48 protein-coding genes (1 of these 48 only partly in view) are annotated in these 56,856 nt (G+C 66.6%); 20 read left to right on the forward strand and 28 right to left on the reverse strand.

Annotation, left to right across the window (positions count from 1 at the left end; genetic code table 11):
• Positions 1-402 precede the first annotated feature (402 nt).
• Together AC5P9L_RS12915 and moeB are read right to left on the reverse strand one after the other, a co-directional pair.
• Entirely contained in the window at positions 403-2,235 is a 1,833-nt protein-coding gene (locus AC5P9L_RS12915) for a monovalent cation:proton antiporter-2 (CPA2) family protein (RefSeq protein WP_005413113.1), read from the reverse strand.
• A 249-nt stretch (positions 2,236-2,484) separates the two neighbouring features.
• Positions 2,485-3,621 (reverse strand): molybdopterin-synthase adenylyltransferase MoeB, encoded by a 1,137-nt coding sequence (gene moeB / locus AC5P9L_RS12920; RefSeq protein WP_164173210.1) that lies wholly within the window; start codon positions 3,619-3,621, stop codon positions 2,485-2,487.
• An 88-nt stretch (positions 3,622-3,709) separates the two neighbouring features.
• Between moeB and AC5P9L_RS12925 the strand changes: the two genes are divergently transcribed.
• The 3 genes from AC5P9L_RS12925 to AC5P9L_RS12935 all read left to right on the forward strand — a co-directional run bounded on the left by AC5P9L_RS12925 (position 3,710) and on the right by AC5P9L_RS12935 (position 5,923).
• A complete protein-coding gene (locus AC5P9L_RS12925) occupies positions 3,710-4,525 on the forward strand; it encodes a helix-turn-helix domain-containing protein (RefSeq protein WP_049407049.1) in 816 nt (271 codons plus the stop codon).
• Between the two features lie 74 nt (positions 4,526-4,599).
• A complete protein-coding gene (locus AC5P9L_RS12930) occupies positions 4,600-5,235 on the forward strand; it encodes a LysE family translocator (protein ID WP_049397574.1) in 636 nt (211 codons plus the stop codon).
• Between the two features lie 94 nt (positions 5,236-5,329).
• Positions 5,330-5,923, forward strand: coding sequence for a lysine transporter LysE (locus AC5P9L_RS12935; RefSeq protein ID WP_495230636.1), 594 nt, complete (start codon positions 5,330-5,332; stop codon positions 5,921-5,923).
• A 138-nt stretch (positions 5,924-6,061) separates the two neighbouring features.
• Here AC5P9L_RS12935 and der read toward each other — a convergent pair whose 3' ends face one another.
• The 7 genes from der to ndk form a co-directional block, all read right to left on the reverse strand.
• Positions 6,062-7,459, reverse strand: a complete 1,398-nt coding sequence (der, locus tag AC5P9L_RS12940; protein ID WP_012479950.1) for a ribosome biogenesis GTPase Der — start codon at positions 7,457-7,459, stop codon at positions 6,062-6,064.
• Positions 7,460-7,476: 17 nt separating this feature from the next.
• On the reverse strand, positions 7,477-8,685 hold the full coding sequence (gene bamB / locus AC5P9L_RS12945; protein WP_005409300.1) for an outer membrane protein assembly factor BamB: 1,209 nt from the start codon (positions 8,683-8,685) through the stop codon (positions 7,477-7,479).
• On the reverse strand, positions 8,685-9,323 hold the full coding sequence (locus AC5P9L_RS12950) for a YfgM family protein (RefSeq protein ID WP_005409299.1): 639 nt from the start codon (positions 9,321-9,323) through the stop codon (positions 8,685-8,687). Before AC5P9L_RS12950 ends, bamB begins: the two co-directional genes overlap by 1 nt.
• A gap of 65 nt (positions 9,324-9,388) precedes the next feature.
• The gene (locus tag AC5P9L_RS12955; RefSeq protein ID WP_099524645.1) at positions 9,389-10,261 is read right to left on the reverse strand and encodes a RodZ domain-containing protein; all 873 of its coding nucleotides are present in this window, start codon (positions 10,259-10,261) and stop codon (positions 9,389-9,391) included.
• An 18-nt stretch (positions 10,262-10,279) separates the two neighbouring features.
• Positions 10,280-11,065, reverse strand: coding sequence for a tetratricopeptide repeat protein (locus tag AC5P9L_RS12960; RefSeq protein WP_005409297.1), 786 nt, complete (start codon positions 11,063-11,065; stop codon positions 10,280-10,282).
• The gene (gene rlmN / locus AC5P9L_RS12965) at positions 11,052-12,257 is read right to left on the reverse strand and encodes a dual-specificity RNA methyltransferase RlmN (protein WP_005409296.1); all 1,206 of its coding nucleotides are present in this window, start codon (positions 12,255-12,257) and stop codon (positions 11,052-11,054) included. The genes AC5P9L_RS12960 and rlmN overlap by 14 nt, the downstream gene beginning before the upstream one ends.
• 10 nt (positions 12,258-12,267) lie before the next feature.
• Positions 12,268-12,693: a nucleoside-diphosphate kinase gene (gene ndk / locus AC5P9L_RS12970; RefSeq protein ID WP_005409295.1), complete on the reverse strand. Its 426-nt coding sequence runs from the start codon at positions 12,691-12,693 to the stop codon at positions 12,268-12,270.
• A gap of 313 nt (positions 12,694-13,006) precedes the next feature.
• On the opposite strand from ndk, the gene AC5P9L_RS12975 reads away from it, so the two are divergent.
• The 3 genes from AC5P9L_RS12975 (at position 13,007) to AC5P9L_RS12985 (ending at position 17,379) form a co-directional block, all read left to right on the forward strand.
• A complete protein-coding gene (locus AC5P9L_RS12975) occupies positions 13,007-13,672 on the forward strand; it encodes a TetR/AcrR family transcriptional regulator (protein WP_005413120.1) in 666 nt (221 codons plus the stop codon).
• Positions 13,673-13,698: 26 nt separating this feature from the next.
• Entirely contained in the window at positions 13,699-16,071 is a 2,373-nt protein-coding gene (locus tag AC5P9L_RS12980) for a 3-hydroxyacyl-CoA dehydrogenase/enoyl-CoA hydratase family protein (protein ID WP_010484579.1), read from the forward strand.
• 99 nt (positions 16,072-16,170) lie between these two features.
• Positions 16,171-17,379 (forward strand): acetyl-CoA C-acyltransferase, encoded by a 1,209-nt coding sequence (locus tag AC5P9L_RS12985; RefSeq protein ID WP_005409292.1) that lies wholly within the window; start codon positions 16,171-16,173, stop codon positions 17,377-17,379.
• A 638-nt stretch (positions 17,380-18,017) separates the two neighbouring features.
• Here the strand turns inward: AC5P9L_RS12985 and galU are convergent.
• From galU to cmk, 8 genes are all read right to left on the reverse strand, one after another.
• Positions 18,018-18,896 carry a UTP--glucose-1-phosphate uridylyltransferase GalU gene (galU, locus tag AC5P9L_RS12990; protein WP_005409291.1) on the reverse strand — a complete coding sequence of 293 codons (879 nt, stop codon included), beginning with the start codon at positions 18,894-18,896 and terminating at the stop codon, positions 18,018-18,020.
• Entirely contained in the window at positions 18,893-20,806 is a 1,914-nt protein-coding gene (locus AC5P9L_RS12995) for a polysaccharide biosynthesis protein (protein ID WP_005413043.1), read from the reverse strand. The genes galU and AC5P9L_RS12995 overlap by 4 nt, the downstream gene beginning before the upstream one ends.
• 3 nt (positions 20,807-20,809) lie before the next feature.
• The gene (locus AC5P9L_RS13000) at positions 20,810-21,799 is read right to left on the reverse strand and encodes an MraY family glycosyltransferase (protein WP_049397758.1); all 990 of its coding nucleotides are present in this window, start codon (positions 21,797-21,799) and stop codon (positions 20,810-20,812) included.
• Between the two features lie 3 nt (positions 21,800-21,802).
• Positions 21,803-22,981: a lipopolysaccharide assembly protein LapB gene (gene lapB, locus AC5P9L_RS13005; RefSeq protein WP_005409288.1), complete on the reverse strand. Its 1,179-nt coding sequence runs from the start codon at positions 22,979-22,981 to the stop codon at positions 21,803-21,805.
• Between the two features lie 6 nt (positions 22,982-22,987).
• Positions 22,988-23,272, reverse strand: coding sequence for a lipopolysaccharide assembly protein LapA domain-containing protein (locus tag AC5P9L_RS13010; protein WP_005409287.1), 285 nt, complete (start codon positions 23,270-23,272; stop codon positions 22,988-22,990).
• A 75-nt stretch (positions 23,273-23,347) separates the two neighbouring features.
• Positions 23,348-23,653, reverse strand: coding sequence for an integration host factor subunit beta (locus tag AC5P9L_RS13015; RefSeq protein ID WP_049397760.1), 306 nt, complete (start codon positions 23,651-23,653; stop codon positions 23,348-23,350).
• Between the two features lie 88 nt (positions 23,654-23,741).
• Positions 23,742-25,427: a 30S ribosomal protein S1 gene (gene rpsA / locus AC5P9L_RS13020; RefSeq protein ID WP_005409285.1), complete on the reverse strand. Its 1,686-nt coding sequence runs from the start codon at positions 25,425-25,427 to the stop codon at positions 23,742-23,744.
• Between the two features lie 198 nt (positions 25,428-25,625).
• Entirely contained in the window at positions 25,626-26,303 is a 678-nt protein-coding gene (cmk, locus tag AC5P9L_RS13025; protein ID WP_005409284.1) for a (d)CMP kinase, read from the reverse strand.
• A gap of 197 nt (positions 26,304-26,500) precedes the next feature.
• Between cmk and ykgO the strand changes: the two genes are divergently transcribed.
• From ykgO to AC5P9L_RS13055, 6 genes are all read left to right on the forward strand, one after another.
• Positions 26,501-26,626 (forward strand): type B 50S ribosomal protein L36, encoded by a 126-nt coding sequence (gene ykgO, locus AC5P9L_RS13030; RefSeq protein WP_005409283.1) that lies wholly within the window; start codon positions 26,501-26,503, stop codon positions 26,624-26,626.
• Between the two features lie 176 nt (positions 26,627-26,802).
• Positions 26,803-27,102: a hypothetical protein gene (locus tag AC5P9L_RS13035; RefSeq protein ID WP_227837998.1), complete on the forward strand. Its 300-nt coding sequence runs from the start codon at positions 26,803-26,805 to the stop codon at positions 27,100-27,102.
• Positions 27,103-27,141: 39 nt separating this feature from the next.
• Positions 27,142-28,179 carry an agmatine deiminase family protein gene (locus AC5P9L_RS13040; RefSeq protein WP_033834906.1) on the forward strand — a complete coding sequence of 346 codons (1,038 nt, stop codon included), beginning with the start codon at positions 27,142-27,144 and terminating at the stop codon, positions 28,177-28,179.
• 161 nt (positions 28,180-28,340) lie between these two features.
• Positions 28,341-29,228 (forward strand): carbon-nitrogen hydrolase, encoded by an 888-nt coding sequence (locus tag AC5P9L_RS13045; RefSeq protein ID WP_005409280.1) that lies wholly within the window; start codon positions 28,341-28,343, stop codon positions 29,226-29,228.
• 14 nt (positions 29,229-29,242) lie between these two features.
• Positions 29,243-29,773 carry a GNAT family N-acetyltransferase gene (locus tag AC5P9L_RS13050; protein WP_005409279.1) on the forward strand — a complete coding sequence of 177 codons (531 nt, stop codon included), beginning with the start codon at positions 29,243-29,245 and terminating at the stop codon, positions 29,771-29,773.
• A 4-nt stretch (positions 29,774-29,777) separates the two neighbouring features.
• Positions 29,778-30,998 carry a TraB/GumN family protein gene (locus AC5P9L_RS13055; RefSeq protein ID WP_005409278.1) on the forward strand — a complete coding sequence of 407 codons (1,221 nt, stop codon included), beginning with the start codon at positions 29,778-29,780 and terminating at the stop codon, positions 30,996-30,998.
• A gap of 140 nt (positions 30,999-31,138) precedes the next feature.
• Here the strand turns inward: AC5P9L_RS13055 and AC5P9L_RS13060 are convergent, their stop codons facing one another.
• Genes AC5P9L_RS13060 through AC5P9L_RS13070 form a run of 3 tightly spaced genes read right to left on the reverse strand, consistent with a single transcriptional unit; the run spans position 31,139 to position 38,891 of the window.
• Positions 31,139-34,225, reverse strand: coding sequence for an efflux RND transporter permease subunit (locus AC5P9L_RS13060; protein WP_262101650.1), 3,087 nt, complete (start codon positions 34,223-34,225; stop codon positions 31,139-31,141).
• On the reverse strand, positions 34,222-37,743 hold the full coding sequence (locus AC5P9L_RS13065) for an efflux RND transporter permease subunit (protein ID WP_423160138.1): 3,522 nt from the start codon (positions 37,741-37,743) through the stop codon (positions 34,222-34,224). The genes AC5P9L_RS13060 and AC5P9L_RS13065 overlap by 4 nt, the downstream gene beginning before the upstream one ends.
• On the reverse strand, positions 37,740-38,891 hold the full coding sequence (locus AC5P9L_RS13070; RefSeq protein WP_005413036.1) for an efflux RND transporter periplasmic adaptor subunit: 1,152 nt from the start codon (positions 38,889-38,891) through the stop codon (positions 37,740-37,742). The genes AC5P9L_RS13065 and AC5P9L_RS13070 overlap by 4 nt, the downstream gene beginning before the upstream one ends.
• A 205-nt stretch (positions 38,892-39,096) precedes the next feature.
• Here AC5P9L_RS13070 and AC5P9L_RS13075 point away from each other — a divergent pair, with 205 nt between their 5' ends.
• Both AC5P9L_RS13075 and AC5P9L_RS13080 read left to right on the forward strand, forming a co-directional pair.
• The gene (locus AC5P9L_RS13075; RefSeq protein WP_005413034.1) at positions 39,097-39,486 is read left to right on the forward strand and encodes a c-type cytochrome; all 390 of its coding nucleotides are present in this window, start codon (positions 39,097-39,099) and stop codon (positions 39,484-39,486) included.
• A 9-nt stretch (positions 39,487-39,495) separates the two neighbouring features.
• The gene (locus AC5P9L_RS13080; protein WP_012479939.1) at positions 39,496-39,957 is read left to right on the forward strand and encodes a c-type cytochrome; all 462 of its coding nucleotides are present in this window, start codon (positions 39,496-39,498) and stop codon (positions 39,955-39,957) included.
• A 139-nt stretch (positions 39,958-40,096) separates the two neighbouring features.
• On the opposite strand, the gene AC5P9L_RS13085 is transcribed toward AC5P9L_RS13080, so the two are convergent.
• Both AC5P9L_RS13085 and AC5P9L_RS13090 read right to left on the reverse strand, forming a co-directional pair.
• Positions 40,097-41,980, reverse strand: coding sequence for an ATP-binding cassette domain-containing protein (locus tag AC5P9L_RS13085; RefSeq protein WP_005409272.1), 1,884 nt, complete (start codon positions 41,978-41,980; stop codon positions 40,097-40,099).
• A 150-nt stretch (positions 41,981-42,130) separates the two neighbouring features.
• Complete coding sequence (locus AC5P9L_RS13090) at positions 42,131-43,006, reverse strand: LysR family transcriptional regulator (protein WP_049452625.1); 876 nt, start codon at positions 43,004-43,006, stop codon at positions 42,131-42,133.
• 102 nt (positions 43,007-43,108) lie between these two features.
• Between AC5P9L_RS13090 and AC5P9L_RS13095 the strand changes: the two genes are divergently transcribed.
• Positions 43,109-44,188 carry a YeiH family protein gene (locus AC5P9L_RS13095; protein WP_262101649.1) on the forward strand — a complete coding sequence of 360 codons (1,080 nt, stop codon included), beginning with the start codon at positions 43,109-43,111 and terminating at the stop codon, positions 44,186-44,188.
• A gap of 152 nt (positions 44,189-44,340) precedes the next feature.
• Entirely contained in the window at positions 44,341-45,717 is a 1,377-nt protein-coding gene (gene dbpA / locus AC5P9L_RS13100) for an ATP-dependent RNA helicase DbpA (RefSeq protein ID WP_005409269.1), read from the forward strand.
• 174 nt (positions 45,718-45,891) lie between these two features.
• Here the strand turns inward: dbpA and AC5P9L_RS13105 are convergent, their stop codons facing one another.
• The 4 genes from AC5P9L_RS13105 to AC5P9L_RS13120 all read right to left on the reverse strand — a co-directional run bounded on the left by AC5P9L_RS13105 (position 45,892) and on the right by AC5P9L_RS13120 (position 49,822).
• A complete protein-coding gene (locus AC5P9L_RS13105) occupies positions 45,892-46,428 on the reverse strand; it encodes an adenine phosphoribosyltransferase (RefSeq protein WP_032964924.1) in 537 nt (178 codons plus the stop codon).
• 713 nt (positions 46,429-47,141) lie between these two features.
• The gene (locus tag AC5P9L_RS13110; RefSeq protein WP_100438415.1) at positions 47,142-48,707 is read right to left on the reverse strand and encodes a protein adenylyltransferase SelO; all 1,566 of its coding nucleotides are present in this window, start codon (positions 48,705-48,707) and stop codon (positions 47,142-47,144) included.
• A 32-nt stretch (positions 48,708-48,739) separates the two neighbouring features.
• A complete protein-coding gene (locus AC5P9L_RS13115; protein WP_005409266.1) occupies positions 48,740-49,429 on the reverse strand; it encodes a glutathione S-transferase family protein in 690 nt (229 codons plus the stop codon).
• A 183-nt stretch (positions 49,430-49,612) separates the two neighbouring features.
• The gene (locus tag AC5P9L_RS13120) at positions 49,613-49,822 is read right to left on the reverse strand and encodes a cold-shock protein (protein WP_004153307.1); all 210 of its coding nucleotides are present in this window, start codon (positions 49,820-49,822) and stop codon (positions 49,613-49,615) included.
• A gap of 301 nt (positions 49,823-50,123) precedes the next feature.
• On the opposite strand from AC5P9L_RS13120, the gene AC5P9L_RS13125 reads away from it, so the two are divergent.
• A complete protein-coding gene (locus tag AC5P9L_RS13125; RefSeq protein WP_005409265.1) occupies positions 50,124-50,612 on the forward strand; it encodes a YaiI/YqxD family protein in 489 nt (162 codons plus the stop codon).
• Between the two features lie 6 nt (positions 50,613-50,618).
• Here the strand turns inward: AC5P9L_RS13125 and AC5P9L_RS13130 are convergent, their stop codons facing one another.
• Positions 50,619-51,497: a pseudouridine synthase gene (locus AC5P9L_RS13130; protein ID WP_262101648.1), complete on the reverse strand. Its 879-nt coding sequence runs from the start codon at positions 51,495-51,497 to the stop codon at positions 50,619-50,621.
• Between the two features lie 125 nt (positions 51,498-51,622).
• Between AC5P9L_RS13130 and AC5P9L_RS13135 the strand changes: the two genes are divergently transcribed.
• The 3 genes from AC5P9L_RS13135 (at position 51,623) to AC5P9L_RS13145 (ending at position 55,513) form a co-directional block, all read left to right on the forward strand.
• Positions 51,623-52,171: a YaeQ family protein gene (locus AC5P9L_RS13135; RefSeq protein ID WP_111204438.1), complete on the forward strand. Its 549-nt coding sequence runs from the start codon at positions 51,623-51,625 to the stop codon at positions 52,169-52,171.
• Positions 52,168-53,352, forward strand: a complete 1,185-nt coding sequence (locus AC5P9L_RS13140; protein ID WP_262101647.1) for a BaiN/RdsA family NAD(P)/FAD-dependent oxidoreductase — start codon at positions 52,168-52,170, stop codon at positions 53,350-53,352. The genes AC5P9L_RS13135 and AC5P9L_RS13140 overlap by 4 nt, the downstream gene beginning before the upstream one ends.
• Before the next feature lie 91 nt (positions 53,353-53,443).
• Entirely contained in the window at positions 53,444-55,513 is a 2,070-nt protein-coding gene (locus AC5P9L_RS13145; RefSeq protein WP_154329364.1) for an EAL domain-containing response regulator, read from the forward strand.
• 107 nt (positions 55,514-55,620) lie between these two features.
• Here the strand turns inward: AC5P9L_RS13145 and fabV are convergent, their stop codons facing one another.
• On the reverse strand, positions 55,621-56,856 hold the 3' portion of the coding sequence (gene fabV / locus AC5P9L_RS13150; RefSeq protein WP_012479931.1) for an enoyl-ACP reductase FabV. 24 nt of this gene lie beyond the right edge of the window; only the last 1,236 of its 1,260 coding nucleotides appear in the window; its start codon lies beyond the right edge, outside the window — the gene reads right to left on this strand; its stop codon occupies positions 55,621-55,623.

A 56,856-nucleotide genomic window follows, 5' to 3' on the forward strand; every position in this document is an offset into this window, starting at 1 on the left:
CACGGGTAGTGCCGGCCGCTGGCCGGCAACCCCACGACGTCGGAACGTTTCCGTATCTGCCGGCCAGCGGCCGGCACTACCAACCACCGGCTTCGGCAATTCCCGACCCGGGTAGTGCCGGCCGCTGGCCGGCAACCCCATGACGTCGGAACGTTTCCGTATCTGCCGGCCAGCGGCCGGCACTACCAACCACCGGCTTCGGCAATTCCCCACACGGTAGTGCCGGCCGCTGGCCGGCAACCCCATGACGTCGGAACGTTTCCGTATCTGCCGGCCAGCGGCCGGCACTACCAACCGCCGGCTCCGGCAATTCCCCTCACGGTAGTGCCGGCCGCTGGCCGGCAACCTCATGACGTCGGAACGATTCCGTATCTGCCGGCCAGCGGCCGGCACGACCGGGCTTTACTCTTCCTCTTCCGGCACGTCCTGCGGGTTCAACGTCTTGCTTGCCCGCTTCGGCGCGGTGAACGGCGTCGGCGTCGGTACGCCCTGGCCGGAGTTGCCAAACACCATCTTGGCGCCGGCATTCAGACCACCACCGGCAATCTCCAGTTCGAAGCGCTCGGCGTCGCGGCGGCGGATCTGCTCGGCAATCTCCACCGCATCGTCTTCATCCGCACCCAGCTCCACCAGCGCGGCCTGACCGAACAGCACTGCCGATTCAAACGTCTCGCGGATCTGGAAATCGACACCGGCATGGATCAGCCGCAGCGAATGTTCGCGGTCGAACGAGCGCACCATCAGCTTGGCCTGGGGGAACTCGTGTGCCACCAGTTCAACGATGCGGTCGGCGGCCTCGGCCTTGTCCACGCAGACCGCAATCGCACGTGCAGTCGCCGCGCCCGAGGCATGCAGCACGTCCAGTCGCGTACCGTCGCCGTAGTAGATCTTGAAACCGAAGCGCGCCGCGCTCTGGATCATCTCCACATCGTTGTCGATGATGGTCACGTCCACGTCGCGCGCCAGCAGCGACTGGCTGGCGACCTGGCCGAAGCGGCCGAAGCCGATCAGCAGCACACTGCCGGACAGGCCCTCGGCCTCGTCCACGCCGTCCATGTTCACCGTCGGCTTCGGCGCGATGCGCTTGTAGACCAGCACCACCAGCGGGGTCAGCGCCATCGACAGCACCACCACGGCGGTGAAGTTGGCATTGATCTCCAGGTTGATCACGCCGGCCGATGCGGCGGCAGAGAACAGCACGAAGGCGAACTCGCCGCCCTGCGCCATCAGCACGCCACGATCCAGCGCCTGCGCGTGGTCGCTGCCCATGATGCGCGCGACTACGTAGATGCACAGCGCCTTGGCTGCCATCAGCGCCAGCACCAGGCCGAGGATCAGCTGCCAGTTGCCGGCCACCACGCCCAGGTCCAGCGCCATGCCCACGCTGAGGAAGAACAGGCCCAGCAGGATGCCGCGGAACGGTTCGATATCCGCTTCGATCTGGTGGCGGAAGGTCGATTCGCTCAGCAGCACGCCGGCCAGGAACGCGCCCATCGCCATCGACAGGCCGGACAGCTGCATCAGCAGCGCCGCACCCAGCACCACCAGCAGCGCGGCGGCGGTCATCACCTCGCGCGCCTTCGACTCGGCCAGCACGCGGAACAGTGGGTTGAGCAGGAAGCGGCCGACCAGCACCAGGCCGACGATGGCACCCACACCGATCGCCACCGACAGCCAACGCGAACCCTCGCCATCGGCGCTGCCCGCGCTCGGGCCCATCCAGGCCACCAGCGCCAGCAACGGCACGATCAGCAGGTCTTCGAACAGCAGGATGGAGACGATCTTCTGCCCCGACGGCAGCGCGATGTCACCGCGCTCGGCCAGCAGCTGCATCACCACCGCAGTGGAGGTGAGCACGAAGCCGGTGGCGCCGATGAAGGCCACCTGCCACGGCAGGCCGAACAGTTTGGCGATGCTGGTCAGCACCAGCGCACAGGTGACGATCTGCAGCGTGCCCAGCCCGAAGATTTCCTTGCGGAGGCTCCACAGGTGCGAGGGCCGCATTTCCAGGCCGATCACGAACAGGAACATCACCACGCCGAGCTCGGCGGTATGCAGGATCGCCTGCGGGTCTGAGAACCAGCCCAGCCCGAACGGTCCGATCGCCAGGCCAGCGGCGAAGTAGCCCAGCACCGAGCCCAGGCCGGCCCGGCGGAACAAAGGCACCATCACCACCGCCGCGCCCAACAGGGCCACGACCTTGACCAGCTCGCTGGTCGCTGCTTCTACCGCCATGCGGTGTGTTCCCCAAGATCCAGAATCGGGTTCAACAATAGAGCAATGCCGATGACGGCAATAGCACGCATGTTGCGTCGGATTGTCTTGGAGGTGGAACGATGTAGGGAACTACCCCCAGCATCATCCCGAAACCATGCATCCGCGTCGGTGGGTGCCACCATGCACCCGCTTCGGTAGGTGCCAACCTTGGTTGGCACGAAAACGCCGACCAAGGTCGGCATCTACCAAGGCATTCGCCGGCCAGCCTCACCCACCCCAGCAGAACGCGGCGTAATCGATATACCCCGGGAATGGCACGTCCGGCGCGCACACCGGGCAGTGCGGGTCCGGCCGGATGCCGGTCTCGCGGAAGCGCATGCCCAGCGCGTCGAAGCGCAGTAGGCGGCCGACCAGCGGCTCGCCGATGCCCAGCAGCAGCTTCAGCACTTCGGTGGCCTGCAGCACACCAGCCAATCCCGGCAGCACGCCCAGCACACCGGCCTCGGAACAGTTCGGCGCGAACTCCGGCGGCGGTGGCTCCGGGAACAGGCAGCGGTAGCACGGCGCCACGCCGCGCTGGCGGCCGGCGTCAAACACGCTTACCTGGCCATCGAAGCGCTCGATGGCGGCGTACACCATCGGTATCGCGTGCTTGATGCAGGCGTCGTTGAGCAGGTAGCGCAGCGGGAAGTTGTCCGAGCCGTCCAGGACCACGTCCACGCCGTCCAGCAATGCATCCACGTTCTCGGAGGTGACCCGCTCCGGCACCGCCTCGACCTCGATCGAGGGGTTGAGCGCCAGCAGCCGCTCACGCGCCGAATCGACCTTGAGCTGGCCGACGCTGGCTTCGGTATGCACGATCTGCCGGTGCAGGTTGCTGCGCTCCACGCGATCGTGGTCGGCGAAGCGCAGGTGCCCCACCCCGGCGGCAGCCAGGTAGAACCCCGCCGGTGCGCCCAGCCCACCCGCGCCCAGCACCAACACGCGCGACTGCTGCAGCCGGCGCTGGCCGGCCTCGCCCACCTGCGGCAGCAGCAGGTGCCGCGAATAGCGGTCGTAGAAGTCGCGGTCGGCGGCGCTGGCCAGCGGCTGCACCAGCGGCAGCGACTGCTCGCGCCAGGCCACGGTGCCGCCCGTCACGGAAGCGACGTTTGTGTAGCCGGCCTGCAGCAGGAACTGCGCGGCGTCGGCCGAGCGCTTGCCGCTCTGGCAGATCAGCAGGATCTCCTGGTCGTGCCGCGGCAGGTGTGCGGCCGGGTCGGCCTGCAGCTCGCCCTTGGCCACGCCGCGCGCGCCCTCGGCCATCCCGCCGGCCCGCTCGTGCGCCTCGCGCACATCGATCAGCACCGCGCCATGGGCCAGGCGCTCGCGTGCCTGCGCGGGGGAAAGCTCTTGGATGCTCATGGCGGCATTATCGCGCAGACATCCTCGGCGCGCCCTGTCCCGAACATGGCACCATGCGGGCGTTGCCCCTGCATCCCGGAACCGCTGCATGCGCTCTGCCACCGAATTCTGGCGTGACCCGCGCATGCCCTTCGTCGAAAGCCGACGGGCATGCGACAGCCGCGCCTGCCATCGCCCGCACAGCCATGACACCTTCTCGATCGGCGCTGTCGACGCCGGCAGCAGCCTGTTCACCGGCGCCACGGAAGGACCGCGCCTGCTGCAGCCCGGCAGTCTGGTCGGCGTGCCCGCAGGCCGCGTGCACGCCTGCAACCCCCTGCCCGGCCAGGTCTGGAGCTACCAGATGCTGCATCTGGACCCGCGCTGGATGGCCGAGGTCCGCGCCGAGTATGACGACCTGCCCGAACCCGACTGGCAGCAGGAACCGATTCGGATTTCCAACCATCGCCCGCGCTACCAGCAGTACTGCCAGCTCAACGAGACGCTGTTCTCCGACGATCCGGTCAGCGTCAAGGAAGCGGCCCTGATCGCGTTCGTCGGCGATCTGGATGAACACGATGGTGTTGCCGTCGCCGGCCCGGTTGAAGATGCCGCGTTACAGCAGCGCTTGCAGCCGGTGATGGACGTCCTGCGCCAGCGGCTCGAACACACCCCGGCCCTGCAGGAGCTGGCATCGCTGGCAGGCATGAGCCGCTACCAGCTGATCCGCGCCTTCCGACGGGCCACGGGCCTGACCCCGCACGCCTGGCAGATCGACCAGCGCATCCAGGAGGCCCGCCGGCGGCTGTGCGAAGGGCAGGCACTGGCCGTGGTCGCGCATGCGCTGGGTTTTGCCGACCAGAGCCATTTCCAGCGGGTCTTCAAGGCCCACGCCGGTGCGACCCCGGGCCAATACCGGCGCTGAGCCTGCAATAACGTTCAATACCATCGCGCGGGGCATCCGCAGACTGGCGCCCCAGCCAGCCGCCGCCGGACCCGATGGAACAGTTCCTGGTCATCGCCACCGTACATTTTCTCGCCCTGCTCTCACCCGGCCCCGACTTCTTCCTCGTTGCACGCACCGCGATCACCTCGGGCTGGCGCACCGCCAGTGGTGCCTGCGCAGGCATCGCCGTCGGCAATGGCGTCTTCATCGTGGCCGCTTTCACCGGAACGGCCATGCTGCGCCCAGGCAGCGCAGGGTTCATTGCGGTGCAGTTGGCGGGCTGCGGGTTCCTGCTGTACCTCGGCACGCTGTTCCTGCGCCATGCGGGTTCGACGACGTTGCAGGCACCTGAAGCTGCCGCCGGATCGCCAGCGGGTGGGGCCCAGGGATGGTGGAGGGCGGCAGCGCTGGGTGCCCTGTCTGCGCTGCTGAACCCGAAGAATGCGCTGTTCTACGCAACGCTGGCGGCAATGCTCAACGGTCCGCAGCCCAGCGCCGCAACGAAGTTCTTCTATGGCGCGTGGATGTTCGGCATCGTCCTGCTATGGGATCTGCTGGTTGCCGCGCTGGTTGGCCACCCGTGGGTGCTGGGTCGATTCGCGCGTGCCCTGCCCTGGCTGGAACGGGCCGCAGGGCTCCTGATGATTGCGCTGGCGCTATGGATCGCCGTGTCGCTGTGGCTGGGCTGATGCCGGTAATTCGCGCCTGTCGCAATAGCGTTCAATACGGCGCGTCCAGCGCAGCCCACACTCGGCACTTTCTGTAGTTTGGTGGCAGGTTTTCGTGCAGCAGTTCGTTGCGGCGGGCATGCTGGGAAACCGCGGCCTGTGGACGCTGGCGATGCAGTGCGCGGGCTGCCTGCTGCTGCTGCGCCTGGCGGGCATGTGCCTGCGCGACGCCGGGCTGACCTCCCTCTCTCCGCTTTCCCTGCAGATGCCCCGGGGCCTGAAGGCCCGCTCCCGTTGGCCGCACGCCGAGGCTGGATGCCTGTTGGCGCTCGCCAGCATCAACAACTGGACGCTGCAGTTCGCGGTTGCAGCCCTGGTCAGCGGCCTCGTTGCCGACATGGATACAAAGGCCGCTTACGTGGCCTGCCTGGGCGCCGTCGCGCTGTCGCTCGGCCTGCTGATCGCGTGGCTCGGCAGCCATCCGCGCTGGGCACAGCGGTGTTGCCGATTGCTTCCGTGGCTGGAGCATGCTGCGGGCCTGGTGATCGGCGCGGTGTCGGTGGCGTACCTGGCAGGGGTACTGGGTACCACCCTGGTCTGGGCAAGCCTCACGGGGCAGGCGCAGCTGCCCGAATCGATGATGGCCGCGCCCCGCAGCGCCCCATGCGCATTGCCGCATTGCCGCGCTCGTCGCAACAGTTCGCCATGATCGAGGACTGTAGACGTAGGGGTAGTACCGGCCGCTGGCCGGCAACCTCGTGAACACGCCAGGCATCATCGGGTTGCCGGCCAGCGGCCGGCACTACCACAGACAAGAAAGGCGGCCCTGCGGCCGCCTTCCCGTGAATCACTTGCCCTTGACGTGCTTCATCAAGCGCCGCTTGGCCTTGACCTGCCGCTCGGTGAGGACGTTCTTCTTGCCCTCGTACGGGTTGGTGCCCTCGCGGAAGATGAAGCTCACCGGCGTACCGATCAGCTTGAAGCGCTTGCGGAAGAAGTTCTCCAGGTAGCGCTTGTACGACTCCTGCAGTTCCTTCAGGCGCGTACCGTGCACGATGAAGGTCGGCGGGTTTGCGCCGGCCGGGTGCACGTAGCGCAGCTTGGAGACGTGGCCGCGGATGGTCGGCGGCGGATTGGTCTCGTACGCCACTTCCAGCGCCTTGTTCACTTCGCTGGTGGTGAAGGTCTTGTTCGCCGATTCGTGCGCGCGGTGCACCGCACGGAACAGCTCGCGCAGGCCCGAGCCGTGCTTGGCCGAAATGCGCACCGATTCGGCCCACGGCACGAAGCCCAGCTTCAGCGACAGCATGGTTTCAGCCTGTTCGCGCTGGTACTCGGTCAGGCCATCCCACTTGTTGATGGCGATCACCAGCGCGCGGCCGGCGTCGAGCACGGCACCGAGCACGGTGGCGTCCTGGTCGGTCACGCCTTCGGTGGCGTCCAGCATCAGCACGGCGACCTGGCACTGCTCGATCGACTGCATGGTCTTGACCACCGAGAACTTCTCGACGACCTCGTCCACGCGCGAACGGCGGCGCAGGCCGGCGGTGTCGATCAGGCGGTACTCACGGCCGTCGCGCTCCAGGTCCACCGCGATCGAGTCGCGGGTGGTGCCCGGCACGTCGGAGGCGATCATGCGCTCCTCGCCGAGGATGCGGTTGACCAGGGTCGACTTGCCCACGTTCGGACGTCCGACGAAGGCGATGCGGATACGGTTCGGATCGTTGTCCAGTTCTTCGCCGCTGCCTTCTTCCGGCAGGCGCTGGATCACTTCGTCCAGCAGGTCGTCCAGGCCCTGGCGATGCGCGGCCGAAACGGTCAGCATCTCGCCGAAGCCGTAACGGGCGAATTCCGAACGCACGCTGTCCTCGTCGGTGCCGTCGATCTTGTTGATCAGCAGCAGCGTCGGGCGCGACAGCTTGCGCAGCCAGGCCAGGATCTCGTCGTCCAGCGCCGAGGTGCCCTCGCGGGCGTCGACGACGAACAGGATCAGATCGGCTTCGGCCGCCGCAGCCCGGGCCTGGCGCGTGGTGGCACCCGCCAGGCCTTCGTCTTCCCCGGCAATACCGCCGGTATCCACGACGAGGAAATGGTTGTCCTCGTCGAGGCGGCAGACGCCGTAGTTGCGGTCACGGGTGACGCCAGGCTGGTCATGGACCAGCGCGTCGCGGGTGCGCGTAAGCGCATTGAAAATAGTCGACTTGCCGACATTCGGCCGTCCAACCAGGGCGACCAAAGGCAGCATCGCGATTACTCCAATTTTTAATTTGCCAACCGGAAGGCGGTCAGCTTGCCATCCACGTTCTGCACCAGCAGCACCCCGTCGACGACGACCGGCTGGGCCAGCAGGGCGTCACCGCCGCTCTTCGCCCGTGCCGCCATCGCACCATCGGAGGTCTTCAACCAGTGCACGTATCCCTTGTAGTCGCCGACGACCACGTAATCACCGTGCAGCGCCGGGCCGGTCAGCGAACGACGCGCCAGCTCGGTCTGCGACCACATGGCAGCGCCGGTCGCCTTGTCCAGGCCGAACACGCCACCCTTGTTGTCGGTGACGAACACATTGCCCGACGACACCGCCACGCCACCTGCACCGCCATGGTCGCGCGCCCACAGCGGGCGACCGGTCGGGCCTTCGATGGCCATGGTCTGGTTCTTGAAGCTGCTCACGAAGAGGGTGTTGCCCTCCAGCACCGGAGCACCGTCGACATCGGCCATGCGGTCCAGTTCGGTACGGCCTTCGCCGTTGCCAAGGTTCTGTTCCCACAGGGTACGCCCATCCTGCATGGCCAGCGCGGCAACCGCGCCTTCGTCCTTGCCGATGAACAACACGCCCGGACCGGTGACCACCGGCGCGTTGCCGCGCACGGTCAGCGCCGGCAGTTCGCTCGGGTTGAACCACTTCTGCGTGCCGTTGCCGGCATCGAACGCGGTGACGCGGCCGTCGTTGCTGCGCACGAACACCAGGCCCTGGGCCACGGCCGGCGCGGCAATGACCTCACCCGGAACACGGGCGCGCCACTTCTCGCTGCCGTCATTGATGTCCAGGGCGATGACCTGGCCATCGAGCGTGCCGATCACGACCAGGTTCTCACCGACACCCGGGCCGCCGGACAGGCGCAGCTTCGGCTTCTTCTTTTCCTTCTGCGGCTCCCAGGTCCAGACCTTCTTGCCGGTCTGCAGGTCGATGGCGTGCACGCCGCCAGTGATCGCCGCAGCGAACACGTGGCCATTGGCAACGGCCGGGCCCTGGCGCACGCCGATGCGGCGCTCGCCCTTGCCGAGGTTGACTGACCAGGCCTTGTTGACCTTGACGCTCGGCTCGAACTTGACCAGCTCAGCCGGCTCCTGGGCCTTCTTCGCTGCCGCGTCCTTGCCGGCGAACCAGCCCTTCATGGTGCTGCAGCCGGTCAGGGCCATGCCCATCAGGAGCACGGTGGCGACGCGGGTGATCATGACCTTCTGACTCATCAAACCGACTCCGCAGGGGCGGCGACCGTGCCGCCGGCATCCATAACCTTGGTTTCCAGCAGGCGCCGCTGCGGCGCTGCCACGTCCAGCGACTTCAGCGCCTTCTCGTACTGTGCGCGGGCGTCATCGCGCTTGCCCTGCGCCATCAGCGCATCGCCATGGATTTCCAGGCTGCTGCTGTCGGTGGCGCTGCCCAGCAGCTTGATCGCCTCGTCGCTCTTGCCGGTGGCCACCAGCAGGCGGGCCACACGCTGGTCGACCACGCGCTGCAGGTCGCTTTCGACCTTCACGGCGCGCAGGGTGGCCAGCGCTTCTTCGTTCTTGCCGGCGTCGACCTGGGCCTTGGCCAGCTGCAGCGCCGCGAGGTCGCCATAGATGCTGGACGGGCCCGCTTCGAGCGCCTTCACTGCCTTGGCAGCGTCGTCGAGCTTGTTCTGCTGAAGACCGACCAGGGCCTTCTGGTATTCCACGTTGGCCGAGGCCAGCTTGCCGCCCTGATCCTTCTGGTACCACTGCCAGCCGGCAATGGCACCGATCGCGATGGCTACGCCACCGAGGATGCTGGCGCCATTCTTCCGCAGCCAGCTGCGGACGCGTTCACTTTGTTCGTGCTCGTCGAGCAGATCGTCGATCGCCATGCGTACTCTCGCCCCGCCCATCGGGAGGGACCATTGGGTTTAATCGAAGGTGGTGAAACCGCGCCTCAGTGCGAAACCGGGACTACGGAGCCTTCAGAGGATACCTGAAAGCGTGCCACGTTGGCTCGCTGGTAGGGGGTCAGATCGACGATAGCGCCGTTCTGCTGAACCTGGACCGCCGAGGCGTTGCCCAGGGTCACCCGGGTCACCTGGCCCGGCGTGAAGCTGCGGCTCTCGCCGGACTTGATCAGCGCCTTTTCGACCGTGGCGCCGTCCGGACCACCGATATCGACCCAGCTGTCGCCGTTGAACTGCATCTCCAGCGTATTGGCGGCTGCGGGCGCAGCGGGTGCCGAACGCGGCACCGGGGACAGCGAAGCGACATACGGGGTTGCGGCCGGCTTGCTGGCCGGGGCACTCGCGACTTCAGCCGGGGCTGCCGGCTCGACACCCGCAGCGGACGGGGCCACCGGCACAGCGGCCGGGATCGCGTCCAGCGAGGCCGTGTTCGGCGACGGCGTGGCGCTGCCATCGAAATGGCCACGGGTGGCGAACCACACCGGCACGGCCAGCACGGCGGTGATGCCGACGTACAGCACGCGCCGGCCGAGATTCTCGGCAATGCGGCGCGCACGCGGGGTATGGGTATGGCTGACCAGGGTGGGCGGCACGACAGGACCCACCTGGGCCTGCTCCAGCAGCTGGCTCACATCGACGTCGAGCAGGCGCGCGTAGCTGCGCAACTGGCCGCGCACGAAGACGGGCGCGCCCAGCTTCTGCCACTGCTCTTCCTCCAGCGACCTGACCACCTGGACCGGCATGCGCAGGCGCGAGCCGACATCCTCAAGGGTCAGTCCGGCCGCTTCACGGGCCTGGCGCAGGCGGGTGCCGCAGCCGGCCGCAGTCTCGAGAGCGCTCACAGTCTGGTCATCAATCACAATGCATCAACCCTGGAGTTAGGAGCCCGCTTCCTGCGGAAATTCCTGTCGAATGCGCTGAAGATAGCGGTCAGATGCCGCCCGATCACCCAGCCGCGCTTCGATTTGAGACGCAAGTTGTAACACGGAACGCGTTGCGGGTGCAGCCGCAATCCTACGTTCGGCGAAGGCCCGGGCCTCCATGTAGCGACCCTGGCGGAAGCTGAGCTGGGCCATGGCCTCCAGCGCGACCGGGTTTCCCGGCAGCGCCGACAGCGCCGCGCGCAGGTCGCGCTCGGCACGCTCGAACTGGCCTGCATCCAGCGCACAGCTGCCGGCATTGGACTGCGCTTCGGCGACGGCGGGATTGCCCGGCGCCCGCTGGGCACGATCGAACCACACCAGCGATTCGGCCGCCTGGCCCTGCTGGCACAGCCAGGCACCATAGTTGTTGAGCACGTCGCCACGTTGCGGCGCCAGCTCGGCAGCCTTTCGGAAGTTCTCGCCGGCCTGCTGGCTGCGGCCGCGACGCTCGTCGATGCCCGCAAGCAGGACCAGGCCGTCGGGGGCCGTCGGCACCAGCTTCTGGGCTTCGCGCGCCTTGCGCTCGGCAGCATCGAGATTGCCGCCCTGGATGTCGCGGCCGGCCAGGGTCAGCAACTCCTGCCAGCGCACCTGCTGCCGCACCCCTTCCGGATCACGGACGGAGTAGACCGGCGCCTCGCTCGGGCCAAGCTTGGCCTTGGGATGGGATTTGCAGCCGCCGACCGCGAGGGCCAGCGTGCCTGCGAGCAGAACCAGCCAGAGGCGGTCAGGCCGCGGCATCGCTCCCCTTCCCCGCCTGCAGCGTCTTGTTGAACTCCGCCTGGCGGCGGGTGCGGTCCATCACCTGGCCCTTGAGCTGGCCACAGGCGGCGTCGATGTCGTCGCCACGGGTACGCCGGACCATGGTCAGCACGTTGCTGTCGAGCAGGATCTTCTGGAAGGCGCGGATGTGCGCCTCTTCCGAACGCTCGTAGCGGGTACCCGGGAACGGGTTGAAGGGGATCAGGTTGACCTTGCCCGAATCCTTGGCCTGCACCGCGTTGTCGAACTGGCGCATCAGGCGGGCCAGCTCGCGGGCATGCTCGGGCTTGTCGTTGATGCCCTTCATCAGGGTGTATTCGAAGGTGACCGATTCGCGGCGCTTGTTGGCGCGCAGGTAGCGTGCGCACGAGGCCATCAGCTCGGCGATCGGGTACTTCTTGTTGAGCGGCACCAGGGTCTCGCGCAGCGCGTCGTTCGGCGCATGCAGCGACACCGCCAGCGACACGTCGCTTTCGGCAGACAGGCGGTCGATCTGCGGCACCAGGCCGGAGGTCGACAGGGTCACGCGCTTGTTGGCCAGGCCGTAGCCAAGGTCGTCGCGCATCACGCTCATGGCGCGCACGACGTTGTCGAAATTCATCAGCGGCTCGCCCATGCCCATCATCACCACGTTGGTGAGGCGGCGCATCTGGTGCGGGACGTTGCCCAGGTGGCGCGCGGCAACCCACACCTGGCCGATGATCTCGGCGGTGGTCAGGTTGCGGTTGAAGCCCTGGGTAGCAGTGGAGCAGAACGTGCAGTTCAGGCCGCAACCGACCTGCGAGGACACGCACAGCGTGCCGCGGGTCTTGTCCGGGATGTACACGGTCTCGATGGCGTTCTTGCCATCCACGCCCATCGCCAGCAGCCACTTGTGGGTGCCGTCGGCGGAGGGCTTGTCGAACACGATGTTGGGAACCAGCACCTCGGCATGGGCCTGCAGCTTGGCGCGCAGGACCTTGCCGAGGTCGGTCATTTCATCGAAGTCGGTGACGTAGCGATGGTGGATCCACTTCATCACCTGATGGGCACGGAACTTCTTTTCGCCGAGAACCTCGACGAAGAACTTCTCCAGGCCCGCGCGATCGAGGTCGAGCAGGTTCTGCTTGCCAGCCGTGGGTGCCGACTTCGGCAGCGGCTGGATGGCGGGGGACTGTACGACCTCGTTCACGGCATTACTCTCAGCGCGAAACGACTTCGGTGGCGGCGAAGAAGTAGGCGATTTCAATCGCGGCATTCTCGACCGAGTCCGAGCCGTGGGCGGCGTTGGCATCGATGGATTCGGCGAAGTCGGCGCGGATGGTGCCCGGCGCGGCTTCCTTCGGGTTGGTGGCGCCCAGCAGGTCGCGGTGGGCCAGGACGGCGTTCTCGCCTTCCAGGGCCTGGATCATCACCGGGCCGGAGATCATGAACTCGACCAGCGCGTTGAAGAACGGACGCTCGCGGTGCACGGCGTAGAAGCCTTCGGCTTCACGACGCGACAGCTGCTTGTACTTGGCGGCCACGACCTTCAGGCCGGCCTTCTCGAAGCGGGCGTAGATTTCGCCGATGACGTTCTTGGCAACGGCGTCCGGCTTGATGATCGAAAGGGTGCGCTCCAGCGCCATGGGATGTCTCCAATGGAATCGGGCCGCTGATGGCCCGAAGGGTAACATGAAAAAAACCCGCGTCGGGACGCGGGCTTAGCCTGATAAACGTAGGCGAATTGTAAAAGATAAAGCGGCGGCATGGTAGTGCCGGCCGCTGGCCGGCATTGGGCACCATTCAACCTAGGAGCTGCCGGCCAGCGGCCGGCACTACCCCATTCACCGACCTGAGTGAAATCTGACCGGGTCGGCCGATTTTGCTGCACTGCAAAATGCCATACGGTACCGTCTGGTCCTAGTATCAAACAATCGTTTGATTAAGGTCCGCCCACCGATGGCCAAGCCCGCCCACTTCTCGACCAAGGACCGGATCCTCGGCGCGGCCGAGGAGCTGTTCGCCCAGCACGGCTTCGCCGGCACCTCGCTGCGCCAGGTGACCAGCCAGGCCGACGTCAACATCGCCGCGGTCAACTACCACTTCGGCTCCAAGGAAAACCTGGTCAACGAGGTGTTCCGCCGCCGCATGGACGAGATGACCGGTGCCCGCCTGTCGCAGCTCGAGCGCGCCCGCGCCGAGCACCCGGGTGAACTGCGCCCGGTGCTGGCTGCCTTCGTCGAGCCGGCCCTGGCGCTGGCCCAGGACCGCCAGAACGGCGGCGCCTTCGTGCGCGTGATCGCCCGCGCCTACGCCGAGAAGAACGACAACCTGCGCAAGTTCCTGTCAGACCACTACGGCCACGTGCTGCGTGCGTTCGGCAAGGCCATCGGCGAATGCGTGCCGGACCTGAGCAAGGAGGAGCTGTACTGGCGCCTCGACTTCCTGGCCGGCTCGCTGACCTATGCGATGGCCGACTTCGGGCTGATCAAGCGTCCCGCCGGTGTCACCGAAGCGGCGCATCGTGCCCATGCCGCCCACGAACTGATCCATTTCGCCGAAGCCGGGTTCCGCGCCGCCGCACGCGCCAGCGCCCTGCCCGCTTCCCTTGATTCCACCCAGTAACTGCTGACCAACAAAGGCCCTACACCATGTCCAATTCCCTGCTAGTCCGCCGCGCCGCCGTGCTGGGTGCCGGCGTCATGGGTGCCCAGATCGCCGCCCACCTCACCAACGCTGGCGTCGACACCGTGCTGTTCGACCTGCCTGCCAAGGAAGGTCCGGCCGACGGCATCGTGCTGAAGGCGATCGCCAACCTGGGCAAGCTGAGCCCGGCGCCGCTGGCCAGCAAGTCGCTGGCCGAAGCCATCACCCCGGCCAACTACGAGTCCGGCCTGGAGCAGCTGAAGGACTGCGACCTGATCATCGAGGCCATCGCCGAGCGCATGGACTGGAAGCAGGACCTGTACAAGAAGATCGCCCCGTTCGTGGCCGACCACGCGGTGCTGGCCTCCAACACCTCGGGCCTGGGCATCAACAAGCTGGCCGACGTGCTGCCCGAACAGCTGCGCCACCGCTTCTGCGGCGTGCACTTCTTCAACCCGCCGCGCTACATGCACCTGGCCGAGCTGATCCCGGCCACCACCACCGATGCCGCCGTGCTGGAAGGACTGGAAGCATTCCTGGTCACCACCCTGGGCAAGGGTGTGGTGTACGCCAAGGACACCCCGAACTTCATCGGCAACCGCATCGGCGTGTTCTCGATCCTGTCCACCATCCACCACACCCAGCAGTTCGGCCTGGGCTTCGATGAAGTGGACGGCCTGACCGGCCCGCTGGTCGGCCGCCCGAAGTCGGCCACCTACCGCACCTCCGACGTGGTCGGCCTGGACACCATGGCCCACGTCATCAAGACCATGGGCGACACCCTGCCGAATGACCCGTGGCATGAGTTCTTCAAGTCGCCGAAGTGGCTGGACGCGCTGATTTCCAAGGGCGCGTTGGGCCAGAAGACCGGCGCCGGCATCTTCCGCAAGGTCGGCAAGGACATCGTCGTGCTGGACCTGGAGAAGCAGGACTACCGCCCGGCCGACCGCACTGCCGCACCGGAAGTGGTCGAGATCCTGAAGATCAAGAACCCGGCCGAGAAGTTCGCCAAGCTGCGCGAGAGCCAGCATCCGCAGGCGCAGTTCCTGTGGGCGACCTTCCGCGACCTGTTCCACTACAGCGCCTACCACCTGGCCGACATTGCCGAGACCGCGCGTGATGTCGACCTGGCCATCCGCTGGGGCTACGGCTGGTCGCTGGGCCCGTTCGAAACCTGGCAGGCCGCCGGCTGGAAGCAGGTGGCGCAGTGGATCGCCGATGACATCGTCGCCGGCAAGAGCATGAGCAATGCCCCGCTGCCGGATTGGGTCTTCGATGGCCGCGACGGCGTGCATGCCGCCGAGGGCAGCTACAGCCCGTCGCGCAACGCCAAGCTGCCGCGCTCGTCGCTGCCGGTGTACCAGCGCCAGCGCTTCCCGGATCCGCTGCTGGGCGAGAAGTTCGCGCCGGGCGAGACCGTGTTCGAGAACGACGGCCTGCGCATGTGGCACGACGGTGATGGCATCGCCGTGGTCAGCTTCAAGACCAAGATGAACACCGTGTCCGACCAGGTGCTGGACGGCCTGCAGGAATGCGTGAGCCGCGCCGAGAAGGACTTCCAGGGCCTGGTGATCTGGCAGCAGAAGGAACCCTTCTCCGCCGGTGCCGACCTGGCCGGTGCACTGGGCCTGCTGCAGGCCGGCAAGGTCGACCAGTTCGAGGAAATGGTCGCCAACTTCCAGCGCACCAGCCAGCGCATCAAGTACTCGCTGGTGCCGGTGGTGGCAGCGGTGCGTGGCCTGGCCCTGGGCGGCGGCTGCGAGTTCCAGATGCACAGCGCCAAGACCGTGGCCTTCCTGGAAAGCTACATCGGCCTGGTCGAGGCCGGTGTCGGCCTGCTGCCGGCCGGTGGCGGCCTGAAGGAACTGGCCGTGCGTGCCTCGCAGGCCGCAGGCCCGGGCGGTGACGTGTTCGCCGAACTGAAGAAGACCTTCGAGACCGTGGCGATGGCCAAGGTGTCCAACTCGGCGGTCAACGCCAAGGAACTGGGCCTGCTGCGCAGTACCGACAAGGTGGTGTTCAACAGCTACGAGGCCCTGCACATCGCCAAGGCCGAAGCCCGTGCACTGGCCGAAGCGGGCTACCGTCCGCCGCTGCCGGCACGCCGCATCCAGGTGGCCGGTGACGTGGGCATCGCCACCTTCAAGATGATGCTGGTCAACATGCTGGAAGGCCGTTTCATCAGCCCGTACGACTACGAGATCGCCGAACGCATCGCCACCGTGCTGTGCGGTGGCAAGGTCGACCGCGGCACCCTGGTGGACGAAGAGTGGCTGCTGACCCTGGAGCGCAAGCACTTCGTCGAACTGGCCCAGCAGGAAAAGACCCAGGCCCGCATCGCGCACATGCTGAAGACCGGCAAGCCGCTGCGTAACTGATTGATGGCGGGTGCCGACCCCTGGTTGGCACTCCTCTGCCTCTGGTGGGTGCCGACCGTTGGTCGGCACCCCGGCTAAAAAATTCGAGAGATCACTGCAATGACCAAGCAAATCCAGGACGCCTACATCGTCGCCGCCACCCGCACCCCGGTCGGCAAGGCGCCCAAGGGCATGTTCCGCAACACCCGCCCCGACGACATGCTTGCGCACGTGCTGCGCAGCGTCGTCGCCCAGGCCCCGGGCGTGGACGTCAACCGCATCGATGACGCGATCATCGGCTGCGCCATGCCGGAAGCCGAGCAGGGCATGAACGTGGCGCGCATCGGCGTGCTGCTGGCCGGCCTGCCCAACACCATCGCCGCACAGACCGTGAACCGCTTCTGCTCCTCCGGCCTGCAGGCCGTGGCGCAGGCCGCCGACGCGATCCGCCTGGGCAACGCCGACCTGATGCTGGCCGGTGGCACCGAGTCGATGTCGATGGTGCCGATGATGGGCAACAAGATCGCCATGGCGCCGAGCGTGTTCGACAACGACCACGTGGCCATCGCCTACGGCATGGGCATCACTGCCGAGAAGGTGGCCGAAGAGTGGAAGGTCTCGCGCGAAGACCAGGACGCCTTCGCCCTCGCCTCGCACCAGAAGGCCATGGCCGCGATCCAGAACGGCGAGTTCAAGGACGAGATCAGCCCGTACGAGATCGTCTCGCACCTGCCGGACCTGGCCGATGGCCAGCGCATCATCACCCGCAACAAGATCGCCGACACCGACGAAGGCCCGCGCCCGGATTCCTCGGCTGAAGGCCTGGCCAAGCTGCGCCCGGTGTTCCGCAACGGCCAGTTCGGCGGCACCGTCACCGCCGGTAACTCGTCGCAGATGAGCGACGGCGCCGGTGCCGTGCTGCTGGCCTCGGAACAGGCGATCAAGGACTACGGCCTGACCCCGCTGGCCCGTTTCGTCAGCTTCTCGGTGGCCGGCGTGCGCCCGGAAGTGATGGGCATCGGCCCGATCGCCGCGATCCCGAAGGCACTGAAGCAGGCCGGCCTGACCCAGGACCAGCTGGATTGGATTGAACTGAACGAAGCGTTCGCCGCGCAGTCGCTGGCGGTGATCCGCGATTGCGGCCTGGACCCGAGCAAGGTCAACCCGCTGGGTGGCGCGATTGCCCTGGGCCACCCGCTGGGTGCGACCGGCGCGATCCGTACCGCCACCCTGCTGCACGGCCTGCGTCGTCGCCAGCAGAAGTACGGCATGGTGACGATGTGCATCGGCACCGGCATGGGCGCGGCGGGTATTTTCGAGGCGCTGTAAGGATCAAGGCGTTGCCGGCTGGAGTGTCGGTTGGCTGTGGGGCCCGGGTGGGGTGAGGCTGCCCGGGACACGCCGTGAACCCCCAGACCGGCCCAGCCGCTGGCGGCTGTGCGTTCGGGCGCTTGCGAAGCAGTGCTTCGCAAGCAAAGCGCCCTCACCCATGGGGGCTTGGCAGCGGCTTGCTAGCGTGCGCAATCCTGCGCACGCAGCAAGGCCGGGGTTGGGCGCCCTGCCCAACCCGCCAGGCGCATGCGCCTGGCCCATGCCGCTGACAGTCCCGGTCAGCCTCACCCACCCGCGCCACCCAACATTCCGCGCGGCGGAGGGTTTAGCAAAAGCAAGGTCAAAAGCTGGGGTCAGAGCCCTTTGCTGCGCAAAGGGATCTGACCCCAACAATCAAAAAAGGCAGCCATAGGCTGCCTTTTTTTGCTTGTGCTCCCGCCCTTGATTCCGCCCTTCCCGTCCGCGCCCGCAGGAAACTTGGCAGGCGGGACGGGTGGGCCTTTGCAGGACCGTTGGCGCCATGGATGGCGCCATCGAGCCCCCATGGATGGGTTTACGGCGTGTCCTGCAAAGGCCCACCCGTACCGCCCACCACGTATCAATCAAGGCGCCGCGAACGGAGCGCTTGATAAACCTTATTCCGCCAACATCGCCGTCAGCTTCTCCCGCGCCGGCCCTGCCAGCTTCGGGTTGTCCAGCGCGAAGCGGATCGTCGCTTCCACCAGCCCCAGGTGCGTACCGCAGTCGAAACGAGTGCCCTCGAAACGGTAGGCATCCACCTCTTCGGTCTTCAGCAGCTGCGCGATCGCATCGGTCAGCTGGATCTCGCCGCCGGCACCGCTGCCGGTCTGCTCCAGCAGCTCGAAGATCTTCGGACTCAGCACGTAGCGGCCGACCACGGCCAGGTCGCTCGGCGCGTCCTCCGGCTTCGGCTTCTCCACGATCTGCGAAATACGGCCCTTGCGGCCATCGAAGGCCTCGGTCGCGACGATGCCGTAACTGGCGGTCTTGTCGTGCGGCACATCTTCAACGGCAATGACGCTGGCGCCACTGGCTTCGTTGAGATCGGCCATCTGCTTCAGCGCGCTGTCGCCGCGGTTCCAGATCAGGTCGTCCGGCAGCAGTACCGCGAACGGCTCGTCACCGATCACGGCCTTGGCACACAGCACCGCATGGCCCAGGCCCAGCGCCTCGGCCTGGGTCACGAAGATCGCGCGCACGCCATTGGGCAGCACGTGACGGATCAGCTCCAGCTGCTCCTGCTTGCCGGCGCGCTCGAGCTTCTGCTCCAGCTCGTAGGCCTTGTCGAAGTAGTCGGCGACCGCGTGCTTGTAGCGGTTGGTGATGAACACCAGCGTGTCACAGCCGGCCTCGATTGCTTCATCCACGGCGTACTGGATCAGCGGCCGGTCAATGATCGGCAGCATCTCCTTCGGCACGGTCTTGGTTGCTGGCAAAAAACGCGTCCCCAAACCCGCTACGGGGAAAACTGCTTTGCGAATTCGCTTGCTCATTGGTGCCTGTTGGCCTCGCGTGCGGGAAAGGGCACGACTTTAGCGGATGAAATGTAAGCATCCTGTTCGATTGGCGAGAACTCGGGCATCGTCGCGAACAGGACTTCCTTGATGGTTTCGGTGTCGTAGCTGCACACCGCCTCGCGCAGGCGCGGGACGTTGCCCAGCACCAGATCGCGCGAGAACATGCGCACGCCGGCCTCAAGGACCTTCGGATGCGCGGTTGCGCGGTAGTCCTCGTCCGAATAGAACAGCGTCTCGTGCAGCTTCTCACCCGGACGCAGGCCGGTATAGATGATCTGCACATCCTTGTACGGCTGCTTGCCCGCCAGACGGATCATCTGCTCGGCCAGCAGCCGGATCGGCACCGGCTCGCCCATGTCGAGCGTGTAGATCGCACCGTGCGAGGCCGAGGCTGCGGCCTGCAGGATCAACTGGCAGGCCTCGGGGATGGTCATGAAGTAGCGGGTGACTTCCGGATCGGTGACCGTGACCGGACCACCGCGCAGGATCTGCTCGCGGAACAGCGGCACCACGCTGCCGGCCGAGGCCAGCACGTTGCCGAAGCGCACGGTAACGAAACGGGTGTGCGTGGACTTCTGGTCCAGGCTCTGGCAGATCATCTCGGCATAGCGCTTGCTGGCACCCAGCGCGTTGACCGGATCGACCGCCTTGTCGGTGGAGATGAACACGAAATGCTCGACGCGCGCTTCCAGGCAGGCGCGGGCCACGTTCTCGGTCGCCAGGATGTTGTTGCGCACAGCTTCGCGCAGCTGCCGTTCCAGCACCGGTACATGCTTGTACGCTGCGGCATGAAACGCGGTGTCGACCGGATGCAGCGACAGCGCATGGCGGATCACCGCAGGATCGCCACAGTCGCCCAGCACCGCTTCGATCTCGATATCGGGGAAGCTGCGACGCAGCTCACCCTCGATGGTCAGCAGCAGCAGTTCGCTGATCTCCAGCAGGATGATGCGGCCGGCACCGTGGCGCGCGCACTGGCGGCACAGCTCCGAGCCGATCGAGCCACCGGCACCGGTCACCATCACGGTGCGACCGCCCAACCAGCCCCGGATCAGGTTCCAGTCCGGGGTGATCGGCTTGCGGCCGAGCAGATCCTCGATCGCCACTTCCTTCAGTTGGCCGGGCAGCGACTGCCCCTGCAGGATGTCGCTCAGCTTGGGCACGGTGCGGAACGGCACGCCGGTGCTTTCGCAGATGGCGACCACCCGCTGCATGCCTGCGGCATCCAGCGAGGGCATGGCGATCACCAGCAACTTGGCCGCAGTCTCGCGGACCACCGCCGGGGCATCATCGAGGCTGCCCAGGATCGGCAGGCCCTGCAGCTTGGCGCCGCGCAGGTGCGGTGCGTCGTCCAGCAGGCCGACCGGTTCGAAGTTGCCGGAGCGGCGCAGATCGCGGACCAGCGTCTCGGCGGCTTGCCCCGCACCGAGGATCAGCACGCGGCGCGCGCTCGAATCCGACTGCAGTGCCTGGTAATCCTTCCAGGCCCGGTACAGCAGGCGCGGCGCGCCCAGCAGCGCCGACAGCGCGAACGGATAGATCACCAGCACCGACATCGGCACGCCGTCGAAACGCTTCCACATCAGCACCAGCACGATGCCGACCAGGCCGATGAAGCTGGCCTTGAAGATGTTCAGCAGGTCGCTGACGCTGGCGAAACGCCACAGCCCGCGATACAGGCCCACGCGCCAGAACACCAGGCCCTGCAGCAGCAGCACCAGGGTGGTGTCGACATTCCAGAGCGGAAGCGAGGGCGCGTTGGGGAGGATCGAGTACCGCCCGGCGTGGAGCAGCTGCCAGCATGCCCAGACCATGAACAGGTCGTGGCAGACGATGGCCGAACGCGGCATCAGGCCGAGGATTCTGTCCCGCCAGGGTGAAGCCATAAGTCAGGTATTTCCTTGTCGGTGACGCAATCCATTGCGCAGGAGGATCCAGAGGACGCTCAGCGCGAGAAACCACGCGACCGCCAGGACAGCCTCCCACCTCGGCTGCAAATTGGAGCAGACATTAAGCACTGTAATACTGAACAGGCCCAAAGCAAAGTACATCCCTGTCACCTGGGCGTGGCTGGCTCCTGCCTGCACCGCCCGCTGGTAGACGTGCTGGGTATGGGGTTCCATCCAGCGTTGTCCTGAGATGATGCGCGCCGCCAGTGTGAAGCCCGCGTCCACGAGGAACGCCGAAGCCGGCACCAGCAGCAGGATCCAGTTGATATCGGTACGCACCGCAGCGATCGCGAGGACGACGGCGACTGCATAGCCCAGCGCGCCACTTCCGACATCACCCATGAAGATCCGGGCCCGTGGGAAATTGAACGGCAGGAAGCCCAGGCAGGCCAGGCCCAGCGCCACCGCGGCCAGCGAATACGGCCAGGGCAGCACCGGCGCCAGGCCCAGCGCAACAACAATGGCCTGGCTGGCGGCAATACCGTTGATGCCATCCATGAAGTTCCAGATGTTGATCAACGAGGCGGTGAATACCAGCACCAGCCCGGCCAGCAACCAGCTTCCACCATGCACCTTGACCAGGGCGGCCAGCAGCGCGGCGGCAATGAAGTGCACCAGCAGGCGGCGCATGGCCGGCAACGGCCGGTGGTCGTCCCACCAGCCGATGCCCGCCACCAGCACCAGGCCCAGGCTGGCCACCAGCAGGCTCGGTGTCGATTCAGGCCAGACCCACATCGCTGCACCGGCGGTGACAAGCAGGCTGATGACGATGGCGATGCCACCACCGCGCGGCGTTGCCACGCTATGGCTGCGACGCTCGCCGGGCTGGTCCAGCAGTTGCTGGCGCAGGGCATAACCCCGTGCCGCCCAGGTCAACCCCGCACTCAGCAGGGCCAGCCCCAGCAGCGCGCCCATCACGAGCCACGGCATGGATCAGAGCACCGCGTAGTTCAGCAGTGGCTTGACCGTGCCCCACTCCTTGCAGCTCGGGCACTGCCAGTGGTGGGTGCGTGCACCGAACCCGCAACGGGTGCAGCGGTAAGCGGGATTGCGCACCAGCAGCTGGTCGGTGATGTGCTTGAGGTCATGCAGGGTCGCCGTCGAATCGGCGCCCTCGGCCAGGGTCAGGTCGATCAGCGCCGATTCGCCACGCACCGACGGACGATCCTTGAGCTGGCGGCCAAGGTAGGCTCGGGCCGGAGCCACGCCCTCCTGCTCTTCCATCAGCCGGGTCAGGGCCAGCACCGGGGCGATGCCACGGTAGTGCTCGGTCATTTCCGACAGGAACGCACGTGCGCCTGCCAGATCGCCCACCTTGCGATAGTTCTGCATCAGCGCCGGCAGCAGCTCCGGCAGGTACTCCGGATCGTTGCGCGCGGCGCGCTCGAAGGCGCGCACGGCCGCTTCCGGATTGCCGGCATCGGTTTCCAGGCGACCCTCAATGATGCCGGCACGCACCGACATCGCATCGGCCTGGTAGGCCCGGGCAATCGCTGCCCTCGCCTCTTCCAGCTTGCCGGCGCCGCGGAAACGTTCGGCCAGTTCGCACTCGAACTGCCCGATCAGCTTGCCCATCGGCTCGCCGGTGACGTCTTCGAAGCGGGTGGCGTTGTCGATCGCCTTTTCCCAGTCACGCTCAGCCTGGTAGATGCCGATCAGGTGCTTGAGCGCCTGCGGGGCGCGCTGGTCCAGCTGCGCCAGTTCGGTGAACACGGTCTCTGCACGGTCCAGCAGGCCGGACTTCATATAGTCCTCGCCCAGCGCCAGCAGGGCCTGCACGCGCTGCGCGTCGCTCAGGTCGTGGCGGTTGACCAGCCCCTGGTGCAGGCGGATGGCGCGGTCGACTTCACCGCGGCGGCGGAACAGGTGGCCCAGCGCGACCTGGGTCTCGAAGGTTTCCTTGTCCAGCTCGGCGATGTGCAGGAACAGTTCGATGGCCTTGTCCGGCTGCTCGTTGAGCAGGTAGTTCAGGCCACGGAAGTAGGTGCTGGACAGGCGGCTGACCTGGTTGTCACCGTGGCGCTGGCCACCGCGCCGGCCGATCACCCACCCGGCCAGTGCGGCCAGCGGAACGAACAGGAAAAACCAAAGCCACTCGGTGACGAAATCCATCTTCGATCAGCGTCCATCAAAAGATTGGGGGGAAACACCCGCGGCCGGCGTTGCCGCCACGGACTTGTTGGCACGGCGCAGCTGGCTGTAGAGCGGAATGACCACGCTCACCAGTACCAGGCCGGCACCGACCACGACACCCACCAGCAGTGCAGCGATCAGCGCCACGCCCACCGAGGTGTGCAATTGAGTGAAAAGCAGGTTGATCGACATCGCGGTCATGTTGACCGCACCAATGATCAGCCCAAGGATCAGGACCGCCAGCAGGACCAGCAGACGAAAGACCTTCATGCGACAGCTCCAGTGGCAGGAGTCCGTAGCTTATCCGACCCGCGGCTGGATTCGCACGCGGTGGCGCGACGGGGCTCAGGCCGGATCGGCGTCCAGCGGCAGCACACTGCTGACCCGCTCGCGCAGTTCCTTGCCCGGCTTGAAATGGGGGACGTGCTTGCCCGGCAGGGCAACCGATTGGCCGGTCTTCGGGTTGCGACCCAGGCGCGGCGGACGATAGTGCAGCGAGAAGCTGCCAAAACCACGGATTTCGATGCGATCCCCGGCGGACAGCGATCCGCCCATCATTTCCAGCAACGACTTCACCGCCAGATCGACATCATCGGCCTTCAGGTGCGCCTGGCGGCGCGCAAGGATTTCGATCAGTTCGGATTTGGTCATCACCGGCTCACATCAGGGGCATCTCAGCCTGAAACGGCCCGGGCAGAAGCCCGGGCCGTCCAGGAAACAACAAACAGCGTAAGGCCGATTACTCGGACTTGTTGCCGTTCAGCTGTGCACGCAGCAGCGCGCCCAGCTGGGTGGTGCCGCTGGAAGCCGAAGAGGACTGGTATTCCTCCAGCACTTCGCGCATTTCCGCGTCGTCCTTGGCCTTGATCGACAGCTGCAGGGTGCGGCCCTTGCGGTCCATGCCCACGAACTTGGCTTCGATCTTGTCGCCGACCTTCAGGTGCTGGGTGGCGTCGTCAACGCGCTCGTTGGCGATGTCGCGAGCCGAAACGTAACCCTCGATGCCGTCAGCCAGCTCGATGATCGCGCCCTTGGCGTCGACTTCCTTCACCACGCCTTCGACCTTGGAGCCCTTCGGATTGGCAGCCATGTACTGGCCGAACGGATCCTGCTCCAGCTGCTTCACGCCCAGGGAGATGCGCTCGCGCTCCGGGTCAACAGCCAGGACGACGGCGTCCAGGGTATCGCCCTTCTTGAAGTTGCGAACAACGTCTTCGCCGGTGGTGTTCCAGCTGATGTCGGACAGGTGGACCAGGCCGTCGATGCCGCCGTCCAGGCCGATGAAGATGCCGAAGTCGGTGATCGACTTGATCTGGCCCGACACCTTGTCACCCTTCTTGTGGGTGGCAGCGAAGGTTTCCCACGGATTGGCGGCAACCTGCTTCATGCCCAACGAGATACGGCGACGCTCTTCATCGACGTCCAGCACCATCACTTCGACTTCGTCACCAACCTGCACAACCTTGGACGGGTTGACGTTCTTGTTGGTCCAATCCATCTCGGAGACGTGCACCAGGCCTTCGACGCCCGGCTCGATCTCAACGAACGCACCGTAATCGGTGACGTTGGAGACCTTGCCGAAGACGCGGCTGTTGGCCGGGTAACGACGGCCGATGTTGTCCCACGGATCCTCGCCCAGCTGCTTCAGGCCCAGCGAAACGCGGTTGCGCTCGCGGTCGAACTTCAGCACGCGGACGTCCAGCTCGTCGCCGACGTTCACGACTTCCGACGGGTGACGCACGCGCTTCCACGCCATGTCGGTGATGTGCAGCAGGCCGTCGATGCCGCCCAGGTCCACGAACGCGCCGTAATCGGTCAGGTTCTTGACGACACCCTTCAGGATCGCGCCTTCCTGCAGCTTGTCCATCAGCTGCTCGCGCTCTTCCGAGTGCTCGCTTTCGACGACAGCGCGGCGCGAGACCACGACGTTGTTACGCTTGCGGTCCAGCTTGATGAGCTTGAACTCGAGTTCCTTGCCTTCCAGGTAGGCCGGATCGCGCACCGGGCGCACATCGACCAGGGAACCCGGCAGGAAGGCGCGGACATCCTTGATGTCCACGGTGAAACCACCCTTGACCTTGCCGCTGATGCGGCCGGTGATGGTTTCGTTCTTTTCCAACGCTTCTTCCAGCTCGTCCCACACCATCGCGCGCTTGGCCTTCTCGCGCGACAGGACGGTTTCGCCGAAGCCGTTCTCGATCGAGTCGAGGGCGACCTTGACGATGTCGCCTTCGGCGACGTCGATTTCGCCAGCGTCGTTACGGAACTGTTCGATCGGCACGATGCCTTCGGACTTCAGGCCAGCGTTGATCACCACGACGTCGCCGCGGACTTCAACAACGGTACCGCTGACGATGGCGCCCGGCTTCAGCTTGGCCAGGTTGGCCTGGCTGGCTTCAAACAGTTCGGCAAATGATTCGGTCATTAGATTTACTCTGTTGGACACATGGGTCGGTGGCGTCCCCTTCAGGGGAATGGCGACCGCCCGCCTGTTGGTCGACCCCGGAAACGCAGGTCGTGTGTAGTAGGAAAACCGCCACGCATCATTGCGCGACGGAGCTGGTACAGCACTGCTTTGCGCGACCACCACCGATGCAGCTGGCAGTGCTCCCGCGCGAACGGATCAGGCAGCCGGAACCGGAAGCAGATCCATCACTCGGGCAACGACATCATCGATGCCGATGCCTGTGGTGTCGATGAGGACAGCATCGTCTGCCGGCTTCAGGGGCGCCACGGTACGCTGGGCATCACGGGCGTCGCGGGCCATGATCTCGCGCAGGAGGTCATCAAAGTTAACAGAAACCCCCTTGTCTTTCAACTGCTTATGCCGGCGCTCGGCGCGCTCCTCGGCACTGGCGGTCAGGAAGACCTTGTAGGGGGCGTCCTTGAAGATCACCGTGCCCATGTCGCGGCCGTCGGCAACCAGGCCGGGCAGCTCCCTGAATGCGCGCTGGCGCTCCTTCAGCGCGGCGCGCACCTCGGGAATGGCGGCGATGGCAGAGGCCAGCGCGCCGGTGGTCTCCAGGCGCAGCTCGTCGGTGGCATCGGTGCCGTTGACCATGACCCGCATCGACTCGCCCTGTTCAACAAACTGAACATGGGTGTCGAAGGTGCAGCGCACCAGCGCCGAGGCGTCGGAGGTGTCGATGTCGGCCCAGCTCGCGGCCACGCCCACCGCGCGGTACAGCGCACCCGAATCCAGGTAATGCCAGCCCATCCGGCGCGCGATGATGCGGCTGATGGTACCCTTGCCGGCCCCGGAAGGGCCGTCGATGGTCAGGACGGGAGCGAGTGGATTCATGGGGTTCCCAGAGCGTGTGAAGGGGCCATTCTAGCCCCTGCCAGACACCCCCAGCGGGATCTTTTGTGCAACCACTTGAAACCACGAGGAAAAGCCCGGTAGAATGGCGGGCTTGAACGAGCGTCAACTGCCGATTGTCTTTCGCATATCGCGGCCACGCTCCACCCGAACAACTACTGTTTACGCCGAGGTATGCCATGAAAGTCCTGTCCTCCCTGAAGTCGGCGAAGGCCCGTCACCGCGACTGCAAGGTCGTCCGTCGTCGCGGCAAGATCTTCGTCATCTGCAAGTCGAACCCGCGTTTCAAGGCGCGTCAGCGCTAAGCCCAACAGCCTTCACGGCTGCGGCTGGCCCTACGCGGGGCCGACCCGATGCAAGAAACCGCCTTCGGGCGGTTTTTTGTTTATGCGGCTTTTTCCTGCTGATTTTGCTGTAATCGCCTTTCTTGACCACTGGGGAGTAGATCGAGATGAAGCGTTACCTGTCCGCCCTGGCCGTGATGGCCACCCTGGCCGCCGCCACACCGGCGCTGGCCGATACCCTGCTTGTCGACCGCGCCCGCGAGAAGCCGGCCGGTGCCCTGCCCGTGCGCGGCCAGAGCATGCAGCAGGTACAGGCGCAGTTCGGCGCGCCGAGCGAACAGCTGCAGCCGCGTGGCGGGCAGAAGCGGCAATGGCCGACCATCAACCGCTGGGTGTACCCGCAGTTCACCGTCTACTTCGAGAAGCAGAAGGTGATCGACGTGGTGGCCAACCAGGCGGACCCGAACGAAATCGGCCCGAAACCGCCGATCCGTTGATCCCTTTACCCGCCGTGGGCGGGCCTGTGTAGCGAGACCATGAACCAGACCCTTCGTTTTCCTGCCGAGTGGGAAGCCCAGAGCGGCGTCCTGATTGCCTGGCCCACCGCCGACACCGACTGGGCCGACCGCCTGGGCCAGGTGGAAGAGACCTACATCGCCCTGGTCGCGGCCATCACCCGCTTCCAGCCGGTGCTGATCTGCGTGGCCGACGACGATGTGGAGACCTATGCCGAAATGCGGCTGCGCTCCAACCGCATCGACATGGACAAGGTCCACTTCACCACGGCCGCCTACGACGATACCTGGCTGCGCGACTCCGGCCCGATCACCCTGCGCCGTGCCGACGGCGGTTTCCAGCTGCTGGATTTCCGCTTCACCGGTTGGGGCGGCAAGTTCGACGCCACCCTGGATGACCAGCTGGTGGGCGTGCTGGACCAGGCCGGCGTGTTCAACGACGCGCCGGTGCGCAGCATCCCGTTCGCGCTGGAAGGTGGCGGCATCGAGACCGATGGCGAAGGCACCCTGCTGACCACCTGGAAGTGCCTGCACGAGCGCCATCCGGACCGCGACCGCGCCAGCCTGAGTGCCGACCTGGCCGACTGGCTGCAGCAGGACCGCGTGCTGTGGCTGGACCACGGCTACCTGGAAGGCGACGACACCGACGCGCACATCGACACCCTCGCCCGCTTCGCCTCGGCCGACAGCATCGTCTACCAGGCCTGTGACGACGAGAGCGACTCGCACTTCGCCGAACTGCAGGCGATGGGCAACGAGCTGGCCGCACTGCGCACCAAGGATGGCCAGCCGTACCGCCTGTTCCCGCTGCCGTGGGCACAGCCGGTGATCGACGAAGGCCGCCGCCTGGCTGCGTCATACGCCAACTACCTGATCGTCAATGGTGCGGTGCTGATGCCGGCCTATGGCGACCCGGCCGACGACCTGGCCCGCGATGTGCTGGCCCAGGCGCACCCGGGCCGCGAGATCGTGCAGGTGCCCTGCCGCTCGCTGATCTGGCAGAACGGCAGCCTGCACTGCATCACCATGCAGCTGCCGGAAGGGCTGTTGAAGGCATGACGGTAGTGCCGGCCGCTGGCCGGCAACCCCGCACTGCCTGATGGATCCACGGGATTGCCGGCCCGCGGCCGGCACTACCGATCGCACCCATTCAGCGCGCGACACGCCGTCGCCGTCCATCCGCGCTAACATGCTGGTTTTCCCCCGCAGGAACGCCCCGCATGAACTCGCGCAGCCCCCTTACCGTCGCCCTGATCCAGGAGCGCAACCACGGTGATGCCGCCGCCAACCTGGCGGTGATCGAAGCACGCGTGGCCGAGGCGGCTGCGCAGGGTGCCAAGCTGGTGCTGCTGCAGGAACTGCATAACGGTCCGTACTTCTGCCAGCACGAATCGGTGGACGAATTCGACCTGGCCGAGCCGATTCCGGGCCCCAGCACCGAGCGCCTGGGCGCACTGGCGAAGAAGCATGGCGTGGTGCTGGTCGGCTCGCTGTTCGAACGCCGCGCTGCCGGCCTGTACCACAACACCGCCGTGGTGTTCGAAAAGGACGGTACGCTGCTGGGCAAGTACCGCAAGATGCATATTCCGGACGATCCGGGCTTCTACGAGAAGTTCTACTTCACCCCGGGCGACATCGGCTTCAAGCCGATCGATACCTCGGTGGGTCGCCTTGGCGTGCTGGTGTGCTGGGACCAGTGGTACCCGGAAGCGGCGCGCCTGATGGCGCTGGCCGGTGCCGAACTGCTGCTCTACCCGACCGCGATCGGCTGGGACCCGGACGACGTGCAGGACGAGAAGACCCGCCAGCGCGACGCCTGGGTGCTGAGCCACCGTGGCCACGCCGTGGCCAACGGCCTGCCGGTGCTGAGCTGCAACCGCGTCGGCCACGAGGCCTCGCCGCTGGGCGCCTCCGGCATCCAGTTCTGGGGCAACAGCCACGTGCTGGGCCCGCAGGGCGAGTTCCTGGCCGAAGCCGGCACCGATGCCACGGTTCTGCTGTGCGATGTCGACCTGCAGCGCAGCGAGCATGTGCGCCGCATCTGGCCGTTCCTGCGCGACCGCCGCATCGATGCCTACGGCGACCTGCTCAAGCGCTACATCGACTGAGCCGGAGCCCGCGCATGGCCGTCCTCATCCGTGATGCCGGCCCGGCCGACATCGCCGCGATCACCGCGATCTACGCGGTGGAAGTGACCGACTTCGTCAACACTTACGAGTACGACATCCCGGACGCGTCCGAGATGCTTCGCCGCATGCGCGACATCATCGACCGCGGCTTCCCCTACCTGGTCGCCGAGATTGACGGCCAGGTGGCCGGCTATGCCTACGCCAACACCTACCGCACCCGCGTTGCCTACCAGTGGACCGTGGAAAACTCGGTCTACGTCGATGCCGCGTTCCAGGGCAAGGGCGTTGGCACCGGCCTGCTGCAGGCGTTGATCGACGCCTGCGTGGCGCGTGGCTACCGGCAGATGGTGGCGGTGATCGGCGAACCGACCAATACCGCTTCAATCAAGCTGCACGAACGCTTCGGCTTCGAGCTGGTCGGCGTGTTCCGTGGCCTCGGCCGCAAGCATGGCCGCTGGCTGGATACCGTGCAGATGCAGCGCGCGCTCGGCGATGGCGCCGACACTGCACCTTCCAATGAATGAACCCATGACCGAAACCCTTCCCGAGACCGGCGACGACCTGTTCGCCGGCCAGCCGGTACGCGTTGTTGAACGCGACGGCGTGCGCTACACCCTGCTGGGTACCGCCCATGTCTCACGCGCCAGCGTCGAGGCGGTGGAAAAGGCCATCGACAGCGGCCGCTTCGATGCCGTTGCCGTTGAACTGGACCCGCAGCGCCTGCAGGCGCTGAGCGACCCGGACACGCTGGCCAAGCTCGACCTGGTCGAGGTGATCCGCAAGGGCCGCGTCGCCCTGTTCGCCGCCAACCTGGCCCTGTCCGCCTACCAGCGTCGCCTGGCCGAACAGCTGGACATCGAGCCGGGCGCGGAACTGAAACGCGCGGTGGAACTGGCGCGCGAACGCGACCTGCCGGTGCACCTGATCGACCGCGAGGTCGGCCTGACCTTCCGCCGCGCCTCGCAGCGGTTGGGCTTCTTCGGCAAGCTGAAGCTGGTTGCCGGTCTCGGCGCCGGTCTGTTCTCGTCCGAGGAGGTGGGCGAGAACGAGATCGAGAAGCTCAAGCAGGGCGACATGCTGGAATCGAGCTTCGGCGAGTTCGCCAGCGAGAGCCCGGCACTGTACGAGACCATCATCGGCGAGCGCGACCGCTACATGGCCACGCGCCTGCGCGAAGAACACAACCCGCAGCAGCGTGAAGTGCTGGCGGTTGTCGGTGCGGGTCACCTGGCAGGCCTGGCGCGTTACCTGGAAACCGACACCGAGGCACCTGCACCGCTGCGCGCCGAGCTGGAGGCGGTGCCGAAGAAGCGCAACATTCCGTGGTTCACGCTGGGCATCCTGGCCATCGTGGCGACCGGCATCGGCGTGGGCTTCTACCGCGGTGGTCTGGGCGTGGGCACCGAACTGCTGGCGACCTGGGCGATGTATACCGGCGGCCTGGCGGGCCTGGGCTGCCTGCTGGCAGGCGGTCACCCGCTGAGCATCCTCACCGCGATCGCGGTGGCCCCGTTCAAGCCGTTCCGCCTGAGCATCCCGACCGGCGCGTTCTCGGCGCTGGTGGAAGCGCGCCTGCGCAAGCCGGCGTACGAGGACTTCCTGAAGCTGCGCGACGACGCGCAGAGCCTGAAGGGCTGGTACCGCAATCGGGTCACGCGCGTGGTGCTCACCTTCATGCTGACCAACATCGGCAGCATGCTCGGCCTGTGGCTGACCACGTTCAAGGTGTGGGGCAAGGTGGCGGGTTGATTGTTCCGTGTAGCGTCGAGCCAAGCTCGACTGCGCTCTGGTAGGTGCCAACCTTGGTTGGCACGCCATGCCCGGCAAAAAAAGGGGGAGGCCGCCCCACTACGACCGGCCTCCCCCACACCACAACACGTTGATGTGCATTACAGCCGGGCAGCGCCCGGCTCTACCACTTCCACTCCACGCGCGCGGCGGATCAACCGCGTCACGGCATTGCGCAGGTCATCCAGCACCGCATAGATGGTCGGCAGGAACAGCAGGCTGACCACCGTGGAGAACGCCAGGCCGCCGGCAATCGCGCGCGCCATCGGCGCGTACTCCGGGCCGTTGCCGAACATCTGCGTATTGGTCAGCGAGATCGGCACCATCGCCAGGATCGCCGTGCCCATGGTCATCATGATCGGGCGCAATCGCTCGCGTGAACCCTCCACCAGCGCCTGCGTGCGTCCCATGCCGCCGCGCCGCAGGTTGTTGATGTGCTCGATCATCACGATGCCGTTGTTCACCACCACGCCCATCAGCACCAGGATGCCGATGAAGGACATGATCCCGAACGAGGTACCGGTGATCCAGAACAGCCAGAACACGCCGAAGATCGAGAACAGCACGCCGCTCATGATCGCCGCCGGGAACAGCAGCGACTCGAACACCGCCGCCATCACCACGTAGATCATCACCAGCGCGATCAGCAGGTTGAACACCATCTGCTGCATCGCTTCGTCGTCGTTGCCGTAGTCGCCGCCATCGAAGGTGAAGCCATAGCCGGCCGGGAAATTCATCGGCTTGAGCACGGACTCCATCGCCTTGCGGCCATCCGGCGCGGTGACCTTCTCGGCCAGGTTGGCCTTGATGGTCAGCGTGGTCTGGCGGTTGGTGCGACCGATCTGGGTCGCCGATGAACCGACGTCAACGGTGACCAGGCTCAGCAGTGGCACGCTGCGACCGTCGCCGGTGCGCACGCTGAAGCCGGCCAGGTCTTCCGGGCTGCTCTGCTCGGCGCCAGCGAAGCGCACCCATACCGGTACTTCATTGTCGCCGCGGCGGAACTCGCGCATCGGCGCACCGCGCAGGGCCAGGCCGACGAAGCTGGCGACCTGCTCGGCATTGAAGCCGAATGCGGCGGCACGCTCGCGGTCGACGCGCACCTTCAGCTCGCCGCCCTTCTCGCCGTTGTCGATGCGCACGTCGCGCAGCTCGGCACGCTGGGCCAGCAGCGGCACCACTTCCTGACCGATCTCCTGCAGCATCGAACTGGAGTCGCCCACCAGCTGCACCTGCACGCCCTGGTTGCCGCCACCGCCGCCATCACCGCCCTGGTTGCCAACGAAGTAGTCGGTGCGGGCCGACTTCGGCAGGCCCTTGCGCAGCTCTTCCTGCAGCGCCTTGATGTCCTTGGCGTACTTCTCGTCCAGGGTGACCACGGTCGAGCTGCCTTCCTGCTCGCTGTACCAGGAGTACACCTGCTTGACGTGCAGGCGCTCGCGGTTGGCGTCGATCCAGTTCTCAACGCGCGCCACTTCCTCGGACATCTGCCGATAGGTGTAGGCGCCCTTCCACATGTAGCCGATGAAGATGTCCTTACCGCCATCCCCACCGAACATGTCGACCTTGGTCAGCTTCATCGGCACCAGGCTGACCAGCACCACCAGCACGATGCCGAGCAGGCTCCAGCCGCGATGGTGCAGCGACCAGTCCAGCAGCCTGGCGTAGCGGCGTTGCAGCCGCGCGATCAGGCCGGTCTGCGAGTGCACCAGCTTGGGCGTGGCCATGCGCGCGGACAGCATCGGGATCAGGCTGACCGCGACCAGCCACGAGGCCAGCAGCGAGACCGAGATGGTGATCGCGATCTGCGCCATGAAGATGCTGATGTTGTTGGTCTCGCCAAACAGGTTCGGCACGAACACGATGCAATGGCACAAGGTGCCAGCGCTGAGCGCGATGGCCACGTTGCGGGTGCCGATGATCGAGGCCAGACGCGGCTGTCCCGGCATGCGCTCGCGCTCCTGGTAGATGCTCTCCACCACCACCACGGCGTTGTCGACCAGCATGCCCACCGCCAACAGCAGGCCCATCATGGTCAGGATGTTCAGCGTCACCCCGACGAAGTACATGAAACCCAGGGTGATGGTGAAGCAGATCGGAATGGCCAGGGTCACCATCAGCGTGGACGGCCAATGGCGCAGGAAGAAGAACAGCACCGTGATCGACAGGATCAGGCCGACCGCACCGGCCTCGGCCAGTTCCAGCAGCGAGGAGGTCACCGCCTTGCCCTGGTTGTCGATCACCTTGATCTGCACGTCGCGCATCGACGCTTCGGCACGGATCGCTTCAACCTCGGCCAGCGCCGCGCGCGACACCTCCACCAGGTTGGCACTGCGCTCCTTGAAGATATCCAGCCCGACCGCCGGGTTGCCGTCCAGGCGGCGCCCGTAGTTCATCCGCGCCGGCTTCAGGCGCACGTCGGCGATGTCGCCCAGGCGCAGGCCCTTGGCGTTGATCACCAGGTCGCGCATTTCCTGCAGGTCGGTGATCTCGCCCACCGGCTGCACGCGCACGCGCTGGCCGTTGTCGTCGATCTGCCCGGCCGAGATCGAGAAGTTCAGCGTGCGCAGGCGGTCACTCAGTTCGTTGATGCTCAGCCCATGCGCGTTGAGCCGGTTCGGATCAATGGCGATCTCCACCTCGTTCGGCGGCGCGCCGGTGATGTCGACGCGGGCCACGCCGGGGATACGCTCGATGCGCCGCTTGAACTCGCGGTCGAGCATGTCGTAAGCAGTGGTCAGGTCGCTGGTGCTGGCCAGGCGCACCTTCAGCACCGGCTGGTCGCTGCTGGACCACTTGAACACGTTGTAGCGCTGCAGGTCGTCGGGCAGATCGCTGCGGATCGCATCGATGCGTTCGCGTGCATCGGAGGCGGCGATGGCGATGTCGCGGTCCCAGTCGCTGAACTCGATGAAGATCAGCGCCGCCTCGGAGGTGGCCGACGAGCGCATGCGCTTGATGCCGGTCATCGTCGCCAGCGATTCCTCCACCGGGCGGATGATGGTCCGCTCCACTTCCTCCGGGGTTGAACCGGTGTACGGAATCTGCACGAACAGGAAGGGCGCGGAAATGTCCGGCAACGCTTCCAGCGGCAACCGGAACGAGGCGATCAGGCCGATCACCACCAGTGACACGAAGCACATGATGGTGGTGACCGGGCGGCGGATGGAGAACTCGGCAACACTCATGCCGGCTCCTCCGCACCCGCCGCGCTGCCTGCTGCGCCCGGCTCGATCTCGCCGGCGTGCTTGCGGCCACGCTCGCGGTAGTAGGCGTCACCACGGCGGTCCATCAGGTCGTAGACCACCGGGATCACCAGCAGGGTCAGCAGGGTCGACACCAGCAGGCCACCGATCACGGTGATCGCCATCGGCGCGCGTACTTCGGCGCCCTCGCCCATCGCCACCGCCAGCGGCAGGAAGCCGAACAGCGTGCACAGCGTGGTCATGATGATCGGCCGCAGGCGCGAACGTGCACCTTCCACCAGGGCCTCGTGCTTGGCCACGCCGGCCTCGCGCAGCTGGTTGACCTTGTCGATCAGGATGATCGCGTTCTTGGTGACCAGGCCGACCAGCAGGATCAGGCCGATGAACACCACCACCGAGATGGGCTTGCCGGTCAGCATCAGTGCCAGGATCGCGCCGACCAGCGCCAGCGGGATGGTGAACAGGATCACGAACGGATGCAGCAGCGATTCGAACTGCGAGGCCATCACCAGGTAGACCAGGAAGATCGCCAGGCCGAAGGCGAAGATCAGCGACTTCGCCGCCTGCGCCAGTTCCTCGCCCTGGCCACCGATGTGCAGGCCGACACCCGCGCCCAGCGGCTGTTCGGCCACCATCTGCTGCACTTCGCGCATGGCCGCGCCGAGGTCGATGTCGCGCAGGTTGGCCGAGACCACCGCAACGCGGGTCTGGTCGGCGCGATGGATCTCGCTGGGGCCGGTGGTGGCAACCACGTCGGCCACCGCATCCAGCGTGACCGGCCGGGTGCTGCCCGGATTGACGATCAACCGGCGGATGCTCTCCACGCTGGCGCGGTCGCCTTCCTGGGCACGCACCAGCACGTCGATCTTGCGGTCGCGGAAGCTGTAGCGGGTGGCCACGTCGCCGCGCACCTTCTTCACCACCACGTCGGCGATCTGGCGGGTGGTCAGGCCCAGCGCACCGGCACGTTCCTGGTCGAAGCGGATCTGGATTTCCGGGAAGCCCTCTTCCACCGTGGACTTCACGTCGGCGTAGTGCGCATTGCCACGCAGCATCGCCGCCAGGCGCTGGCCAGCCACTTCCAACGTCGCCATGTCCTGCCCGCGCAGCTCGATTTCCAGCGGCGTGGAGAAGCTGAACAACGCCGGCCGCGCGAAGTCGACCTGTGCCCCCGGATGCTGGCCCATGCTGTCGCGCAGGCGCTCGGTGATCTCGGCTTCAGTGCGTGCATTGCCACCGCCTTCCATCACTACGGTCAGCTTGCCGATGTTCTCGCCGCTCTCGGTCGGGCTGGCATCCAGGCGGGTGCCGCTGCCACTGACGCCGTACAGCGAGGCCACGCCTTCACCCTTGCCATGCGCCAGCTGCAGCTCACGCACCAGCGCATCGGTCTGCTTGAGCGGTGTGCCGGCCGGCAGCTTCACCGTCATCTCGAAACGGTCCTGCGCCAGCTGCGGGATCAGGTCGGCACCGAGCATCGGCACCAGCGCCATGGTCGCCACGAAGATGATCGTGGCCACGCCGAGCACCTTGCCCGGATGGGCCAGCGCGCTCGGCAACAGGCGCAGATAGCCGCGCTCGGCACCGGCGTAGGGCTTCATTGCCAGGTCGCTGGCCTTGCGCATCACCGGGCCGACCACTGCCACGACGCCCCGCCACGCACGTACGACCAGCCAGGCCAGCGCATAGAAGCTCCAGCGCGCGGTTGCGACGGCACCACGACGGCCCAGCGCCACCGGCTTCTGCCAGCGGTTCTGCGGCTGCCACGGTTCGTTCGGCGCCTCTTCCGGGAATGCCAGCGGCGGCCGGCCCTTCAGCGAGCTCAGCATCGGAATCAGCGTCATCGACACCAGCAGCGAGATCGCGATGGCGATCGCCACGGTCAATGCCTGGTCGCGGAACAGCTGGCCGGCGATGCCATCTACGAACACCAGCGGCAGGAACACGGCGATGGTGGTCAGGGTCGAGGCAACCACCGCCATGCTCACTTCGCGGGTACCGACGATCGCTGCCTGCAGGATGCCCAGGCCACGCTCGCGGGCCTTGGCAATGCTCTCCAGCACCACGATCGAGTCGTCCACCACCAGGCCGGTGGCCAATGCCAGGCCGCCCAGCGACATCACGTTCAAGCTTAGGCCGAGCTGGCCCATGAAGAAGAACGTGGCGATGATCGAGACCGGCAAGGACAGGCTGATCACGAACGTGCTCCAGCCATCACGCAGGAACAGGAAGATGATCAGGATCGCCAGCAGGCCACCGATCACCGCATCCTTCTTGACGTCGGCGATGGCGTGCTCGATGAAGCGCGACTGGTCCTCGATGGTGGTCATCTCGACGTCGGACGGGAACGTGCCCTTGATCTGTTCCAGGCGCTTGCGCAGCGCTTCGGCGGTGGACACGGTATTGGCGTCGCCTTCCTTGTAGATCGCCAGTTCGACCGATTCCTTGCCGCCCAGGCGGATCACCGCTTCGCGCTCCTTGTAGCCCTGGCGCACGGTGGCCACGTCCTTCAGGCGCACCGGTACACCGTTGGCGACCACGCTGGAGCCAGCACCGGACGATGCGCTCTGCGCCGCCGAAGCCGCCGCGATGGCTGCCGCCGAACCGGTCGACGCGGCGATGTTGAACATCTGCTGCAACGCCGAGTCGGCCGCGCTACCGTTCGACGCTTGGGTGGTGACCAGCAGGTTGCGGATCTCCTCCAGGTCGGCGAACTGGTTGACGGTGCGCACCAGGAAGCGCTGCGACCCCTCCTCCAGGCGACCGCCGGAGATGTTGATGTTCTCGTCCTTCAGGCGCTTGATGACGGTGTCGATCGGCAGGTTCAGCTGGGCCAGCTTCTGCTGGTCGATGTCGACCTGGATCTCATCTTCCAGACCGCCACCGACCTTGACCGCTGCCACGCCGGCAACCGGCTCCAGCTTCTTCTTCAGGTCTTCATCGGCATAGCGGCGCAGGCCGGTCAGCTCGCGGACCGCATCGGCATCGCTGGTCGGCGCCACCTTGTTCGACAGCACCAGGCGCATGATCGGCTCGGTGGACGGATTGAAGCGCAGCAGCACCGGGGCCTTGGCCTCCAGTGGCAGGTTCAGCGCTTCCATCTTGTCACGCACCTCCAGGCTGGCCTGGTCCATGTTGGTGCCCCAGGCGAACTCCAGCACCACGTCGCTCTGGCCGGTTCGCGAGACCGACTTCAGCTTGCGCAGGTTCTTGACCACGCCGACCGCCTCTTCGACCGGCTGGGTGATCAGGGTTTCGATTTCGGTCGGCGCCGAACCGGTGTACTCGGTGCGCACGGTCAGCGTCGGGTAGCTCAGGTCGGGCAACAGGTTGACCTTGAGGTTGCCCAGCGCGATCAGGCCGAACAGCAGCAGGGTGACCGTGCACATGGCGATGGTCACGCGGCGGCGGGTGGCGAATTCCACCAGGCCGCCGCGCATGCCGGCGGCGGCGCCATCGCTCGCCGGCGAGGCACCGTGGTCGTGGCCCGGGGCGGTCATTGCTTGCTCCCGGCCTTGTCTGCCGGCTTGGCGGCCGCTGCGACCGTCTTCGCCTTTGCCTTCGGATCGGCGATCACCTGCACCGCGGTACCGTCGCGCAGCGCGACCTTGCCGGCGGTGACCACCTGATCACCGGCCGCCAGTCCATCACGGATCTCCACCCACGGGCCCTCGGCGTAACCCAGCTTGACCGGAACGCGTGCGACCTTGCCTTCGCGCACCCGGAACACCGCCGGCTCACCGTCGTCGAGCAGCGCCAGGCGCGGCACCACGAGCGCATCGGCACGCTGGTCATAATCGATGCGGATGCGCCCGAACATGCCGGGCTGCAGCGCGTGCGCGGCGCCATCGAAGGCGCTGACCACGCGAAACGTGCCGCTGCCCGAATCCACCACCGGCGCGATGCGATCGACGGTGCCGGTGAAGCTCTGGCCCGGCAGCGCATCGGCGGCCAACGTCACCGGCTGGCCGGCACGCAGCGTGGCCAGCTCGCGTTCGGGCACGTTGAGGGTGGCTTCCAGGCGCGAGTTGTCGACGATGCGGAAGATCGGCGTGTTGATCTGCACGAAGTTGCCGGTCTTGATCGAGCGCGATGCGATCACGCCGGAAATCGGCGCCACGACGGTGGTGTAGGACAGCTCCAGCGTCGCCAGACGGTACTGCGCACGGACGTTTTCCAGATCAAAGCGCAGCTGGTCGACATCTGCAGCACTGACCATCTGCTGGCCAACCAGTTTCTGTGCACGCTGGTAGTTGTTTTCCAGCTTGCGCATCTGCGCTTCGCTCTGGGCTACGGCCAGGCGTGCGCGGTCCGGGTCCAGGCGCACCAGCGGCTGGCCGGCGGTGACCCGCTGGCCTTCCTCGACCAGCACCGCCAGCGCCACACCGGAGGTCTTGGCCACCACCTGCGACTCGGCGCGCGGTTCCAGCGCGGCGGTGCCTGTGTAACTGGCCGCGACCGCGCGATGGCTGGCCACGGCCACTTCGACCGGGACCGCATCGACCTTCTTCTCCTCCTTGGTCTCGGCGGCCTTGGCTTCGGAATTGGGCCCTGCGGCGCAACCGCCCAGCAGCAGGGAGGTGGAGATCAGCAGTGCGGCAGCGCAGATTCCGCTGCGACGGCCGGACGGGAAGGTTGGGTGCGACATCGTCAGGTCCCTGGAGGATGCGTGGACAGGTGTGGTAGCAAAGTAATGCACCACTTCACGGCAACACCATATCCCAAAGGTCATGGTGTCTTCACGCCGCTGGTCGGCCCGACCCCATTTCAGCTAGATGAAACCTGAGGCTATACTCGGGGCGTTCCGTACCCCACGCCGGAACGACCAGACCCGAATCCCCGGAAACGACACCATGCGCCCGCAGCCGCTCGCCGCTTGTCTCGCTCTGGCCGTCCTCCTGCCCCTTGGGGCCGCCGCACAGCCCGCTCCTGCTCCTGCCACACCCGCTCCGGCCCCGGCTCCTGCCGCCGCGCCGGCGCCTGCCGCGCCCACCGGCAACTTCGACAATGGCCGCGTGCTGGCCTACACCTGCCAGGGGTGCCACGGCATCACCGGCTACAAGAACGCCTACCCCAGCTACCGGGTGCCGAAGATCGGCGGCCAGACCCAGCAGTACCTGGCCCAGGCCCTGACCGAGTACCGCCAGGGCAAGCGCCGGCATCCGACGATGCAGGCGCAGTCGATGAGTTTCAGCGAACAGGAGATCGCCGATCTCTCTGTTTACCTGTCCACCGTCAAGTAAGGCCCGCCCATGTCGAAAGCCGCGCATCCGCTGCGTCACGCCATCGCCCTGTCCGTTGCCCTGCTGCTGGCGGCCTGTTCACAGTCGCAGGTGGAAAACAGCGAGACATCCGCCGCCGATCCGGGCCATGCCAGTGGCGAACACGGCTCTTCTTCTTCGGCTGGCCTGCCTGCAGGTCGCGAGGCCGCCGGTGAAGCCCGCGCCAAGGTGAAGGGCAAGGCCACCAACCAGAGCTGCATCGACTGCCACGGGGCCGATGGCAATGCGCCGATCGATCCGACCTATCCGAAGCTGGGTGGGCAGTACGGTGACTACCTGGCGCATGCGCTGCAGGCCTACCGCGCCGGTGACCGCCAGCACATGTTGATGACGCCACAGGCGAAGGACCTGAGTGATCAGGACATCGCCGATCTGGCGGCGTATTTCGGCAGCCGGCCGAGCCAGCTGCGGGATCTGCACGGGGTCAAATGACCGCAGGCCCCCGGTGGGTGCGGATCGTTGATTGGTAGGTGCGGACCGTTGGTCCGCACTGATGCCACCATCCACGCATGGCGTGGATCTACTGATTCTCGACTCGATCAACCGGCGCACTGCTGGCGCCGACCGATACTCAGCCTTCCAGCTCTTCCCAGCGCGCGTAAGCGGCATCCAGCTCGGCCTGCACCTTCGCCAGCTGCTGGGTGTGCGCGGTCACTTCGGCGCTGCTGCGGGTGTAGAACGACGGGTCGTTCATCGCCGAGGTCAGGCCTTCGACATCGCCTTCCAGCTTCTCGATGGTCTTTGGCAGCTGCTCCAGTTCGCGCGCTTCCTTGTAGGCCAGCTTGCGCTTGGGTGCGGCCGGAGCTGCGGTAGCCGGGGTGGCCGGCGCAGCGGCCGCCGGCTTGGCCGCAGGGGCCGCGGCAGGCGCTGCGATGCTGGCCGCATAACGCTGCCAGTCGCTGTAACCGCCCACGTACTCGCCGATCACGCCATCGCCTTCCATCACCAGCGTGGAGGTCACCACGTTGTCGATGAAGTCACGGTCATGGCTGACCAGCAGCAGGGTGCCGGTGTATTCGCCCAGCAGCTCTTCCAGCAGCTCCAGCGTTTCCACGTCCAGGTCGTTGGTCGGTTCGTCCATCACCAGCAGGTTGGACGGCTGCGCGAACAGCTTGGCCAGCAGCAGGCGGTTGCGCTCGCCACCGGACAGGCGGGTAATCGGCGCACGCGCGCGCTCCGGGGTGAACATGAAGTCCTGCAGGTAGGCATGCACGTGCTTGCGCTTGCCGTTGAACTCGAGGAAATCGCGGCCTTCGGCGACGTTCTCGATCGCGCTCCAGTCTTCGCGCAGCACCGCGCGGTACTGGTCGAAATACGCGATCTGCAGGTTGGTGCCGGCGTTGACTTCGCCCTTGGCCGGCTGCAGTTCGCCCAGCAGCAGCTTGAGCAGCGTGGTCTTGCCGCTGCCGTTGGGACCGATCAGACCGATGCGGTCGCCGCGCATGATGGTGGTGGTGAAATCGCGGACCATGGTGCGCTCGCCGAAGGCGAACGAAATGTCCTTGACGTCGATGACCTTCTTGCCGGAACTGACGCCCTGTGCGGCTTCCATCTTGACGTTGCCGCTGAGGTCGCGACGCTGCGAACGCTCCACGCGCATCGCCTTCAGGCGGCGCACGCGGCCTTCGTCGCGGGTGCGACGGGCCTTGATGCCCTGCCGGATCCAGACTTCTTCCTGCGCCAGCAGCTTGTCGAAGCGGGCGTTTTCCTGCGCCTGCGCATTGAGGCGTTCCTCGCGGCGGCGCTCGTAGTTGGCCCAGTCGCCTGGCCAGCTGGTGACCTGGCCGCGGTCGATCTCGACGATGCGGGTGGCCAGGGCACGCAGGAAGCGACGGTCATGGGTGACGAACACCACGCTGCCGCTCCAGCCCTTCAGGAACGCTTCGAGCCAGTCGATGGCCTCGATGTCCAGGTGGTTGGTCGGTTCGTCCAGCAGCAGCACATCGGGGCTGGACACCAGCGCGCGGGCGAGCAGCACGCGGCGCTTCATGCCGCCGGACAGGCGGCCGAACTCGGCCTCGCCATCCAGGTCGAGCTTGGTCAGGGTTTCGCTGACGCGCTGGTCCAGGCCCCAGCCGTTGGCGGCATCGATCTTGGCCTGCACGTTGCCGAGGGCTTCGCCATCGAAGACTTCGGCATGGCTGAGGTGGTGGAATTCGGCCAGCCACTGGCCCAGCTCGCCAAGGCCGTCGGCGACGACGTCGAACACCGAGCCGGCCGCGCCGTGCGGCACTTCCTGCTCCAGGCGGGTGACGCGCACGCCCTGCTGCACGCGGACTTCGCCGTCATCGGGCTTGTGGTCGCCGGACAGCAGCTTGAGCAGGGTGGATTTGCCGGCGCCGTTGCGGCCGATCAGGGCGATGCGTTCGCCCGGCTCGATCGACAGTTCGGCCTTTTCCAGCAACAACGGGCCGCCGACGCTGAAGTCGACGTTCTGCAGAGTAATCAGAGGCATCCGGATATTGTACGGGTTGGGGGCGTCGGCCGGGTTGCACCCGGCACCCGCGGTAGTGCCGGCCGCTGGCCGGCAACTTCAACGGCAACGTGAAAAGCTGGTTTCCTGTGGGATGGCGGGATGGTTGGAATCGACTGGGGATCTGATGGCTTATTCCACGTCCCCCAGCAGCGCCTGCAACCCCGGCAGCCACTGCTTGCCGGGATGCCGTACCAGCCACAGCGTGCGCTGCAGGGCCGGCAGCGGGGTTTCGAGCACGCGCAGCCGGCCCAGCGCCAGCGGCTCTTCCAGCGCGTGACGCGAAAGACAGGCCAGGCCGAGGCCGGCGATGGCGGCCTGCTTGATTGCTTCGGTATTGCCCAGCTGCAGGGTCTGGGCGAAGCCACGCAGGTGCGGCAGCAGCGCCTGTTCGACAGCTTCGCGGGTGCCGGAGCCGGGCTCGCGCAGCAGCCAGCGTGCGCCGCGAAGTTCATCCAGCGTCCAGCGGGCGGGGGCATCGGCGGCAGCCACGATCACCAGCGGGTCCTGCTGCCAGGCAGTCACCTGCAGGCCGCGTTCGTGGCACGGGCCTTCGATCAAACCGGCGTCCACGTCCAGGCGCTGCACAGCAGCGACCACGCCGGCACTGTTGTCGATGCGCAGGTCGACCTCGGCCTGCGGCGCCTGCCGCAGCAGTTCGGCGATGCGTGGCGGCAGCAGGTAGTTGCCGATGGTGGTACTGGCGGCCAGCACCAGCCGCAGCGGTGCCCCCTGCGACGGGTCGCCGCCGGCGGCCAGCTGACGCTCCAGGTCGGCGGCGTTGACCAGCAAGGTGCGCGCCGGCTCCAGCAGTGCGCGGCCATGCCCGTTCAGCGCCAGACGGCGGCCGATGCGGTCGAACAGCGGGGTGCCGAAGTGCGCCTCCAGCTCCTGCAGGGCGGCGCTGCTGGCCGACTGCGAGAGCGCAATGGCCTGGCCGGCGGCGGTGGTGCTGCCATGGTCTGCGATGGCGACGAAAACCTGCAGCTGGCGCAAGGTCAGGCGCATGGCACTTACCTTCTTGATGGGTAGGTTTCACCCATATTATTCGTTTTACAGGTCATCTTTCCGGGCGCACGCTTGCCCCATCACTCCAGCCCTGCCCCTGCCATGAACGCCCCCGCTCTCTCCCCCTGGTCTCTGCCCGCCCTGCGCCAGCGCTGGCAGCCGCGTCTGCCCGGCCTTCTGCTGGTGGGCCTGATCGCGGCGGCGTCGCTGTATCTGGCCGAGCTTCCGTGGCTCCAGACGCACGGCTTGAGCGCGCTGACCGTGGCGATCGTCGCCGGCATCGTGGTCGGCAACACCTTCTACCCGCGGCTGGCACCGGGCAGCGCGGCCGGTGTCGGCTTTTCCAAGCACTGGCTGCTGCGCGCCGGCATCGTGCTGTACGGGTTGCGCCTGACCTTCCAGGACATCGGCCATGTCGGCGTCACTGGCGTGCTGATGGACGTGCTGGTGGTTGCCAGTACCTTCGGCCTCGCCTGCTGGCTGGGCGTGCGCGTGTTCAAGATGGAGCGCGAGGCAGCCATGCTGATCGGCGCTGGCAGCGCGATCTGCGGTGCGGCAGCGGTGATGGCCGCCGAGCCGGTGGTGCGTGGCCGCGCTGCGCATGTCACCGTCGCGGTCTCGACGGTGGTGGTGTTCGGCACGCTGGCGATGTTCCTGTACCCGGCGCTGTATGCGCTGGTGCAGTCGCACGGCTGGCTGGCGATGGACGCGCGGCAGTACGGCCTGTTCACCGGTGCGACGGTGCATGAAGTGGCACAGGTGGTGGCGGCCGGCCGTGCGGTCAACGAAGCGGCAGCTGACACGGCGGTGATCACCAAGATGGTGCGGGTGATGCTGCTGGCGCCGTTCCTGATCGCGCTGTCACTGTGGCTGGCCCGTGGCGGCAAGGCCAGCGCCGATGGCAGCAAGGCGCGCATCGTGGTGCCGTGGTTCGCGTTCGGTTTCGTGGCCGTGGCCGGTTTCAACTCGCTGCATCTGCTGCCGGCCGGCCTGCAGGCCGGGCTGGTGCAGCTGGACACGGTGCTGTTGGCGATGGCGATGGCCGCGCTGGGCCTGACCACCCACGTCTCGGCGCTGCGCCAGGCAGGCCTGAAGCCGCTGCTGCTGGCACTGATTCTGTTCGCCTGGCTGCTGTTCGGCGGCCTGGCAATCCACCAGGGTGTGCTGGCGGTGCTGGGCTGATCAGGAGCGTGCCGACCAGGGGCGGCACATACCAGTAGATCCACGCCGTGCGTGGATGACGACTCCGACGGGGTCAGAGCCCTTTCCTGCGGAAAGGGATCCGTCCCCACCCCATTAGGCGGGACCGGCCGTGCAGGCAGGTACAATGCGCCATGACTGACTTCTCGACCCTGCCGCTGAGCCCGGCCCTGCAGCCCGGCCTGGATGCCCTCGGCTATACCACCCTCACCCCCGTGCAGGCGCAGAGCCTGCCGGCCATCCTGGATGGCCGCGATGTAATCGCACAGGCACCCACCGGCAGCGGCAAGACCGCCGCCTTCGGCCTGGGCCTGCTGCAGTCCATCGACCCCAGCCTGATCCGCGTGCAGGCGCTGGTGCTGTGCCCGACCCGCGAACTGGCCGACCAGGTCGGCAAGCAGATCCGCAAGCTGGCCACCGGCATCCCCAACCTGAAGCTGTTGCTGCTGGTCGGCGGCGTGCCGCTGGGCCCGCAGCTGGCCTCGCTGGAAGGCCATGACCCACACGTTGTGGTCGGCACGCCCGGCCGCGTGCAGGAGCTGGCACGCAAGCGCGCGCTGAATCTTGGCGCGGTGCGCACGCTGGTGCTGGACGAGGCCGACCGCATGCTCGACATGGGCTTCGAGGAGCCGATCCGCGAGATCGCCGGCCGCACCCACAAGGACCGCCAGAGCCTGCTGTTCTCGGCCACCTTCCCCGACAGCATCCGCGCCATGGCGCGTGACCTGCTGCGCGATGCGGTGGAAGTGACCGTGGAAGGCGCCGACCAGGCACCGGCCATCCGCCACCTGTTCTGCGAGGTGGAACCGGCGCATCGCCAGAAGGCGCTGGCCGGCCTGCTGCTGAAGTACACGCCGGAATCGGCGGTGGTGTTCTGCAACACCCGCAAAGACGTGGACGAAGTAGCCAACTCTCTGCAGCAGTTCGGCTTCTCCGCGCTTGCCCTGCATGGCGACATGGAACAGCGCGACCGCGAGGAAGTGCTGTTGCTGCTGGCCAACCGCAGCTGCAACGTGCTGGTGGCCAGCGACGTGGCCGCACGTGGCCTGGACGTGGAAGATCTGGCGGCAGTGATCAATTACGAGCTTCCGACCGACGTGGAAAGCTACCAGCACCGCGTCGGCCGTACCGGCCGTGCCGGTGCCAGTGGCCTGGCGATCAGCCTGGTGGCCGGCCGCGAGAAGACCCGCGCCGAAGCCATCGAAGCGCAGATGGGGCAGCCGCTGGACTGGCAGAAGACGCCGCTGGCGACTTCGCGCCCGGCCGAACTCCCGCAGGCGGCGATGCGTACGCTGCGCATCGACGGCGGCAAGACCGACAAGCTGCGCCCAGGCGACATCCTCGGCGCGCTGACCGGTGATGCCGGCCTGTCGAGCAAGTTCATCGGCAAGATCGCGATCTTCCCAACCCGCTCCTACGTGGCGATCGCCCGTGAGCAGGCCAACAAGGCCGTGGCCAAGCTGGAAGCCGGCAAGATCAAGGGCCGTCGTTTCCGCGTGCGGATGATGTGACTGAAGCAGCGTGGCCAACCACGGTTGGCAACGATCTGACCTGATACTGGCCAACCTCGGTTGGCCCATCCGTGGCGTCAATCGCGAAAAGTGCTGCCAACCAAGGTTGGCAACTACCGGTTCCCGGCCATTCGCCCTGGTAGATGCCAACCTTGGTTGGCACCTGCCCTTCGATCAGAACACCAGTTCGGTGTGCAGCGGCAGATCCGATTCCCAGCGGGCGCGACCACCCAGGCCGTCCAGTTCGACCAGTACACCGGCACCGACCACGTTCACGCCCAGGCGGCGCACCAGCGACAGCGCAGCGACCAGCGTGCCGCCGGTGGCCAGCACGTCGTCGATGATCGCCACGCGGGCCCCGGCCGGCAGCGCATCGGCGTGCACTTCGATGCAGTCACTGCGGTATTCCAGCGTGTATTCCTCGCGCAGCACCTGGCCCGGCAGCTTGCCCGGCTTGCGCACCGGCACAAAGCCCACGCCCAGCTCCAGCGCCATCGCGGCGCCGAGGATGAAGCCACGCGATTCGATACCGATCACCGCGTCCAGCTTCTGGTCGCGCCAACGGTCGGCCATCGCGGTGATGGCACCGCGGAAGTCCTCGCTATGGGCGAGCAGCGGCATGATGTCCTTGAAGAGGATGCCGGGCTTGGGGAAGTCGGCGATGTCGCGCAGTCGGGAGGCCCACTGCGGAGCGACGAGGGCGTCGGTCATGTCACATTGGCTATCTGATGGCGGCATAGGGTACCTGTTCCGGGCGCCGCCTGCCTGTTGGGGGTGTTCGGCCGGGCTGCGCCCGGCACCTGCGGTAGTGCCGGCCGCTGGCCGGCAACCTCAACGGCAACAGCAAGGGCAACAGCAAGGGCAACAGCGGGTTTCCTGTGGGATGACGGGGTGGGTCCGGTTGCGGGAGACGCCGTAAACCCGTCCGTGGGGGCTTGGCCGCGGCTTGCTCGTGTGCGCTGTCCTGCGCACACGGCAAGACCGGGGTTGGGCGTCCTGCCCAACCCGCCCGAGGCATGCCTCGGGCCCATGCCGCGGACACTCCCGCAACCGGCCCCCCCGCCTTCGATAGTTTCCTGCGATCTGTCGTAGATCCACGCCATGCGTGGATGAATCTCTATCGAAATCGAACATTTCGAGAATTGAACGAAGAGCATCCACGCATCGCGTGGATCTGCCGTGTCGACCAAGGTCGACACCTACCCACAGCCGCGGGAATCTGTCGGAGGTGGGGCGGTGTGGGGCTGCAGGACCGTTGGCGCCATGGATGGCGCCATCGAGCCCCCATGGACGGGTTTACGGCGTGTCCTGCAGCCCCGCACCGTCCCGCCAGACCATCAGCAATCCAGAGCCGCTTTGGCTTTGGCCGTTGCTTGCGCGGTGGCCTCTGCAGGTGCAGGGCGCAGCCCTGCCGAAACCCACCCTCAGGAACTGCAGGACAGCATCGAGCAGCCGGCGCGGTTGTCTGCCCACGCCGGGCGCTTGCCGGCGAAGTGTTCCAGCCCCGCACGCTCGGTGTATGGATCGCGCAGCACGTCCTGCAGTGCGTGAACGCCACCGAGGTCACCCTGCTCTGCGCGGTCGATCGCCTCCTGGGCCAGCCAGTTGCGCAGCACATACAGCGGATTGGCTTTGGCCATCTTCGCCGCGCGCTCACTGGCCGAAAGTGGATCGGCCTGCAACCGCGCCGCGTAGTCCTGCAGCCACTGCTGCAACGGCGCCTGCACCGCCTGCTGGCGCGACTCGTCGTAGTACACCGCATCCAGCACGCCCACGTCTGGCGCCGCTGGATCAACCCGCATCAGCGCACGCCAGGCCAGGGTCATGTCCATGCCGCCGTCCTGCATCAGCTGCTGCCAGCGCTGGTAGAGCCCCAGGTCGTCATCGTCGGCGGCGGCCAAGCCCAGCTTGGCTGCGGCATCGCGTCGGGTGCAGGCCACGAAGGTGGACTGGTAGGCCGCCAGACCGGCCTGCAGCGGCGCCACATCGGCAAACAACGGCGACAGCGCCTGCGCCAACCGGCTCAGGTTCCAGTACGCCACCTGCGGCTGGGTACCGAAACGATAACGGCGGCCCTGTGCGTCGGTGGTGTTCGGCGTCCAGTCCGGGTCGAAGTCCTCGACCCAGCCATAAGGACCGTAGTCGAGCGTGAGGCCGAGCACGGACAGGTTGTCGGTGTTCATCACGCCATGCACGAAACCGACGCGCATCCAGTGCGCGATCATCTCGGCAGTGCGCACCGCGATCTGCGCGAACCAGTCGCCGTACAGCGCCTCACCCTGCCCTTCAAGCTCCGGAAAGTCGCGGGCGATGCACGCGTCGACCAGCTGCCGCAACAAGGCAGTTTCGCCGCGTGACGCTGGCAGTTCGAATGAACCAAAGCGCAGGAACGAGGGCGATACCCGGCACACGATGGCGCCGGGCTCGGCACGCGGGTGGCCGTCGTAGAACATGTCGCGTACCACGTCTTCGCCGGTGCCGACCAGCGACAGCGCGCGCGTGGTCGGTACGCCCAGGTGATGCATCGCTTCGCTGCACAGGAATTCACGGATGGATGAGCGCAGCACTGCGCGGCCATCAGCACCCCGCGAATACGGCGTGGGACCGGCACCCTTCAGCTGCAGTTCCCAATGACGGCCATCCGGTGCGACCAGTTCGCCCAGCGAGATCGCGCGGCCGTCGCCGAGCTGGCCCGCCCAGTGGCCGAACTGATGGCCACCGTAATTGGCCGCCCACGGCTGCATGCCGGCGTACAGCGCATTGCCGCCGAACACCTGCGCGAAGCCTTCGCTTTCGACTTCAGCCGTATCGAAGCCAAGCATCGCGGCGACGTCCGGCGCCCAAGCCAGCAGCGTGGGCGCCGCCACTGGAGTCGGCATCACCGGCGACCAGGCCGCGCCCAGCACTTCGCGGCGGCGCGGGCCGGATTCGGGGTCGCCCGGCAGGGTGTGCAGCAGGCGGTTGTCGAAACGGGGGCTGTCGGTATCCATGGTGCTGAAGATGGGGACGACCGCCGCCCGCCTCAATTGCCGCTGAGCGCCTGCAGATGACCGCCGTGGGCCTCGGCACGCTGGTAGGCCGGGCGCTCGCCGATACGCTTGAGGAAGCCACGCAGCGCCGGCTTGTCGTCGAGGCCACCGCCGCGCGCGGCGGCCGCCTGGATCGGGAAGCTCATCTGGATGTCGGCCGCACTGAAGCGTTCGCCGGCGAACCATGGGCTTTCAGACAGGCGGCGCTCCATCCAGTCCAGGTGCAGTCGTCGCTGCGGGCCGATGAAGCCACGCTCGGCCTTGTCGGCGATGCTGCGCGCAATCGGGCGGGCGAAGAACGGCATCGGCGCGTTGCGGATGCGGCCCATCACCAGGGTCAGCAGCAGCGGCGGCATCGCCGAGCCTTCGGCGTAGTGCAGCCAGTAGCGGTAGGCGATGCGCTCGGCGCCATCGGCCGGCATCGGTGACGGCGACAGCTGGCGTTGGGTGTCATAGCGATCCGCGAGGTAGTCGAGGATGGCACCGGACTCGGCCAGTACCAGCTCGCCATCCTGCAGCACCGGCGACTTGCCCAGCGGATGCACGTTACGCAGTTCGGGCGGTGCCAGCAGCGTCTTCGGATCGCGAGGATAACGGCGCAGTTCGTAGTCCAGCCCCAGCTCCTCCAGCATCCACAGCACACGCAGGGAACGGGAGTTTTCCAGGTGGTGGACGATGCGCATGGGGATGATCCTTGGGGAGGCCCACATCGTACCGCGCCAGCTGCATGCCCCTTGTAGAGTCGAGCGTGCTCGACTGCTTTCCAGAGACAGTCGAGCACGCTCGACTCTACAAAGCTGCAGGCAATAAAAAACGCCGGAAGCTTTCGCTTCCGGCGTTCTGGCTACCAAACGGTAGCAGACGGATTAGACCGCCTGCACCTGGTCAGCCTGCATACCCTTCTGGCCCTGGACGGCGATGAAGGTAACCTTCTGGCCTTCCTGCAGGGTCTTGAAGCCGGTGCCCTGGATGGCACGGAAGTGCACAAACAGGTCCGGGCCGCTTTCCGGGGTGATGAAGCCGAAGCCCTTGGCGTCGTTGAACCACTTGACGGTGCCGGTCTGACGATCAGACATTTGACTAACTCCTGAAACACATGTTGAAAAAATCGCAGCCACCGGGTATCGGGGCCGAGACTGAGTTGCAGGCGTTGGTAAAGCGGATCGATGAGCGGATCGTGAGATCAACTGCACCAGGCCACGATTCACGGTGACCCTAGCAAACACAGTGGGACGAACGATACGCGTGTTTTCTGCAAAAAGCGATAGCCCGGACGTTCATCGGCTGGCCCCGCCCGCTAGACGTGACAAGGGCTGGCAGCCGATCGAGGCTAACCCCGAGTCCCCATTCAGGATTTTCCTACCCTACACTGGGTAAATGACTGAAGCTGAAACCCAAGCTGAACCCGCCCTCCCCCGCATCTGGGTGGACGCGGACGCCTGCCCCACCGTCATTCGCGACATCCTGTTCCGTGCCGCTGAACGCGTTGGCATCGAGCTGACCCTGGTCGCCAACCAGTGGATCCGGACCCCGCCCTCACGCTGGCTGCGTTCGATCCAGGTGCCCCAGGGCCTGGACGTGGCCGACAGCGCCATCGTCGAACGGGTCGCTGCCGGAGACCTGGTCGTCACCCAGGACATCCCGCTGGCCGCGCTGGTGCTGGAGAAGAAGGCCGTGGCGCTGAACCCGCGCGGCCAGCTGTACACGCCGAACAACATGGCCGAGCGGCTGTCGATGCGCAATTTCATGGAAGAACTGCGCGGCGCCGGGGTCCAGACCGGCGGCCCGCCGCCACTGGGCCAGCGCGACCGGCAGCTGTTCGCCGCCGAGCTGGACCGCTGGCTGGCGCGGCGCCCGGTTCGCTGAACGGCCCTACCCGCTCTGGCCGGGCAGGCACAGGCGGCGCTGGCTGCTGAACCGCCGTGGCTCCCCGCTCAATGGGTCATCGAAGGCCAGCCCCTGCGCCAGCAGCTGCAGGGGCGACTCGAACGTGTCATCCCGGCGCGGCCTCAGCTGTGGATACAGGTCGTCGCCCTCGATCGGTGCGCCCAGCGCGGCCATGTGCACGCGCAGCTGGTGCTTGCGACCGGTTTCCGGCTTCAGCCGGTAGCGCCAGACCAGCCCTTCGGCCTCGATCGGCTCGATCAGGCTGCGCGCATTGGGCTCGCCCGGCACTTCGGCCATGCGGAAGAACGGCTCCCCCGGCACCAGACGGCTGTCCCGCTGCAACGGAAACGCCAGCCCGGGCAGCGCCGGTGCCAGCGCCTCATAGGTCTTCTCGATGCGCCGCTCGCGGAACAGCCGCTGATAGGCATCACGCGTGGCCGCCTGGGTCGAGAACAGCACCAGGCCGGCGGTCAGCCGGTCCAGGCGGTGCAACGGCGCCAGTTCGGTGTTGCCGGTGCGTGCGACCAGGCGCGACAGCAGGGTTTGGCGCACATATCCACCGGCCGGCGTTACCGGCAGGAAGTGCGGCTTGTCGGCCACCAGCAGGTGCGCATCCAGATGCAGGATGGTCTCGGCGAAGGGAATCACCGGTTCGTCGGCCACCTCGCGGAAGTACTGGATCTCCAGCCCTACCTGCCAGGGCATGTCCGGTGCCAGCGCCCTGCCCTGCACGTCCTGCACGCGGCCACGCGCGAAGCGGTCCTGCCACTGCGCACGGTCGATGCGCGGGAAACGTGCGCACAGGCCTTCGAGCAGGCTGGGCCAGTGGCCGGGGGGCAGCTGCAGGTGGCTGGGCAGGGTCATGGCGTCCATTCCGGCCACGGGAAAGAGCGCCAAGAGTGCCACCGTTGACACTGCGCAGACAGCCCGGCAACGGACACCCTTGGAGCAAACCTCTATCATTGACGTCTTTAGTCCACGGATCCCCCATGGCTCTTACCGCCACCATCCGCAAGGCCGAACTGCAGATCAGCGACATGGATCGCGGCTACTACGCGACCCACAACCTGACCCTGGCCCAGCACCCGTCCGAGACCGACGAACGACTGATGGTGCGCCTGCTCGCCTTCGCGCTGAACGCCGGCGACCGCCTGGAATTCGGACGTGGCCTGAGCACCGACGATGAGCCGGACCTGTGGGAACACGACTACACCGGCGACATCCTGCAGTGGATCGACCTGGGTCATCCCGACGAATCGCGCATCCGCAAGGCCAGCAACCGCAGCCGCCAGGTGCAGGTGATCAATTACGGCGGCAACGCCTCGGACATCTGGTGGGGCAAGCAGGGCAAGGGCCTGGCGCGCTTCGACAACCTGTCGGTGATTGATCTGGACGGTGAGTTCGTCGAACGCTGGGGCCAGCAGGTCCAGCGCGCGATGCGCTGGAGCGTGCTGATCCAGGACGGTGAAGTGCAGCTGCTCAACGATCAGATGCAGCTCGACGTGATCCCGAACTGGCGCAAGCGCGCCAAGGCATGAGCACGATCCGCTGCGACGTGGTGGTCATCGGCGCCGGCGCGGCCGGGCTGATGACCGCGATCACGGCTGGCCAGCGCGGCCGCCAGGTGCAGGTGATCGACCATGCCAACAAGGTCGGCAAGAAGATCCTGATGTCCGGCGGTGGACGCTGCAACTTCACCAACACCGGCACCACCCCGGGCAACTTCCTGTCGGCCAACCCGCACTTCTGCAAGTCGGCGCTGGCGCGCTACACGCCCTGGCACTTCATCGAGCTGGTCAGCAAGCACGGCATCGCCTATCACGAAAAGGAGCTGGGCCAGCTGTTCTGCGACGTCTCGTCCAAGCAGATCGTGAAGATGCTGGTGGATGAATGCCAGGCGGCCGGCGCGCAGATCCGCACCGAGTGCAGCGTGCAGCGCATCGAACACGGCAGCGACGGTTTCCGCGTGCACACCACGCAGGGCCTGTTCCACTGCGCCTCGCTGGTGGTTGCCACCGGCGGCCTGTCGATTCCGAGCATGGGCGCCACCGGCTTCGGCTACGAGATTGCGCGCCAGTTCGGCCATCAGGTGCTGCCGACCCGCGCCGGGCTGGTGCCGCTGACACTCAGCGGCAAGCACCAGGAGCGGCTGGCCGACCTGAGTGGTGTCGCCCTGCCGATCGAGGCACGTTGCAACGGCAAGCGCTTCCAGAACTTCATGCTGCTGACCCATCGCGGCGTGAGCGGCCCGGCGATCCTGCAGATCTCCTCGTTCTGGCAACCCGGCGATGCGCTGGAGCTGGACCTGCTGCCCGGCCAGGATGCCGGCGAGTGGCTGCGCCAGATGAAGCGCGAGCGCCCGGCCGCCGAGCTGCGCACGGTGCTGGCCGAGGTACTGCCGAAGCGGCTGGCGCAGCGCCTGTGCGAGCACTGGCTGCCCGACCGGCCCGTGCGCCAGCTGGACGAGCCGGTGCTGCGCCAGGCCGCGCAGCTGATTGGCGCGTTCCCGCTGGTGGCCAGTGGCACCGAGGGCTATCGCACCGCCGAAGTCACCCTGGGCGGCGTGGATACCGCTGAGGTGTCGTCCTCGACGATGGAATCCAAGCGCGTACCCGGCCTGCATTTCGTCGGCGAGGTGCTGGATGTGACCGGCTGGCTGGGCGGCTACAACTTCCAGTGGGCCTGGGCCAGCGGCCACGCGGCCGGTGGCGTGGTGTGAACCAGATCGCCGTTCGATGCGTGCAAGGGGCGCGCGCATGGACGGTTCGCCGCGCATCGTGTATCTAGATTCGCAGATTGGGGAGCAGTGCATGCAGAACGCGAACGACATCACCATCCGCCTGCTGATCGTCGATGACAGCGGCGAGAATGCCGAAGCCATCGTCAGCACGCTGCGCAACAGCGGCATCGCGGTGCGCCCTTGGCGTCCACAGGATGCGGCCGAGCTGTCCCAGGTGCTGTCCAGCCAGGCCATCGACCTGGTGCTGGCATCCCCCTCGCAGGGCATCCCGCTGCCGCTGGTGGCCCAGCACATCGCCGCCAGCGGCAAGGACATTCCGCTGGTGCTGCTGGCCGATCGCATCGACGAGGACGAGCTGGTGCAGGCCAGCAGCCACGGCATCCGTGCCCTCGCCCTGCGCCAGCGCTCCGAGCATCTGTTGGCCGTGGTCCGCGACCAATGGGTGGACCTGCAGGCCCGTCGCGGCCTGCGCCGCATCGAAGCGCAGATGCGCGAGACCGAGCGCCGCTGCGATGCGCTGATCGCCTCTTCGCGCGATCCCATCGCCTACGTGCACGAAGGCATGCACATCCGCGCCAACGATGCCTACCTGGAAATGTTCGGCTACGAGCAGTTCGACGACATCGAAGGCATCTCGCTGCTGGACATGGTCGCCGCGCAGCATGTGGAAGGCTTCAAGCAGCTGCTGAAGGGCCTGAGCCGTGGCGAGGCGCCGCCGCCGCAGTACCAGCTCGATGCCCGCCACGAGGATGGCAGTACGTTCGCGGCAACCATGGAATTCACCGCCGCCACCTACGAAGGCGAATCCTGCCTGCAGGTGGTGCTTCGCCGCCGCATGGAGTTCGATCCGGAGCTGGCCCGCGAGGTCGAGGACCTGCGCCAGCGCGATCAGGTCACGGGCCTGCTCAACCGCCCGACCTTCATGCTGCAGCTGGAAAGCGCAGTGGCACAGGCCGGGCGCAGCGAAGGCCAGTTCGGCCTGCTGCTGATCGAGCCGGACCACTATGCGCGCCTGCTGCCGGACATCGGCCTGGCCTCGGCCGACGCGCTGATCGGTGCCCTTGCCGGCCTGCTGGCCGAGGTCGTTGGCGAGGACGCGCAGCTGGCCCGTTTCGGCGAACACAATTTCGCCGTGCTGCAGGCCGGGCCCTACGCGCAGACCGTGGCACTGGCCGAGCGCATCCGCGAAGCGTATGCAGCGCATGTGTTCAGCATCGGCGCGCGCTCGGCCACGGTGACGGTCAGCATCGGTGGCGTGCAGGTGGGCGAGAAGATCGCCAGCATCGGCCAGGTGCTCGCACGCGCCAGCGAGTGCACGCATGCCGCCGCCGAACTGGGGAATACCTGCCGCATCTTCGACCCGGCTGCGGCCGACCGCGTCGAGGAAGAACGCGTTCTGCGCTGGGTCACCCGTATCCGTGAAGCACTGGCCGGCGACGGCTTCCAGCTGCACTACCAGCCGGTGCTGAACCTGCAGGGCGAGCCGCTGGAGCTGTACGAGGCCTACCTGCGCCTGGAGCACAATGGCGAACTGCTGAGCCCGACCGCGTTCCTGGGCATCGCCGAGGAGTACGGCCTGCTGGCGGAGATCAACCGCTGGGTGGTTTCGCAGGCCATCGCCGTACTGGGTCAGCGCGCACGCCAGGGCCACGCCACCCAGGTACTGGTGAAGGTGACGCCGGAATCGTTCGACGACCCAGAGATGATCGCCACCCTGCGGCGCGAGCTGCAGGTGCAGGGCGTGCCCGGCGAACGGCTGTGGCTGCATGCGCCGGAAGCGAAGGTGTTCACCCACCTGCGCAGTGCGCAGCAGTTCCTTGCCGAAGTGGCGCCACTGGGCTGCCGCATCGGCCTGGAGCAGTTCGGTTCGGGATTGGACTCGTTCCAGCTGCTCGCCCACTTCCAGCCGCAGTTCCTCAAGCTGGACCGCGGTTTCACCAGCGATCTGGCGGCCACCCGCGAGAACATCGACCGCATCAGCCAGATCACCGCACGCGCACAGGAGGCCGGCATCCGCACCATCGCCGAGTTCGTCAGCGACGCCAATTCGATGACCCTGCTGTTCAGTGCCGGCGTGGATTACGTGCAGGGCGACTTCGTCGGCCCGGCGCTGCCGGAGATGGGGTTCGAGTTCGGGTGACCGCGGTAGTGCCGGCCGCTGGCCGGCAGCCTTTGGTACCCAGGGTTGCCGGCCAGCGGCCGGCCCCACCAAAAGAGAAGGCCGGCTTTCGCCGGCCTTTTCATTGGTCAGGTCATGTCGACCAGATTATCGATCTTCACGTCCGGATTGACGTCGGCCTCGTAGTCGACACCCTCCACGCCAAAACCGAACAGGCGCAGGAAGTCGGCCTTGTAGCCGGCCAGGTCGCTGATCTCGTACAGGTTCTCATTGGTGACCTGCGGCCACAGCGCGACCACCTTGCCCTGCACGTCTGCCGCCATTTCCTTGTAGTCGGCACGCAGGCGGCCTTCCTCGTCGACCAGCGCGACGGTATGGCCATCGCCATCGACCAGATCGTGGCGCAGGCGATCGATCGCCACGCCGTCGGCCTTGCCGCCGTAGAGGATGTCGTACAGCACGTCCAGCTGCTCGATGCAGCCTTCGTGGGTGCCCTTTTCCTTCATCACCTTGAACAGGAGCGACAGGTAGAGCGGCATGGTCGGAATGGCCGAGCTGGCCTGGGTGACCACGGCCTTCAGCACCGACACGCGCGCGTCGCCGCCGATTTTCGCCAGCTTCTCACGCAGGCCCAGCACCTTGGTGTCCAGGTCCTTCTTGGCGGCGCCGATCGAGCCGTTCCAGTAAATCGCTTGGGTGATCTCTTCGCCCACGTAGGTGAAGGCCGTGGTGGTGCAGCCGTTGGCCAGCACGCCGGCGTCGGCCAGCGCGTCGATCCACATCTGCCAGTCTTCGCCACCCATCACCGCGACGGTGCCAGCGATCTCTTCCGGGGTAGCCGGCTGCAGGGTGGTTTCCGTGATTACTTCCTTGTCGGTATCCAGGCCGCGCAGGGTGATCGGCTCGCCGATCGGCTTCAGCGTGGAGCTGATGACTTCACCGGTCTTGGGGTGCTTGCGACGCGGCGCCGCCAGGCTGTAGACGACCTGGTCGACCTGGCCGAGATCGGCCTTGATCATTTCGATGGTCTTCGCCTTCACTTCATCGGAGAAGGCATCGCCGTTGATGCTCTTGGCGTACAGGCCGGCTTCGTCGGCGTACTTGTGGAACGCAGCCGAGTTGTACCAGCCCGCGGTGCCCGGCTTGGATTCGGTACCCGGGCGCTCGAAGAAGATGCCCAGAGTCGCGGCGCCGCTGCCGAAGGCAGCGGTGATGCGCGCAGCCAGGCCGTAGCCGGTGGAGGCGCCGATCACCAGCACGCGCTTGGGGCCGTTCTGGATCGGCGGACGCGCGCGGATGTAGTCGATCTGCTGCTTGACCGCGGCCTCGCAGCCGGTCGGGTGGGTGGTGACGCAGATGAAGCC

The sequence above is a fragment of the Stenotrophomonas sp. YJH_SMC_64 genome (assembly GCF_059371375.1).

Excerpts from the sequence above, each read along its gene's own strand:
- rpsA (WP_005409285.1), bottom strand. The coding sequence starts at position 25,427 with ATGACCGAATCATTTGCCGAACTGTTTGAAGCCAGCCAGGCCAACCTG.
- AC5P9L_RS12915 (WP_005413113.1), bottom strand. The coding sequence starts at position 2,235 with ATGGCGGTAGAAGCAGCGACCAGCGAGCTGGTCAAGGTCGTGGCCCTG.
- AC5P9L_RS12925 (WP_049407049.1), top strand. The coding sequence starts at position 3,710 with ATGCGCTCTGCCACCGAATTCTGGCGTGACCCGCGCATGCCCTTCGTC.
- AC5P9L_RS13045 (WP_005409280.1), top strand. The coding sequence starts at position 28,341 with ATGAACTCGCGCAGCCCCCTTACCGTCGCCCTGATCCAGGAGCGCAAC.
- AC5P9L_RS13000 (WP_049397758.1), bottom strand. The coding sequence starts at position 21,799 with ATGCCGTGGCTCGTGATGGGCGCGCTGCTGGGGCTGGCCCTGCTGAGT.
- AC5P9L_RS13105 (WP_032964924.1), bottom strand. The coding sequence starts at position 46,428 with ATGACCGACGCCCTCGTCGCTCCGCAGTGGGCCTCCCGACTGCGCGAC.
- AC5P9L_RS13110 (WP_100438415.1), bottom strand. The coding sequence starts at position 48,707 with ATGGATACCGACAGCCCCCGTTTCGACAACCGCCTGCTGCACACCCTG.
- AC5P9L_RS12980 (WP_010484579.1), top strand. The coding sequence starts at position 13,699 with ATGTCCAATTCCCTGCTAGTCCGCCGCGCCGCCGTGCTGGGTGCCGGC.
- AC5P9L_RS13035 (WP_227837998.1), top strand. The coding sequence starts at position 26,803 with ATGGCCACCCTGGCCGCCGCCACACCGGCGCTGGCCGATACCCTGCTT.
- AC5P9L_RS13145 (WP_154329364.1), top strand. The coding sequence starts at position 53,444 with ATGCAGAACGCGAACGACATCACCATCCGCCTGCTGATCGTCGATGAC.
- AC5P9L_RS13040 (WP_033834906.1), top strand. The coding sequence starts at position 27,142 with ATGAACCAGACCCTTCGTTTTCCTGCCGAGTGGGAAGCCCAGAGCGGC.
- AC5P9L_RS13015 (WP_049397760.1), bottom strand. The coding sequence starts at position 23,653 with ATGACCAAATCCGAACTGATCGAAATCCTTGCGCGCCGCCAGGCGCAC.
- AC5P9L_RS12995 (WP_005413043.1), bottom strand. The coding sequence starts at position 20,806 with ATGGCTTCACCCTGGCGGGACAGAATCCTCGGCCTGATGCCGCGTTCG.
- AC5P9L_RS13075 (WP_005413034.1), top strand. The coding sequence starts at position 39,097 with ATGCGCCCGCAGCCGCTCGCCGCTTGTCTCGCTCTGGCCGTCCTCCTG.
- ndk (WP_005409295.1), bottom strand. The coding sequence starts at position 12,693 with ATGGCGCTGGAGCGCACCCTTTCGATCATCAAGCCGGACGCCGTTGCC.
- AC5P9L_RS13095 (WP_262101649.1), top strand. The coding sequence starts at position 43,109 with ATGAACGCCCCCGCTCTCTCCCCCTGGTCTCTGCCCGCCCTGCGCCAG.
- ykgO (WP_005409283.1), top strand. The coding sequence starts at position 26,501 with ATGAAAGTCCTGTCCTCCCTGAAGTCGGCGAAGGCCCGTCACCGCGAC.
- AC5P9L_RS13115 (WP_005409266.1), bottom strand. The coding sequence starts at position 49,429 with ATGCGCATCGTCCACCACCTGGAAAACTCCCGTTCCCTGCGTGTGCTG.
- dbpA (WP_005409269.1), top strand. The coding sequence starts at position 44,341 with ATGACTGACTTCTCGACCCTGCCGCTGAGCCCGGCCCTGCAGCCCGGC.
- AC5P9L_RS13085 (WP_005409272.1), bottom strand. The coding sequence starts at position 41,980 with ATGCCTCTGATTACTCTGCAGAACGTCGACTTCAGCGTCGGCGGCCCG.
- AC5P9L_RS13050 (WP_005409279.1), top strand. The coding sequence starts at position 29,243 with ATGGCCGTCCTCATCCGTGATGCCGGCCCGGCCGACATCGCCGCGATC.
- galU (WP_005409291.1), bottom strand. The coding sequence starts at position 18,896 with ATGAGCAAGCGAATTCGCAAAGCAGTTTTCCCCGTAGCGGGTTTGGGG.
- AC5P9L_RS12930 (WP_049397574.1), top strand. The coding sequence starts at position 4,600 with ATGGAACAGTTCCTGGTCATCGCCACCGTACATTTTCTCGCCCTGCTC.
- AC5P9L_RS12985 (WP_005409292.1), top strand. The coding sequence starts at position 16,171 with ATGACCAAGCAAATCCAGGACGCCTACATCGTCGCCGCCACCCGCACC.
- AC5P9L_RS13140 (WP_262101647.1), top strand. The coding sequence starts at position 52,168 with ATGAGCACGATCCGCTGCGACGTGGTGGTCATCGGCGCCGGCGCGGCC.
- AC5P9L_RS12960 (WP_005409297.1), bottom strand. The coding sequence starts at position 11,065 with ATGCCGCGGCCTGACCGCCTCTGGCTGGTTCTGCTCGCAGGCACGCTG.
- AC5P9L_RS13055 (WP_005409278.1), top strand. The coding sequence starts at position 29,778 with ATGACCGAAACCCTTCCCGAGACCGGCGACGACCTGTTCGCCGGCCAG.
- AC5P9L_RS13090 (WP_049452625.1), bottom strand. The coding sequence starts at position 43,006 with ATGCGCCTGACCTTGCGCCAGCTGCAGGTTTTCGTCGCCATCGCAGAC.
- AC5P9L_RS13120 (WP_004153307.1), bottom strand. The coding sequence starts at position 49,822 with ATGTCTGATCGTCAGACCGGCACCGTCAAGTGGTTCAACGACGCCAAG.
- AC5P9L_RS13060 (WP_262101650.1), bottom strand. The coding sequence starts at position 34,225 with ATGAGTGTTGCCGAGTTCTCCATCCGCCGCCCGGTCACCACCATCATG.
- AC5P9L_RS13065 (WP_423160138.1), bottom strand. The coding sequence starts at position 37,743 with ATGACCGCCCCGGGCCACGACCACGGTGCCTCGCCGGCGAGCGATGGC.
- lapB (WP_005409288.1), bottom strand. The coding sequence starts at position 22,981 with ATGGATTTCGTCACCGAGTGGCTTTGGTTTTTCCTGTTCGTTCCGCTG.
- bamB (WP_005409300.1), bottom strand. The coding sequence starts at position 8,685 with ATGAGTCAGAAGGTCATGATCACCCGCGTCGCCACCGTGCTCCTGATG.
- moeB (WP_164173210.1), bottom strand. The coding sequence starts at position 3,621 with ATGAGCATCCAAGAGCTTTCCCCCGCGCAGGCACGCGAGCGCCTGGCC.
- cmk (WP_005409284.1), bottom strand. The coding sequence starts at position 26,303 with ATGAATCCACTCGCTCCCGTCCTGACCATCGACGGCCCTTCCGGGGCC.
- AC5P9L_RS13125 (WP_005409265.1), top strand. The coding sequence starts at position 50,124 with ATGACTGAAGCTGAAACCCAAGCTGAACCCGCCCTCCCCCGCATCTGG.
- AC5P9L_RS12975 (WP_005413120.1), top strand. The coding sequence starts at position 13,007 with ATGGCCAAGCCCGCCCACTTCTCGACCAAGGACCGGATCCTCGGCGCG.
- der (WP_012479950.1), bottom strand. The coding sequence starts at position 7,459 with ATGCTGCCTTTGGTCGCCCTGGTTGGACGGCCGAATGTCGGCAAGTCG.
- AC5P9L_RS13010 (WP_005409287.1), bottom strand. The coding sequence starts at position 23,272 with ATGAAGGTCTTTCGTCTGCTGGTCCTGCTGGCGGTCCTGATCCTTGGG.
- AC5P9L_RS13135 (WP_111204438.1), top strand. The coding sequence starts at position 51,623 with ATGGCTCTTACCGCCACCATCCGCAAGGCCGAACTGCAGATCAGCGAC.
- AC5P9L_RS13080 (WP_012479939.1), top strand. The coding sequence starts at position 39,496 with ATGTCGAAAGCCGCGCATCCGCTGCGTCACGCCATCGCCCTGTCCGTT.
- AC5P9L_RS13070 (WP_005413036.1), bottom strand. The coding sequence starts at position 38,891 with ATGTCGCACCCAACCTTCCCGTCCGGCCGTCGCAGCGGAATCTGCGCT.
- AC5P9L_RS12950 (WP_005409299.1), bottom strand. The coding sequence starts at position 9,323 with ATGGCGATCGACGATCTGCTCGACGAGCACGAACAAAGTGAACGCGTC.
- AC5P9L_RS13130 (WP_262101648.1), bottom strand. The coding sequence starts at position 51,497 with ATGACCCTGCCCAGCCACCTGCAGCTGCCCCCCGGCCACTGGCCCAGC.